This window comes from Streptomyces sp. NPDC058751, assembly GCF_042746485.1.
In the GTDB taxonomy this organism is placed as follows: domain Bacteria; phylum Actinomycetota; class Actinomycetes; order Streptomycetales; family Streptomycetaceae; genus Streptomyces.
In genome coordinates this window covers 1-55,455 of record NZ_JBHYPZ010000024.1, presented here as the reverse complement: position 1 = coordinate 55,455, position 55,455 = coordinate 1, and the positions used below count along the sequence as shown (strand labels likewise).

Below are 55,455 nucleotides of genomic sequence, written 5' to 3'. Positions count from 1 at the left end.
GCATTGCTGCGGGTGTCGGAGTGGCCCAACGTCTCGATGCGGGTGATTCCGTTCGACGTCGATGGATTCGCCGGAGCCAGTTCGATGATGTTGTACGCGGGCGGCGAGGTGCCGACGTTGGACACCGCGCAACGGGACGCACCGTACGGATCGGTCTTCCTGGATGCGCCCGCTCAGCTCCTGGCCATGCGAACGCTCTTCCGTAAGGTGGAGGCGGCATCTCTTGAGCCCGCCAAGTCGCGGGACTTCATGCATCGACTGGCGAAGGAGATCTGAGTCGTGACTCAGTGGCAGAAGTCCTCGTTCTCCGGACCCGGTGATGGCAATGAGTGCGTGGAACTCGCCCAGGTCGAGGACACCTTGCTGCTCCGCGAGAGCGATGATCCGGAGCGAATACTTTCCGTCACCCCGCAGGGGCTGGCCGCGCTTCTGCGTCGGCTCGGGGCGGCCCGTACCGGGTGATCTCCGTCGGGGCCGCGCCGGGAAGGCAGGCCGGCTCAGGTGTCGTACGTGCCGTCCCACGGCTCGGAGAAGCCGAGGCGGTCCGGGTACAGCTCGGCCCAGGCCTCGCCCTCGTCCTCGCGGGGCACCAGTCCGAACAGCACACCGTCGACGGTGAGCCGGAACGGTCGGATCGCGATGTCCGTGTACGAGCGCCGGGGCAGGCTGCGGAGCAGCTTCGCCAGGTGGATGCGGGCGCGGGAGAGCACCGAGAACTCGCCGTGCGGCGCCCCCTGCTGTTCGGCCCAGGTGCCGGCGCACCAGATCTCCGAGTCGTTGTAGTGGCCCTCGGCGTCGAAGGTGTGGAGAACCACGTACAGACGTTTGTGCTCTTCCCAGCCGTCGTCGGGACGGAACCCTTCGGGGAAGGCGTACGTGATCGACGCCAGGAACTGACCGTCCGCGTACCGGCCTATGGTCTCGGTGCGGTGCTTCGGTTCGTAGGCGATCGGAATGACCTCGGGGACTGCCACCATGGCGGAAACCATACGGGTGACCGGGGGGTTAGTGGAGCCGGGGTCGATTACGGATCGGCGGCATTGGGTAAAGGCTTCCCTTCCCGGTTCTCCGCCGGGCCCTCACCGGGCTCTCGCCTGGTCTTCGGCAACGGGAAAGGGGGCACAGGACGGGTCGTCCGTGCCCCCTTTCCCCGTGGCGGGCGGCGTCCGGCGGTGCTGCGGCGGGCGGCGTTACTTGGCCACGTACTGGGTGAGGATCGCCTGGACCTCGTAGATGTCGACGCCCTTGGTGAAGGTCTTCTGGATGGGGAGGGAGGCGCCGGAGATCCAGATCTTGAGCTCGGCGTCGAGGTCGAAGGTGCCGGCCGTCTCCACCGCGAAGTGGGTGATGCTGCGGTAGGGGACCGAGTGGTACTCCACCTTCTTGCCGGTGATGCCCTGCTTGTCGACCAGGATCAGACGTCGGTCGGTGAACAGGATGGTGTCACGTATCAGCTGGTACGCGGCGTGGACCTGCTCGTTCTGGCCCAGCAGGCGGGCGAAGTCCTGCTGTGCCGAGGCCGGGTCGACGGTGTGCGCGTTTCCGAAGAGCGCCATGGACGAATCCCCCCACTCGGTGGACGTGTCCGTCCACTCGTGTCCCAGGAAGCCAGTGGCTTCACATGATCTTCGCAATGTATACCGCTCGAAAGCGGGCGCCCAGAGGATGGCGGAGTTCCGCATGGGACCGCTCCGGAGGCCGTTCATGGCATGGCTCCAGGCACGCGAAGAGCCCGGGAACCGCTGGTTCCCGGGCTCCTGTCGAGCGGTCGTCGTTACTCCGGCGCGCCGCCGAAGCGCTCCTTGTACGACTCCAGGTCCTCGTCCGTGATCTTGGCGAAGAGGACCGGGGGAACGGTGAAGGGGGTTCCGACGGGGAGGAAGGACAGGGCGCGGGCCTCGTCGGCGCTCACCCAGACCGCCGTGTCGTCCGCGAGGGCGAAGGCCGAGCGCATGGCGCGGGCGGACGCCGGGATGAAGGGTTCCGAGACCACCGAGTAGAGGTGGATCAGGTTCATCGCCGTACGGAGCGTCAGCGCGGCGCCCTCCGGGTCGGTCTTGATCTCCAGCCAGGGGGCCTTCTCCTCCAGGTAGGAGTTGCCCGCGGACCACAGGGCGCGCAGCGCGGCGGCCGCCTTGCGGAACTGGAGGGCCTCCATCTGGGACTCGTACTCGGCGAGCAGGCCCGCGATCTCGGTGCCCAGCTTCGCCTCGGCCTCGCCGGCCTCGGAGCCCGCCGGGACCTCCTCGCCGAAGCGCTTCTTGGAGAAGGACAGGACGCGGTTGACGAAGTTGCCGAGGGTGTCGGCCAGGTCCTTGTTGACCGTGGTGGTGAAGTGCTCCCAGGTGAACGACGAGTCGTCGGACTCGGGGGCGTTGGCGATGAGGAAGTAGCGCCAGTAGTCGGCGGGCAGGATCTCCAGGGCGTGGTCCGTGAAGACACCGCGCTTCTGGGACGTGGAGAACTTGCCGCCGTAGTACGTCAGCCAGTTGAAGGCCTTGACGTAGTCGACCTTCTTCCACGGCTCGCGCACGCCCAGCTCGGTGGCCGGGAACATGACGGTGTGGAAGGGGACGTTGTCCTTCGCCATGAACTGCGTGTAGCGGACCGGGTTCTCGCCGGAGTCCGCGTCGTACCACCAGGACTTCCAGTCGCGGTTGTCCGTGTCCTGGTCGGACCACTCCTTCGTCGCGCCGATGTACTCGATCGGGGCGTCGAACCAGACGTAGAAGACCTTGCCCTCGGCGGCCAGATCCGGCCAGGTGTCGGCCGGGACGGGGACGCCCCAGTCCAGGTCACGGGTGATCGCGCGGTCGTGCAGGCCCTCGGTCAGCCACTTGCGGGCGATGGAGGAGGCGAGCTGCGGCCACTCGGACTCGTGCCGGGCCACCCACTCCTCGACCTCGTGCTGGAGCCTCGACTGGAGGAGGAACAGGTGCTTCGTCTCACGGACCTCCAGGTCCGTCGAGCCGGAGATCGCCGAACGCGGGTCGATCAGGTCCGTGGGGTCGAGGACGCGCGTGCAGTTCTCGCACTGGTCGCCGCGGGCCTTGTCGTAACCGCAGTGCGGGCAGGTGCCCTCCACGTAGCGGTCCGGGAGGAAGCGGCCGTCGGCGGGCGAGTACACCTGCCGGATCGCGCGCTCCTCGATGAAGCCGTTCTCGTTCAGGCGGCGCGCGAAGTGCTGGGTGATCTCGCGGTTCTCCGGGCTGGAGCTGCGGCCGAAGTAGTCGAAGGCCAGCTCGAAGCCGTCGTACACGGCCTTCTGGGCGTCGTGCGCCTGCGCGCAGAACTCGTCGACCGGCAGGCCGCGCTCCTTGGCCGCGAGCTCGGCGGGGGTGCCGTGCTCGTCCGTCGCGCAGATGTACAGGACGTCGTGGCCGCGCTGGCGGAGGTACCGGGAGTACACGTCCGCCGGGAGCATGGACCCCACCATGTTGCCCAGGTGCTTGATCCCGTTGATGTACGGAAGGGCGCTGGTGATGAGGTGTCGAGCCATCGCGGGCTGCTCCCAGGTCGCTGCGTGGGGCGACGATCGCGTCGGATTTCCGGTGGGCGTCTCGTCGCCGGTGAACCTTGAAATCGTAGCCGACACGGGTGGGCCGCCCGCTTCCCGTTTTAAGGCGTGGGAAGGGGGCGGCCGGGGTGTCCGCGCGGACGGGTGCCGCTCGGGCGGGTGGTTACGGGCGCCAGTTCTCCAGCACGCCGTCGTAGACCTCGACGTCCGTCAGCTCGCGCGGGGCGGGGCCCGCGTGGAAGAAGGCCGTGTTGCCGGTCTTCAGCTTGCGCAGGTAGTCGAAGGCCTTGTTGTCGTGCTCGCCGAAGGCGACGAACGAGAAGAAGACGTTCGGGTGGTTCTTCGCCGCGTCCGTGAGGGACTGGGTGGCGGGGGTCTTGGCGTCCGGGGCGCCGTCCGTCTGGAAGATCACCAGGGCGGGGTCGGCGGAGCCGGAGCGCTGGTGGTGGGTGACGACTTCCTCGACGGCCACGTGGTAGCTCGTACGGCCCATGCGGCCGAGGCCGGCGTGCAGGTCGTCGACCTTGTTCTCGTGCTCGGCGAGGGTGAGGGTGCCGGTGCCGTCCAGCTCGGTGGAGAAGAAGACGACGTGGACGGTCGCCTCCGGGTCCAGGTGGGCGGCGAGGGCGAGGGCCTGCTCGCCCAGGGCCTGGGCGGAGCCGTCCTTGTAGTAGGCGCGCATGGACGAGGAGCGGTCGAGAACGAGGTAGACGTCGGCGCGCTTGCCGGTGAGGTTCCGCTTCCGGAGCGCGGTGCCCGCTTCCTGGTACGCCGTGACCAGGGCCGGGGCCTCGTCCTTGACGCGGTCCGACGACACGGCGGAGTCGCCCTGCGAGGTCACGGAGGTGACCTCCTCGACGACGACCGGCTCCGCCTCGGGTTCGGCGACGGGCTCGGCCTCGGCAGCCTCAGCGGCAGCAGCGGCCTCGGCCTGGGCGGCGGCCTCAGCCTCGGCCTGGGCGGCGGCAGCGGCAGCGGCTTCAGCTTCGGCCTCGGCCTTGGCGGCGGCCTCAGCTTCGGCGGCAGCCTCGGCCTCGGCGGCGGCTTCAGCTTCGGCCTCGGCCTTGGCGGCAGCCTCGGCCTCGGCGGCGGCTTCAGCTTCGGCCTTGGCCTTGGCGGCAGCCTCGGCCTGGGCCTTGGCGGCGGCCTCGGCTTCGGCGGCGGCAGCGGCTTCAGCTTCGGCCTCGGCCTGGGCGGCGGCAGCGGCTTCGGCCTCGGCCTGGGCGGCGGCAGCGGCTTCGGCCTCGGCCTGGGCGGCGGCCTCGGCTTCGGCGGTGGCAGCGGCAGCGGCTTCGGCCTCAGCCTTGGCGGCGGCCTCAGCCTGGGCAGCAGCCTCAGCTTCGGCGGCGGCAGCGGCTTCAGCTTCGGCCTCGGCCTGGGCGGCGGCAGCGGCTTCGGCCTCGGCCTGGGCGGCGGCCTCGGCTTCGGCGGTGGCAGCGGCAGCGGCTTCGGCCTCAGCCTTGGCGGCGGCCTCAGCCTGGGCAGCAGCCTCAGCTTCGGCGGCGGCAGCGGCTTCAGCTTCGGCCTCGGCCTGGGCGGCGGCAGCGGCTTCGGCCTCGGCCTGGGCGGCAGCCTCGGCCTCGGCCTGGGCGGCAGCCTCGGCCTCGGCCTGGGCGGCGGCTTCGGCGGCGGCCTTGGCCTCGGCCTCAGCGGCGGCCTCAGCTTCGGCCTTGGCGGCGGCTTCGGCGGCGGCAGCGGCTTCAGCTTCGGCAGCGGCTTCAGCCTTGGCCTGGGCGGCGGCCTCGGCCTCCGCTTCCGCCTGGGCCGCAGCCTCGGCCTCCGCCTGGGCAGCGGCGGCGGGCTCGGTCTCCCCCTCGGGGGAGGGCGTGGCCTCCGGGGTCGTTTCCGGGGTTTCTTCGGCCGGGTGTTCTGCCGCAGGCGTCTCTTCCGCGGAAGGAGACGGCGTCTGCTTCGGGACCGTCACGTTGTCGAAGGCGGCCGACACCAGCTCGTCGACCACGGAGGGCTCGGGCTCGGACGCGGGAGCCGGCTTCGTCGGCTCGGCCTCCGGAGCGGAGGTGGAGGCCGGTCCGGCCTCGGGGGAGGGCGTCGGTTCCCCGGCGGGAGCCGGGACCGTCGCGGTCGACGTGGCCTCTCGCGAGGTCTCCGCGTCAGCGTCACGACCCTTGCGTGAGCGGCCGAACGCATTCCGCAGGAGAGTGAGAATGCCCATGTGCGCAACCCTTCGCGTGAGTTGATCCCGTCAATCCCTGGCCAGGACGGACACGTAAGGTTAGCGGCCATAGATGGTGATCTTCGGCAGGGGCGGCGCACCGGACAACGGTCGCGTCAACCCCCTTACGGCGCCCACGGGTTCACTTGTCTACCATGGTGATTTGTCGGAATTGGGAGTTCCGTCACGCACCTTCCCCTGGCATCACACGTGTGTCAAGAGATCGCAAGGGGAGCGCGGAGCGCGTCGTTCTCGCTCACGGGTTCGGGACGATGGCCGAATAGTCGGTGTCCGCGCCGCCCGTGTCAATGCGGTGAGGTGATCGCCCTGGCCGCCGCGACCTCCTGGCGCACCGGTTCGAGGACGCTGTCCGCGGGCCCGGTGAGATCGGCGCGGACGGCGAAGAGCACGTCCGTCTCGCGCAGCCCCTCGGACAGCTCCCGGAGCTGGTGCGCGACGGCGGAGACCTCGGCGGCCGACGGCTCGGCCGCGCCCTGCCGGACCCGGACCCGGGCGGCGGTCGTCGTGTCCACGATCCGCTCGACGGCGACGACGAGCGGCATCCAGGCCGCGGCGCGGCGCCCGTTCGGCGGGGGTTCGGTCAGCGCGCGCTGGAATTCCGTACGGATGGAGGACAGGTCCCGGTACAGGCGGCGCCTGCTGCGGGCGCGGGCAGCCGGCTCGGCGGTGTCCCCGAAGGCCAGCTCGACGTAGTCGGCGGTGTCGGCGACCGCGTCCGCGAGCCGGTCGCCGACCCGGGCGTGCCAGCTCTCCGGCCAGAGCAGGTATCCGGCCACCAGGGCGATGGCGCAGCCGATCAGGGAGTCGACCAGGCGGGGGACGACGAGCCCGGTGCCCTGGTGGTTCAGGACGTCGGACAGCAGCAGGATCACTGGGGTGATGGCGGCGGTCTGGTAGCCGTAGCCGCGCGGGGTCAGGGCCGGGATGAGCGCGCCGAGCACCATCAGCACCGGCACGTCCCACCAGCCGCGCGGCACGAGGGCCAGCACGGCCGCCGCGACCACGAGACCCGCGACCGTGCCGAGGGCGCGCAGCAGGGCCCGGGAGAAGACGGAGCCGTAGTCGGGCTTCATGACGAAGGTGATGGTGAGCGCGACCCAGTAGGAGCGCGGCACCTCGACGGTCGAGACGAGCACCTGGCCGAGGCCGATGCACAGGGCGAGACGGGTGCCGTAGCGCCAGGAGGCGGCCGACAGCAGGGCGCCGCGGGTGGCGCGGGCGGCACGGACGCGCAGCGCGGCGGGCCGGCCGAGGCGGTCGTCCAGGGCGCCCGGGTCCGGGGACCGGTCGGTCACGACACGGGCGGCGTGCCGCAGGGCGTGGTCGACGGCGCGCCCGGTCTCGTCGGCCGGGGCGGGCAGCCGCAGTTCGACCGGGCCGGTGCCGCCGGTCTCGACGGCGTCGGCGAGCAGGCTCACGGCGGCGGGGATCGCGGCGGGCAGCGGCTCGCCCCGCTGGTGGGCGGCGGGAGCGGCCTCGACGACGGGGGTGACGGCGTTGAGCTGGGCGAGCAGCCGGACGAGGTCGGGGCTGCGGCCGTGGTGGAACGCGCGCCGGGCGAGGACGAGGTCGTACGACTCGTTCAGGGACCGGGTGACGGCGAGGCGCAGACGGCCGTAGTCGTCGGTGCCGCTCGCGGCGAGCAGGTCCGCGATCGTGCGGTAGGTGCCCGCGACGGCGGACCGCTCCGGCACTTTCGAGCGCAGTGGCCAGGCGAGCAGGGTCAGCGCGAGGACGAGGAGCCCGCCGCCGGCCATCAGCAGCGGGGCGAGCCACCAGGCGCCGGGCAGCGGAAGTCCGGCGCCGATCACGCAGTTGAGGAGCAGCAGCAGTCCGGCGACGGAGGCGACGGCGCCGATCGAGGAGATCATCCCGGAGACCAGGGCGACCAGGGTCACCGTCACGACGGCGGTCCAGCCGTGCCCGAAGACCGCGGCGCCGATCGTGACGCCGATCGCGCCGAAGAACTGCGGGACGGCGATGTTGAGGATCCGCATGCGGTACGCGTCGGCGGTGTCGCCGATGACTCCGGACAGCGCGCCCATGGAGGCCAGGGCGCCGTACGCGGTCTGTCCGCAGGCGAGGCCGACGGCGAGCGGGAGCGCCAGGGCGACGGCGGCGCGGACGGCGGCGGGCCGGTTGACGGGTGCCTGCTGCGGCCGGAGGTTCCTGACCAGCCAGTCGGGAGGGGTGAGGCCGATGGGGAACTCACGGGACATGTCCTGAGTATGACGGTACGTCCGTGGGGTCCGCCCCGTACGCCGACGGTGCTTCCCGCGTGCCCGGAGCGCGTTCCGTACGTGCCCGGAACGCGCTCCGTACGGCCGCGGTGCCGGTCCCGTGCGTTCGCCGCGGTGGTCTTCGGGCGTGGGGCGCGGTCAGGCGCCCACGTGGGTCGAGTGCTCCGCGGGAGTCTGCCGGGGTGCGTCGGCCGTCCGTCGGCGGCGGGTGTACGCGGCGGTGAGCGCGGCGGCCAGAGCCACCGTCAGACCCGTGGCCAGCAGCAGCCAGCTCACGAACCTGAGGGTCTCGGTGAGGGCGTCGTACACCGCGCCCGCGGCCGTGCGGGACACGTCGGGCGGCAGGTCGGCGAGGGTGAGCCTGCGGCCGACGGTGACCGCGGCACCGAGCAGGGCCGCGCCCAGAGCGGTGCCGAGGCCCGTCGCGAGGACCGCCCGGCGGCGGCGCACGGCGATGACGATGCCGGTCGCCGCGAAGACGACCGACGCCGACGGGAGCCAGAACGCGGCGACTTCGAGCACGTGGAACCCCTTCCGGAGTCGCGCCAGGTCCTCGGCCGCGAGCACGGTGATCTCGGTGTGCTCGACCGGGATCCGGGCGGCCAGCGGCATGTTGTCGTCGGCGAGCCTGCGTTTGACCCGCTCGGTGACGAGTGCCAGGTCGACGGTCACCGCGCCCTCGCGGTCCTCGCGCAGCGCCCGCATCACGGCGTCGTGCGCGGCCAGGTTGGCGGCCGTCCACGCCGTGCGGTAGGCCTCGGTCTCGGTGAACGAGCGCACGGCGTCCCGCACGAAGTGGTCGACCGGCCCCTGGAGCCTCGGCCGCACGTGGACCTCGCGCAGGATGCCGTCGGTGACGCCGGCCGCGATGGCGTCCCGGACGTCGTCGTCGGCGGCGAGCGGCGCCATGGTGGCCTCGTACCGCCCGGAGTCGCCGAGCCCGTACGTCGCCCACGCCGACAGCGCGCCGAGCGGCGCGAGGAGGCAGGCGAGCGCGATCAGCACGGCCGACAGGGCGCTGCGGACACGAGGGGACACGTCTTCAGGCAAGGTCCCCCGGGCCCCGCACGCGACCGGGCCGACTGCAAATGGGCGCACGCGGCAAGCCGTACGGGGAGCCGCCGCCCGTCCCGCGAGGTCGGCCCGGGCGCGTCCGGGCCGGTGAGCACCCGTCGGTTTCCCGTACAGGGCCCGCCGACGGTCCCCCGCGCCGCCGCCCGCCCCCGCACGTCCCTTGTGCCACAAGGGCTTTGACCGCTCGGGTGGAGCGCTCACCCGAACGGGTGTTTCCTGGATCTGGGGAAAAGGAGGTCGATATGCGCACCACCCCAGCCCCGCGGATCATTGCCGCGGCCCTGCTCAGCGGCGGTGTACTGACCGCCCTGGCCGCCGGTCCCGCCACGGCGGCCACCGAGTCGGCGCACACCGGCGACGGCTCCGGCGGCTCCGTCTGGGGCACCGTCACCTCCCGCGGTGAGATGAACCTGCGGCTCCAGCCCAGCACCGCCTCGCCCGTCGTCGGCTCGCTCCCGTCGGGCAGCCAGGTCCGCGTCCAGTGCGCGGTCGACGGGCAGAGCGTTTCCGGCACCACCGTCTGGTACTGGCTCGCCGGCGCCCATGCCTGGGCCAGCTCCGCCTTCGTCTCCACCGACGGCCAGTGGGTGCCGAGTTGCTCGGACCCGTGTCCCGACCAGAAGGACGGCACCTGGCACAACGCGCACTGGGACCACAGCCGCGATCCGGCCAACGACCCCGGCTGGAGCGTGACCGCCTCCGGCTCCTGGACCTTCACCGTCTCCAGCGCGTGGAGCTGGACCGTGTCCGGCTCCTCCCCCGACTCCTGGGACTGGGTCCCAGGTGGCAGGTGAGTAGGTGAGTGAGGGAGACACACGAGGCCCCGGCACCGCGCCGGGGCCTCGTGTGCCGTGCGCGCCGTTCCGGTGTCCGGTGCCGGTACGCCGGAACGGCGCGCCACGGGGTCAGGCCGCCTTTCCGGCCGCGTCCTCGTGCGTGTAGTAGCGGTAGAAGGCCACCGCGTACACGCCCGCCGCCACCGGCAGTGACATGAACACGGACCGCAGAACGGTCGCGTCGGTCTGGCTGTACAGGAAACCGAACGCGCAGCCCGCGAAGACGGCCCACACCAGCGCGTGCGTCTCGCGCCGCATCAGCGGCGCCACCGTCCGGGCGCCCACGTAGGCCGCCGCGAACGCGATGGCGCACACGAAGCCGAACAGCACGTTCCAGCCCGTGATGGCGCCCGCGTCCCGGTTGATGGCGGCTGCCCAGTAGCCGTAGACGAGTCCGCCGGCGACGGGTACGGCCCACTTCGCGATCGTGTGGGTCCGTTCCCCGAAGACGTCGGTCGATCCGGATGTACCTGGTGTCCCTGACACGGGTACGGCTTGAGCCATGGAAGGACTCCTCTCTGCTGGCCCCCGCCTTCCAGGGCACACCTGGCCGCAGCCACCGGCAAGTCGGGACCGCGGACCGACCGCGGCACCCTCCCCGTCGCCCCGCGGCACCCTCCTCGTCGCCCTTTCCCGACGTCCTCCCCGTGCCCCCGTGGCACCCTCCCCGGCGTCCTCCCTGCCGTCCTCCCGGCGTCCCCGAGGCACCTTTCCCCGGCACCCTCCCCCGCGTCCCCGCGGCACCCGCCCCGACGTCCTTCGCGGCGGCCCTCCCGGTGTCCTCCCCGCGCTCTTCACAGGGCCCTTCGCGGCGCCCTCCACGAGGTCCTTCGCGGCATCCCCGCGGACCCCTTTCCCCCGCCCCGCCGGGATGCGGTGATCATGGTCGCGTGCTTCGCTGAGGTGCATGAAGCTCGTACTCTTCGGTGCCACCGGCATGGTCGGCAGCTGCATCGCCACGGAGGCGTCGGCGCGCGGACACCAGGTCGTCGCGGTCAGCCGGTCCGGACAGTCCCCGGTTCCCGGGGTCACCGCGACGGCGGCCGACGCCGCGGACCCGGCGAAGGTCGCCGAGCTGGTGGCCGGCGCGGACGCGGTGGGGTCGGCGTGCGTCCCGCCCCGGGACGCCCCGGATCCCCGCGAACCCTTCCTCGCCCTCAACCACTCCCTGGTGGAGGGCGTCCGCACGGCCGGGGTGCACCGGCTCGTGATCGTCGGCGGGGCGGGCACCCTGGAGGTCGCGCCGGGCGAGGCCGCGTGCGACCAGCCGGACTTCCCCGAAGCCTTCCTCCCGGAGGCGCTCGCCCACCGCGACGCCCTCACCTACCTGCGGACGGACGTCGACGACATCGACTGGACGTACATCTCGCCCGCCGTCGAGATCGCCCCCGGCGAACGCACGGGCGAGTTCAGGATCGGCGGCGACCGCATGCTCACCGACGCGGGCGGTCACAGCCGGATCAGCGCCGAGGACTACGCGATGGCCTTCGTCGACCAGCTGGAGATGCCCGTCCACCCGCACGGCCGCATGTCCGTCGCCTACTGAGAAAACGGAAGGGAGGCGGTACGGGGAGGTGGCCGACCGGAGATCCGTCCTCGACCGGCTCCGGCACGCGCTGCGGCCGCGCGCCGGGCTGCCGGACGCCCTCCGGCGGCCGATGCCGTTGCGGGTGCACGGACGCAGCGTCGCCTGGCTGCCCCCGCTGCTGCTGCTCATCGGCATCGCGCTGTTCGACGCCAACACCTCCGGCCGGTTCCGGATCATCTCCTGGGTCGTGCTCGTACCGGTCATCGCCGCGGCCGTCTGCGGAGTCATCGGCACGGTGGTGTTCGCCGGGCTGTCCATGCTCACCTACGTCGCGGTGGACCTGTCGTGGCCGCACCAGTACCAGAACGGCCTGCCCGACTTCTTCCTCGTCGTGGTCGGCGGGGCCCTCGCGGCCGTCGCCTGTTCGGTGCGGCTGGGCGCCGAGCAGCGCATGCTGCACATGCGGGACATCGCCGAGACGACCCGGCGCACGGTGCTGCGTCCGATGCCCCAGGGCTGGGGCGGCCTCGACCACGCGGCCGTCTACCTCGCCGCCGACAGCGAGGCCCGCGTGGGCGGCGACTTCTACGACATCCAGCCCGGCCGGCACGGCACCCGGCTGCTGCTCGGAGACGTCCAGGGCAAGGGGCTCGCCGCGGTCGAGGCGGCGGCCGCGCTGCTCAGCACGTTCCGCGAGGCCGCGTACCACGAGCGGGTCCTCGCCACGGTCGCCGGCCGGCTGGAGGTCCGCATGCTGCGGCACAACGGCTACCGCGTGGCACTCGGCCGCGCGGACGGCGACCGTTTCGCGACCGGGGTCCTGGTCGCCTTCTCCGAGGACGCCCCGGCCACGGTGGACGTCGTCAACTTCGGCCACGAACCGCCCCTCGTGGTCGCCCCCGACGGAGTGCGGAGCCTGCCTCCCGGGGACGGGATGCCGCTCGGCATGGGCGATCTGGCCTCCGCGCCGCCACCGGTGCTCCGGGTCCCGCTCGCTCCCGGCGAGACGCTGCTCCTGGTCACCGACGGGGTGACCGAGGCCCGCGACGCGGCGGGCGACTTCTTCCCGCTCCGCGACGCCCTCACCAAGGCGCTGGCACGGGATCCGCGCACCGCCGAACCGCACCGGCTCGTCCGGTTCGTGCGCGACCGCACGCTGGACCACTGCGGCGGGCGGCTCGCCGACGACACCACGATCTTCGCCGTGCGACGCCGGCCGGCCGGCGTCCGGCGGACGTGACGGGCCGCGGAGACGGACTCCGCGGGCTGCGGCGACGGCGCCCGGGTCCCTGGGCCGGCCGGGGGTGTTCGCCCCTTCGCGGCCCCTCTTTGCATGCGCAGCGGTTACGGTGCTGAGGTGTCCGATCGATGGGGGAGCGAACCTGTGCCCGGAACCGTGCTGCTTCTCGCCGCCTCGCCGGTGGGCAAGGGGTGCCTGGTGGACGCGGCCTCCGTGCTCCCCGTGCTCGCGGCCGTCGCCCCGCCGGTGCTGTCGGGCACCGACACGGCGAACGTCGTCGAACTGGCCGATCCGCTGGAGCCGCAGGCCGTCCTGACCCGGCTGCGCGCGGCGGCGACGGCGCCGGGACCGCTGACCGTGTTCGTGGCGGGACAGCTCCAACTGGACCGCCGGCAGAGGCTTCCGCACCTCGCGCTGGCCCGCACCACCCCGGCGACGGTCCGCTACACGTCCTTCCCCTGGGGCTGGATCGCCGACGAACTGCGGCTGCGCGCACCGGGTTCGACGACCGTCTTCGCCGACCTGCACGCGGACGGGGACACGTGGGAGTTCCTCGCCGACCGCCCCCTGACGGCGGGCCCACAGGCCGAGCTGTACGGCCGGGTCGCCCCGCCGCCGTCCCGTCGCACGGTGGCACGGCCCACGTACATGAGGGCCGTCGCCACCCTGCTCCGCAGCGGTCACCGGCCCGCCCCCGCCGAGCTCCACCGGCAGGCTCTGGCCAAGGTGTCGGGCGAGGAGAGCGCCCGGCGCGGAGCGGTGGACCTCGTGCTCGCGCCCGGGCGGTCGTGGGCCGGGCAGCCCTGGCCCCCGGCACCGGAGTTCACGACCGTCACGGCTCCGCCGGGCACCCCCGCGCCCCCACCGCACCCACCGGCTGCCCCGTCCGTGCCGTCCGCGCAGGCCGTGACGCCCGCACCACCCGCGCAGGCCGGGTCGTCCGTGCCGCCCGCGCCGTCCGTGACGCTTCCCGGTCAGGCGGAGCGGCGGGGCGGTCAGCCGTCCCCCGACCCCCACGAGGAGATCACCGCGGCGGTCCGCGACGGCCGCCACGACGACGCCCGCGCGCTGGCGGAGCGGTGGGAGCGGGAGGCCCTGCGGACCCACGGGTCCGGGTCCGAGCAGGTGCTGCACTGGATGGAGGTACGAGCCGACCTGGCGATGCTCGCGGGGGACGCGGAGCGGAGCTGCCGTGGCTGGCTGGCCCTCGCGGGGACCCGGCTGGACGCGGGGCAGGCGCCGGGCGCCCCGCAGGTGGAGTCGGCCGTGGACCGCGCGCACCACCAGTGGGGCCGCATCGGCGATCCGGCCCTGGCCCGCGAACTCGGCGCGGAACTGGCCCGGTTGAGGCAGCGCGTGCCCGGACGCCGGGAGGGCGCGCTGGACCATGTCCGGCGGCAGCTGAGCCAGTTGCAGACGCGGGTCTGAGACGGGCGCGGACAGGGCCTAGGCCGACAGCGAGGCGAGCGCCCCCGACACCAGGGTCCGTACGCCCGGCGCGACCGTGGACAGGTCGGGGGCGAAGCGCGGACTGTGGTTGCTGGGCACGGCCTCCATCCTGGTCATGAGGTCGTCGGAGCCAGGGGCCGCGTCCCAGACGTCGGCCGGGGTGCCGGTCACGAACCAGTAGGAGTAGGGGATGCGGCCGGCCGCGAGCCGCGGGAAGTCCTCGCTGCCCATGACCGGACCGGGGTCGAAGACCGCCCCGGCGCCGAAGACCTCGCCGTGCACGGCGGCGATCCGGCGGTCGGTGTCGGCGTCGTTGACGGTCATCGGGAAGTCGTTGCCGACGGTGACCGTGGGCTCGGCCGGGCAGCCGGCCGCCGCGCACTCGCCCGCCGCGACGCGCCGCACGGCGGCGATCATCCGCTCCCGCACGTCCTGCGACTGCGTCCGCAGGCTCAGGGAGATCCGGGCCTCGGAGGGGATGATGTTGTGCCGGGTGCCGGCCTCGATCCTCCCCACCGTCAGCACGGCGGACTCGCGGGCCGCGATCTCCCGGCTGACGACCGTCTGGAGCCGCGTCACGACGTACGCGGCGGTCACCACCGGGTCGACGGTCGCCTCGGGCCGCGAACCGTGGCCGCCCCGCCCGTGCACGACGATGTCGATGTCGGTCGAGGCGGACATGATCAGGCCCGGGGAGTGCGGGTACAGCCCGGCGGGGCCGGGCACCACGTGCTGGGCGAGCAGGACGTCGGCCACCGGGAAGCGCTCGTGGAGACCGTCCGCGACCATGCGGGCCGCGCCCCCGCCGCTCTCCTCGGCGGGCTGCCCGACCAGCACCAGCGTGCCGGACCAGGTGTCCCGTCCGGCGGAGAGCGCCCGGGCCGCGCCGGTGAGCCAGGTGACGTGCAGGTCGTGGCCGCAGGCGTGCATGACCCCGTCGGTCCGAGAGGCGTACGGCAGCCCGGTCTCCTCGGTGACGGGCAGCGCGTCCATGTCGGCGCGCAGCAGGACGGTGGGCCCGTCCCCGTTGCGCAGGACGCCGACGACGCCCGTGCCGCCCACGCCCTCGGTCGTGTCGTACCCGGCCCCGCGCAGCCGCTCCGCGAGGGCGGCGGCCGTACGGTGTTCGCGCAGCGACAGCTCGGGATGCCGGTGCAGATCCCGGTAGAAGTCCTCCAGGTCGTTGACCGGGAGGTCGGCGGTGAGGTCCAGCGCGGTACGAGCGGCGGCAGAGGTCACCGGGCCAGCGTAGGCGCCGTGCCCCGCCCGAACGAGGATTTCCCCCCGCGGGGATTCGTCACCGCCGTACGGCCGTCGGCGGAGGCGTCACCGGACCGGGGGGAGCCCCTGATGGCCGGTCGTGTGGGTGGCGGTGCGGGCCGCGGGGGACAGGGCGGCCGCTCTCGCGGGGCCGACGTTCGCCGCCGTGACCAGCGCGGCGACCGCGATGACGGCGGCGAGGAACCCTCTGGAGTAGCGCGCGGAAATACGTCGGAGCACGGTGACCTCGCAACAACAGCGGCGTATTAAGCAGGCTTAATCCGGCGCTTAACGTAGAGGCTCCCGGGTTCCCGTCGCAAGAGGGTCCGGGACCGGACAGTAGTCAAAAGCCGGACCGAATCGGCTCGGCTTGATGGCATGCTTGACCCATGGCGGAGCGGGACGACCCTGAGATCATCGGGCGCAGGGTGCAACAGCTGCGTACGGAACGTGGATTGACGCAACGTCAGCTCGCGGAGCCGGTGTACACGCCCGCCTACATCTCCACGCTGGAGGCCGGCCGGGTCCGGGCCTCCGAGCCCGCCCTGCGGCACATAGCCGGCCGTCTCGGGGTCGCGTACGAGGAACTGGCGACCGGACGGCCCGCCCACCTCGCCATCGACCTGCGGCTGCGGCTGACGGACGCCCAGCGCACGCTCTCCACCGGGGAGGCCGAACCGGCCGCCGAGGTCTACGCCCTGCTGCTCGTGGAGGCGGAGGCCCACGGGCTGGTCGCCGAGCAGGCGGCGGCGCTTCTCGGACTCGGCGAATGCGCCCTGGACACGGGGGACCTGGAGACGGCGCAGCGGCGCTTCGAGGAGTCGGAGCAGCGGCTGGGGGACGCGCCGCTGCCGCAGCGGGTGCCCGCCGTGCGCGGACGCGCGGTCTCCCACTACCTCGCCGGTGAACTCCGTTACTCCTGCTACCTGTTCGAGTCCACCCTCGACGAGCTCAACCGGACGGGTCTGCACGATCCCGAGGCACTGCTCCTCCTCTACACCGGGGTCATCGCGCCCTACATGGACATGGGCGCGCACGCCCGCGCCGCCCAGGCCGCCGAGTTCGCGCTCGCCCTCGCGCCGCAGGTCCAGGACCCGGCCCTGGTGGCGCGGATGCACCGCTCGGTGGCGCGCACGATGATCGCCGAAGGGCGGATCGCCGAGGCCGACGTCTCCCTCGCCAAGGCCGCCGAGCTCTACCGGCAGCTCCAGATCCGCACCGAACTCGCCAACTGCCACTGGATGCGCGGGTACCTGTACGCCCAGAACGGCGAACTGGAGCGCGCGGAGGGCGAGTTGCGGGAGGCGCAGGCGATGCTCTCCGCGAAGCGGGCCGCGCTCTACACCAGCCAGGTCGCGGTGGAGCTGGCCGACGTGCTGCACCGGCGCGGCAAGTCCGAGGAGGCGGACGAGTTGCTGCGGGGGGTGCTCGGTGACCTGAGTTCCGAGCGGGGCGCCATCCACGCGGCCGCCGCGCACCGCCTGCTCGGGATCATCGCCGAGGACACCCGGGACACCGAGGCGGCGGAGGAGCACTACGTGCGGGCGATGAGCCTGCTGGAGCGGGCGGGCGCCGCGGGCGACCTGGCGGACCTGTGCCGGCTGCTGGGCGACCTGCTGCGGCGCACCGGCCGCGTGGAGGCGGCCCTGGACGCCTACCGCACGGGGCTCGGCCACCGCACCGCCCCGGGCACGACGACCCTCGGACCCGCTCCGGCCCAGCCGCCCCTCTGAGACGCGCGGGTGCCGGTCGTTCCGGGTGCGGGTGCGGGGGCTTCCAGGGGTGCCGGACGCCTGAGCGCGCCCGGCCGTACGGACCGCACGGGCCGCGCTAGCCGCCCGAGGTTCCCGAGCCCGAGGTTCCCGAGCCGGCCGCCGGGCCGGTGGCCGCGTCCGAGCCCGCCGTCGCCGTGCCCCGGGGCGCCGTCGAGGAGGCCGAGGCGCCGGCCGACGGCCTGATCTCGACCACCGCGCCCAGCTCCAGCCGCTCGTACAGCAGCTTGGCATCGGCCACGTCCAGGACGATCCAGCCGTGGCCGGCGTCGGAGACGCGGAGTCCGCGGGACGGCAGGCCGCCGACGTAGTCCGCCCTGCCGTCGGGTCCGGTGAGCTCGACCACCCAGGAGGCGCGGAGGACGTAGCCGCCGCCGAAGCCGACCGTCTTGCTGGAGATCCTCATGTCGGCCGCCTTCGCCGCGACCGTCATCCGGACCGTCGGGGCGTCCCCGGTCAGGGTGTCGCCGTGGAGCGTCAGTTCGTGGCCCGCGACCGAGATCACGCGCCTGCCCAGATCGATCGTCGCGTCCGGCTTCGCCACCGACGGGCTCGGGGCGGCGGTGGAACTCGCGGCCGGAGGAGTCTTCTGCTGCGCCCCGCCGCCCAGGCCCGCCACGACGACCAGGGCGAGCGCGCCCGCTATGGAGACGCCGGCCGCGGCCAGGGCCGTACGGCGGCGGCGCCTGCGGCCGCTCGCCCGGCCGCGGATCTCCGCCCCGCTCAGTACCGGAGGCTTCTCCGCCTCGGTCGCCAACGCGCGCAAGGCGGTGGCGAGTTCATCGGACACGGCCGCCCTCCCTCTGCCCCTTGCCCGGCGCGCCCGCGAGGCCCGACGGCCGCGCGGATCCGGCCAGATCCGCCGATTCCTCCGAGAACACCCGTGCCAGCGCCGCCCGGCCCCGCGAGAGCCGGGCCTTGACCGTGCCGACGGGGGCACCGGTTTCGGAGGCTACCTGCTCGACACTCAAGTCGCACAGATGGTGCAGAACGATCGCCATCCGCTGTGCTTCGGGCAGGGTGCGCAGCGCGGCCACGAGCGCGGTGCGCTCGGGCCCCGGGCCCGGGGCGTGGTCGGTGGGCGGTGTGCGCCGCACCAGTTCCAGCCAACGGCGGGCCCGGCGCCAGCGGCTCACCGCGAGCCGTGTCGCCACGGTCCGTATCCACGCCTCGGGAGCGCCGTCGGCGAGGAACTCGCGCCGCCGGTCCCAGGCGCGGACGAACGCCTCCTGGACCACGTCCTGCGCCTCGCCGTGATCCCCCGTGAACGCGTAGAGCTGGCCGGTCAGCCGGGGGAACGCGGTCGCGTAGAACGCGTCGAACTCGTCCTCGGTCATGCCCTCCGCCCGGATGTCCGCGAATTTTCGGGACGCGTGCAACCAGGCCGTCCCCGTCGCGCGTACAGGTCCCGTACGTCGCACATCGAAGCACACCACAGGGGGATCACCATGACCACGCAACTGCGCGGCCGCAGAGGGCGGTTGGCCCGCGCCCTGAGCGCGGCGGCCGTGTGCGCGCTCGCGCTCGCCGGATGCTCAGCGCGGGCGCTGGCCGACGGCGGGGCCGCCGCGGACGGCCCGTCCGCCTCCACGGCCGCCGACGCGACGGGCAAGGCCCGGCCGAAGCCCTCGGCCACGCCGCCCGAGCCCCTGCCGGGCGCGCACGTCAACATCGCCGACGGGCAGACCGTGGGTGTGGGCATGCCGATCTCGGTGACCTTCGACCGTCCGATACCCGCGGCCGAACGGGCCTCCGTGGAGAAGCAGTTGAAGGTGACCGCCGATGTGGAGGGCTCCTGGGGCTGGGTCAAGGACCGGAACCTCCTCGACGGGCAGCGCGTCGACTTCCGGCCCCGCGAGTACTGGAAGCCCGGAACGGAGGTCACCGTCCGGGCCGGGGCCGGAATCACCAGGCATTTCACGGTGGGCCGCTCCTTCGTCGCCACAGTGGATGTCCGTACACACTTCATGACGCTCGAAACGGCCGGATCGTCGCGCCGCGTACCGATCACGGCGGGAGCGCCGGGCATGGACACCTGGAACGGCACGATGGTCGTCTCCGACAAGGCGTCGAAGGTGTTCATGGACTCCAAGTCGGTCGGCTACGGCGACGCGTACGCGGATTACTACTACTACGCCGTCCACCTCACCACCTCGGGCACCTACCTCCACCAGAACCCGAAGGCGAACGTCTACGGCGGCCGTCAGAACGTCACGCACGGCTGTGTCGGACTCGCCACCGGCGGTCCCGCGAAGCAGTTCTTCGACGAGGTCATCCCCGGCGACGTCGTCAAGGTCGTCAACTCCCGGGACACGGTCGCCGTCGGCAACGGCTACGGCGACTGGAACCTGACCTGGGACCAGTGGCGGGCGACGAGCGCGCTCGCCTGACGCGCGTTCGCGCACAAGATCTCCGACCGGCGTCGTCCGGTCGGCGGGCGCGGGAGTCGGTACGGGGGCCGGCTCCCGCGCGCATCCGAAATATCCGCACCATCACGAGGAGTTGTCCGTATCATGACAAGCATGAAGAGGTGTGTGGCTGTGGCCGCGGTCGCCGTAGCGCTGATCACGGCCCCCACGGCGGCCCACGCCGTCTCGTCCGCGAACGCTGCGCACGTCACCGCCCTCTCGGCGCACGCGCCTGCCCTCTCGGTGCACGCTCCCGCCCCCCGGGCCGCGCAGACCGCCCCCACCGCCCGGATCGTCGCGCCGGGCGAGCACGTCACGGAGCCCGGCGGCGCCGAGTTCTGGCTGACGCCGGAGGGCAAGCACTGGACGACGCCCGACAACCCCGAGCCCCAGTTCAGGAGCGTGGTCGACGGCAACATCGATCTCACCCGGCCCGGCGTCTCCGCGACGGTCGAGGCCACCGCCGAGGGCCACGTCACGCTCTCGGGCGTGTACTACGGCGGCACGGGCACCGCCTCGCGGGTCATCGTGCGCACCACGGCCGGAACGCTGCACGCCAAGCTCCTGGAGCTCCCGGGCAACCCCGGCTGGGGCGTCTGGTACGTCAGCACCGACCTGTCCCCGGCTGAGGACGGCCTCGGCGTCGAGCACGTCGTCGTCCGGAACACCGAGGGCGGGGTCTACTCCCGGCTCGACCTGAAGTGAGTGCGCGGGCGCGGGAGCCGGACCGGCTCCCGCGCCCACGGCGGACGCCGGCCTCCGGCGCGGCCCGCCCGGGACTCGCCGTCGCGGGCCGCCGGGTCCGCGACGGCTCCGTGCCGGACCCGCCCGGCGAACCGCACCGCGCACCGGGAAGATCACGGAGCCGGTGCCCCGACGGCTGACCTCGGGGAACGCCCGGCAGGCCGGGGCCGGGGCCGTGCCAGGAGCGCTCCGGCCGCCGTGTCCCGTAGTCCTGGGGGACACCGAGTCGGAGTGGGATCGAGACCATCAGGCCCTGTCGTCCGCCGGATCAAGGCCCATACTGGATTCACGATGAGTAAATCCTCCGCGCCCCGGCGCCACCTGCCCACCAGCCCCTTCGCTGCACCCGTCGTCCCCGTGGCCAAGGAGTTCGGCCTCGGAGACCGCGTCTCCCACGACCAGTACGGCCTGGGCACGATCGTCGGCGTCGAAGAGGGCATCGCGATGCTCGTCGACTTCGGCGCCCGCCAGGTCCGCGTCCCGAGCCCCTACTCCCGGATGGACCGGCTCTGACCGGCCCCCTCTGACACCTCCGGCCCGCGGCGTCCTCGACAGAGGCCGCCCGGGCCGTGGTGCGTCCGGGCCGCGGTGCGTCCGGGCCGCGGTGCGTCCGGGCCGTGGTCCCGCTAGCCCTGCGTCGGGGCGGGTGACTTCCCCGCCAGGACGTCCTCCAGCCGGTTCGCGCCCGCCTTCACCGCCTGCTCGGTGGACTGGTGCTCGGCGCCGGAGAGGCCCCCGTTGGTGAGGGACAGGGCGCTGTCGCCGACCCGCGCCGCCGCGAAGTCCAGGGTCAGCGTCTCGGGGTCGCCCTCCAGCTCACCGCTCATCGTCACCCGCAGGCCCTGACGGGCGTCCCCCGCGTCGGGAAGGCTCGTCGAGACGACCTGGACGGTCTGCTTGCCGCCCTGGGCGTCGACGGCCGTGAACTCGTCGCAGACGTCCGGCAGCGTCTTCAGCCAGTCGAACCGGTCGTCCAGGGCGCTCTTCCCGTACGAGGCGACCTCGTAGCGCATCTGGGCCTCGTCGTCGCTGTCGTCGAAGCCGGTGACGGCGCCGGCGCCCTGCGGCTTGCCCAGCAGGTCCTCCGAGTACAGGCCGTCCAGCAGCTTCTGGCACTCCTTGGCGTTCTCCTTGTCGGTGACGAAGGCCGCCGTGTCGACCTTGCTCCTGAGCAGGGTGTCGCGCCAGGCCGCCACGCTCTTCGACTCCTCCCACTGCGATCCGAGGTCGGAGTTGGTGATCAGCGCCGACCGCGCCTCGGCCTCGGTGAGCGTCCGCACGGAGGGCGAGGGCGAGGGCGACGCGGCGCCGGGCTCCTCGGCGACGGGAGAGGCCGGGACCGCGGACGTGGCGGCCGGGGACGAGGGGGAGTCCGCACGGCCCGGGCCGCCGCCGTCTCCTCCGCCGTCCGAGCAGGCGGCCGTCGAGAGCAGCATCCCCGCGGTCAGGGCGGACGCGAGGAGACAGGACGGACGGATCATGCGAGGGCCTCCCGAGGACGGTCCCGAGGACGGGCTGTGTCCCTCCACGCCACCACCGGCCGGGGCCTCCCACCAGCGCACCGGTCCGTCCGGGTGAGCGCGGCACGCGGACGTCACCGGACCGGTGCCGGTGCCCGGGGCGGGTACCGGTCCCGATCTGCAAGAGTGGAAGGTGATGCACGCGCCCCAGGGAAGCACCATGAGCACCACCGACCGGTTCGAAGACGACGACTACCCCGCCTACACGATGGGCCGTGCGGCCGAGCTGATCGGCGCCACCCCCGCGTTCCTGCGCGCCGTCGGGGAGGCCGGACTGATCACCCCGTTCCGCTCCGGGGGCGGCCACCGCAGGTACTCCCGCAACCAGCTCAGGACCGCCGCCCGCGCCCGGGACCTCGTCGACCAGGGCACGCCCGTCGAGGCAGCCTGCAGAATCGTCACGCTGGAGGACAGCCTGGACGAGGCCCTGCGTCTCAACGCGGAGCTGCGCCGCTCGACACCGCAGGACGCGTGAACGGCCTCCGGACACCCTCCGCGAGCGGTTGCCGACAGGGTTCGAATATCTGCTCCGGTCGACACAGAATTTGGTGCACGGGCCCGCGAGATTTTGATATTCCCGGTCTCGTGGTGAGATAGTGCGCCCACTTCGAGGCGATCGGCGTGCTACTGTCGATTTCAGTTGCAGTTGTGGTTCCCAAAGTTTTTCCCGGTGTAATCCGGTTGGGGCTCAATGCGGCGATGCGGGTCCGCGCAGTGCGGATCTTCCGAGCTAAGCCCCAAGGAGATTTGGTATGGCTACTGGCACCGTTAAGTGGTTCAACGCGGAAAAGGGCTTCGGCTTCATCGAGCAGGACGGCGGCGGCGCCGACGTCTTCGCCCACTACTCGAACATCGCCACCTCCGGCTTCCGTGAGCTCCAGGAAGGCCAGAAGGTGACCTTCGACGTCACGCAGGGCCAGAAGGGCCCGCAGGCGGAGAACATCGTCCCCGCCTAGTCCGGGACACAGGCCGGCCGTCTGTATTTCCGCGGTCATTGAAATGATGAAGAATTTTTTTGGCGCCCTTTCCCCTTTTCGGTGGCGCCAAACCTGGATCGTGACTTCTTTTCACTGCACCGCCAGGACCGCCCGTACGGTCTTGCCGCCGAAGCCCGTGCTCACGATCTCCAGGCTGTGGGCGAGCTCCTGGACCATGGCCAGGCCCCGGCCGCTTTCCGATTCCGCGTCCAGCGCGCCGATCCGCGGCCGCCCGGGACTGTCGTCGTGGACCTCGACGGTCACCCGCCCGTGCCCGAGCTGCAGTCGCAGCCGGCAACCGCTGCGGCCGTGCCGTACGGCGTTGGCGACGAGCTCGGAGGCGATCAGTGTGGCGTCGTCCACCTGGTCCGCGGTCGGCGGCGCGAGCCGTGGCCGCGGCCGGGTCAGGAACGCCGTGGTCAGCTTGCGGGCCCTGCCCGCCGAGACGGCCGTGCGCGGCAGTGTGTACTCCACGCGGGCGGTCGGCCTGACGGTGCGCCGGTGCGCGCGCATGACTGACACCTCACTTCCCCCTCCCAGGACGACCGGTACCCGTCCGACGGCTCCGTCCCCGTCGGCCGGGACCCCGCGCGAGTCGGTGCGCGGCCGGTCCTGCCCTCGGGTGATGCCCCACCCGGGCGGCCCGCAACCAACGAGCCGCGTCACAAAGCCGCCACGGGATCCTCCAGGGCCGCCGCGGTGCCGCGGCCGGGGCCCGTCCGGGCGGACGGCCGCCTCCGTCACATGGCCGGAAAAGGGGGATCGGCCAACTCCCGGTGAACCGGCGGGGATGTCTGACAGGGTGGCCTCATGGCGACCTTCCACAGAAAGCTGCTGGGTCTGCTGCCCCGTCTGGGGGTGCAGGTGCTGGACCTCGGATCGGGAGCCGCGGTGGTCTACCGGCGCGGGGTGCGCAGACGCGTCGCCCTGGGCAAGGGCGCCGATCTGGTCCTGCGGGGACGGACGGCGGGCTGGAAGCAGGTGCCGCTCGGGGGCACCGGCGCCCGTCTCCTGCTCGACGAGAGGGAGACGGCGGCCGACGAGCGCAAGTTCCAGCTCTCGGCCGCGTCCTACCTCTGCGGGCAGCACGTCACGGCCCTGCTGGAGAGGTACGAGGTGAACTGCGTCTTCGACGTGGGCGCCAACTCCGGCCAGTACGGGCGCCAGTTGCGCCGTCTCGGCTACACCGGCCGGATCGTCTCCTTCGAGCCGACCGCGGAGGCGTTCGAGAAGCTCCGGCAGGCGGCCGAGGGGGACCCCGACTGGTGGGTGCACCGGATCGGCCTCGGCCGCGAGGACACCACCCAGTCCATCCATGTGGGCTGGAACACCATGAACTCCCTTCTCCCGCCCAGCGATTACGGCAAGGACCGCTACAAGCGCTTCGCCAAGACGCGTACCGAGGAGATCGAGGTCCGCCGACTCGACGGGATGATGGACACGGCCCTCGCCGGGATCGACGCCCCCCGCCCCTATCTGAAGATGGACACCCAGGGCTACGACCTGGAGGTGTTCGCGGGCGCCGGGGAACGCGCGGAGGACTTCGTCGGAATGCAGTCGGAGGTCGCGACGCTGCGGCTGTACGAGGGCAGTCCCCGCATGGGCGAGGCCATCGCCGTGTACGAGGAGCGCGGCTTCGAGATCAGCGGCATGTACCCGGTGTCGCGGGAGGAGGCGACCGGCCGGGTGGTGGAGTTCGACTGCGTGATGGTCCGCGCGACGGCGGCCCCCGCGGCCACGTAGAGGGCCCTGGGACCTGTCCGGTGCCGTACGCCGCCGCACGTGCCCGGGTGTCGGGTCCTAGGTCCTGTCGTCAAATTCCCGCCTGCCTCGCGACGCCTGGCACGCACTCTCGCCGCACCGGGCGAAAGCCCCAGTACGTCCAGTACGAGGACTTCCGCCCGGCACGCCGAGAGCACGCACCAGGCGCCGCGAGGCCGCCCTTCGGGCGACGACGGGAATTTGACGACAGGCCCTAGGCCGGATAGGCGTGCGTCTGGGCCGCCTTCACCGTGGCCCAGACGGACGAGCCCGGATGCAGGCCGAGTTCCGCCGCGGCGACCGTCGTCAGGTCGGCGGCGAGCGGGAGTTCGCCGGTGAGGGCCACCCGGATCTGGTCCCCGTGCGTCTCCAGCCCCGCGACCCGGCACCGCCACAGGTTGCGGGCGCTGGAGCCGGTGGGGCGGTCGCGGTGCAGGGTCACGGCGGACGGCGGGAACGCCACGAAGACGGGCCCGTCGAGCCGCTCGGTCGTGGTGATCGCAGGGCCTGCCTCCAGCCGTACGGTGTGGCCCTCGGCCCGCCCCCGGTAGAGGTTGAGCCCGACCAGCTGGGCGATGTAGTCGGTGCGCGGTCTGCGGGCGATGTCCGACGGGCCGCCCTCCTGGACCACCCGGCCGTCCTCGACGACCACGAGCCGGTCGGCCAGCACCATCGCGTCGAGCGGATCGTGCGTCACGAGGACGGCTACGGCCTCGAAGTCGGCCAGATGGTGCCGGAGCTGGGCCCGCACGTCCAGCCGGGTGCGGGCGTCGAGCGCGGCGAGCGGTTCGTCGAGCAGCAGCAGCCGGGGGCGGATGGCGAGGGCGCGGGCGACGGCGACGCGCTGCGCCTGACCGCCGGAGAGCCGGCGCGGCCTGGTCCCGGCGAACTCGGCCAGGTCCATGCGCTCCAGCCACTCGGCCGCCAGGGCCCGGGCCTCCGCCTTGGACACGCCCCGACAGCGCGGTCCGAAGGCGATGTTGTCGAGCGCGGACAGGTGCGGGAAGAGCAGGTAGTCCTGGAAGACGACCCCGACGGGGCGGGACTCCGGCGGCGTACGGTCCAGCCGGACGCCGTCCAGCAGCAGCCGGCCGCCCTCGGACAGCGGGGTGAGACCGGCCAGCGCGCGCAGCGCGGTCGTCTTGCCCGCGCCGTTCGGGCCGAGCAGCGCGACGACGTCGCCGGGGGCGGCGGACAGTTCGACGTCGAGGCGGAACGAGCCGCGCCGGACGACGAGACGGGCGTCGAGGCCGGTGCCGGTGCCGGTGCCGGTGTTCGTGTCCGTCATGAGGCCGCCGTCATCCAGCGGTCCCGCAGTCCGGCGAGGACCGCGACCGACACCAGGAGCAGGACGAGGCTCAGGGCGATCGCCGCGTCGGGGTCGCTCTGGAGGGCCAGATAGACGGCCAGTGGCATGGTCTGGGTACGGCCGGGGAAGTTGCCCGCGAAGGTGATCGTCGCGCCGAACTCGCCGAGGGCGCGTGCCCAGGCCAGCACGGAGCCGGCGGCGATGCCCGGCGCGACCAGGGGCAGGGTGACCCGGCGGAACGCGGTGAAGCGTGAGGCGCCGAGGGTCATGGCGGCCTCCTCGTACCGCGGGTCGGCCGCCCTCAGGGTGCCCTCCACGCTGATCACCAGGAAGGGCATCGCCACGAAGGCCTCGGCCACGACCACCCCGGCCGTGGTGAAGGGCAGCGTGATCCCGAACCACGAGTCGAGCAGTTTCCCGACGACGCCGTTGCGGCCGAGGGCCAGCAGCAGCGCGACACCGCCGACCACCGGAGGCAGGACGAGGGGCAGTGTGACCAGGGCCCGGACGAGCCCGCGGCCGGGGAACTCCGTGCGCGCCAGCAGCCAGGCGAGCGGCACGCCGAGCACCAGGCTCACCGCCGTGGCCGCCGTGGCCGAGAACAGGGAGAGTCGCAGGGCCTGCCACACCTCGGGCTTGGCCAGTTGTTCCGGCAGGCTGCGCCAGGGCGCCCGTACGAGCAGCGCGACCAGCGGGAGGAGCAGGAACACGAGCCCCGCGAGGGCGGGCAGCAGCAGGGGGAGCGGCGCCCCGCCCCGCATCCTGCCCGGCGTCCGCCCGCGCCGCGGCCCACCGGTGAGGGCGTCGGCCGGGGCGGGCGGGGCTCCTGAGGAGTCGGGCGGGGTCATGGGGTCGATCATGGCTTCAGGAAGCCGGCCCCCGTCAACACCTTCTGGCCCTCGGGGGACCGCACCAGGGCGATGAACGCCTTGGCCACGTCGGTGTTGTGCGCGTCCTTGAGCAGGGCGATCGGGTAGTCGTTGACGGCGTCGGCGGACTCGGGGAACTCCACGCCCTCCACCTTGTCACCCGCGGCCCTCACGTCGGTCTTGTACACGATCGCCGCGTCGGCCTCCTTCAGCTCGACCTTGGTCAGGGCGCTCTTGACGTCCTGCTCGTAGGAGACGGGAGTGAGCTTCAGCCCGCTCGCGTCCAGGGCCTTCTGCGCGGCGGCGCCGCACGGCACGGTCCTGTCGCACAGGACGACCTTGAGACCGGACCTGGTCAGGTCCTTCAGGGAGGAGACCTTGTCCGGGTTGCCGGGCAGGGTGGCGATCTCCAGCTGGTTGCGCACGAAGGTGGCGGGGGCGGTCGCGGTGCCGCCCCCGTCGGTCACGATGGCCATCGTCTTCGGGCTGGCCGCGGCGAAGACGTCGGCCGGGGCGCCGCCCGTGATGCTCGCGGCGAGGCTGTCGCTGCCGCCGAAGCTGAAGGTGACCTCGGTGCCCGGGTGGGCCTTCTCGAACCGCTCGCCGAGGGTCGTGAAGCTCTCCTTCAGGGAGGCCGCGGCGAACACGGTCACCGTGCCGGAGAGCTTCGACGAGGAGGACCCCTTCGTCTTGCCGGACGAGTCGGACGAGTCGGACGAGCCGGTGTCGGAGGAGGAGCAGGCGCTCAGGGCCAGCAGCGCGGCGGCACCGGCGCCGGCCACCCGCAGGGTCCGGGCGGTGCGTCGGGTCCGGCGCGCGGATCGGGTCGTCACGGATCTACTCCCTCGAAGACGTCGGAGGCCCGGAGGCGTGCTGAAGCCCCCGGCGTGATCCCCGGTCCTGGGGCCACGCTCTGCCACAGCCTGATCATAACTTCCGCATATGCGAGCTGTAAGTCGCCTGCCGCATTGCATGAGCTGTGCCCAACGGCACCTGATCCATGCATGTGCGTTTGCCCGGGGTCGGTCGCCGGGTACGGTTCACCGGGAGGTGCTGTCCAGTGAGCCAGTCCCTGACACAGCCGACGCCGCCGACGCCGCCGGCTCCCCCGCTCGCGGAGCTCGCGCTGACCGGTGACCTCGCGCGGCCCGCCCTGCTGACCGTGCCCGACCTGTTCGCCTGGCCCCGGCACCGGGCGCGGACGGCCACCACGCGCTGCTCACCTGGGTCGAGATCGACCCCGACTTCGCGGACGCCCCGGTGCTGCTCGCGGTCGGCATCGACGGCACCCCGTTGGACCGGGCCGGGCCGCAGCTCGTCCTGCCGCAGGACCGGTGCGGGGCCCGGCACGTCAGCGGTGTCGACAGCATCCGGGTGGATGGCCGTCGTCCGTCCCGGCCGGCCGGGGGCCCCGGCTGACCGTCCGCGCCCGGTGGTCGGTGCCTGGTGGTCGGCGCCCGGTGTCCGGCGGTCGGTCAGGTGCGGTCGATGTGCACGTTGGTCGACTTGACCCTGGCCGTGGCCTCCACGCCGACCTCCAGGCCCAGTTCCTCGACGGCCTCCCGGGTCAGCAGGGAGACCAGCCGGTGGGGTCCCGCCTGGATCTCCACCTGGGCCGCAACGTCGCCGAGCTTGACGGCGGTGACGATGCCGGGGAAGGCGTTGCGGACGGACGTGGAGGACGTGACGCCCTCCTCACCACCGGTCCTGGCCAGCTCCACCGAGAACGCGGCGAGGTCGCGGCCCTCGATGAGGCGCCGGCCGCTCTCGTCCCGGTGGGTGGCCACCCGCCCGGCGTCCGCCCAGCGGCGGGCGGTGTCGGGGCTCACGCCGAGGAGCCGGGCGGCCTGGCCGATGGTGTAGGACTGCATGGCCGCGACGATAGGCAGGTGCTTCTCGCCCCTGCAAGCCGAACCCCGGGCGCGGCGCGAGCGGTTGAGGGCAGGTCGGAGGGTCCCTGCCCCTGGACCGTTGTCACTGTCAGAGGGCCGACGCCGATTCCACGTGCTCCACCCTGATGCGTTTCGCCCAGAACGGGCCGAGGTCCTTCTTGAGGACGCGGTAGGCCTTGGCCGGGTCGTCGACGCCGAAGTACACGAAACCCCTGGGGTCCGGGGCCACCTCCCGCAGGTCGAACTCGCCGTCCCAGCGGTCCATGCGGTCGCCGGTCTGATCGATCACGGCTTCGAGCCGGCGCGCGGTGACGTCGGTGTCGTGCAGCCGCACCCGTATTCCTTTCTCCGCACGGGCGCAGATGTCCGCGTCGAACGCCTTGGAGGGGATGCGGTACACGTGAGCCGTTCGCGGGTCGTCGTCGGCGGTCAGACCGGTGAAGACATGTGCGTAGCGTGTCTCGCCCCTCTTCCCGGCGTACTCCAGCAGTCGGTACAGCGAGAGTTCCGGGTCGGGCGGGCCGCTCGTCGGCCGGGTGCCGGTGCACACGGTCACGCGCTCCGCGGCCCGGCTCTCGTCCCCCACCGCACCGGCGCTCGACCCCTGAACCGCGGCGAGTGCCGCGAGACTCGCCGTCACGACGCCGGCCGTGTTCCTGATCCTGCTCCGCCTGTTCATCGAGCCCTCCCCGTTCTCCGTACCGCACTGTCGGTACGGGGACGCGCGAGCGGGCGGATATGTTCAGCGGCCGCGGCTCCCCGAGGCCGCGTAGGCGCGGAGGAAGAGCGCCTCGACGTGGGCCATGTGCTCGATCTCGGAGGGGTCGACGCTCTCGTTCGGCGCGTGGATGAGGCACTTGGGCTCCTCCACGCCCATGAGGACGATCTCGGCGCGGGGGTAGGTCTCGGCGAGGACGTTGCACAGCGGGATGGAGCCGCCCTGGCCGAGGAAGGCCATGGGCCTGCCGTAGACCTCGTCCATGGCCCGGCCGAGCGCCGCGTACGCGGGGCCGTCGGTGGCCGCCCGGAAGGGGGCGCCCGCGCTCTCGTCCTCGACCTCGACCCGGGCTCCCCAGGGCGCGGCCCCGGTGAGGTGCCGGGTGAGGGCCGCGCGGGCCGTCGCCGGATCCGTGCCGGGCGGGATCCGCAGGCTCACCCGGGCCCGCGCGGTGGGCGGCACGGCGGCGGCGGAGCCGACGACCGGGGGGCAGTCGATGCCGAGGACGGTGACGGCGGGGCGGGCCCACAGCCGGTCGGCGACCGTTCCGGTCCCGGTGAGACGGACGCCGTCCAGGACACCGGCGTCGGCGCGGAACCGCTCCTCGTCGTAACCGGCCCCCTCCCAGACGCCCTCGCAGTCGAGGCCCTCGACACGGGTGGCGCCGGTGGCCGGGTCGCGCAGGGTGGAGAGCATCTGGACCAGCGCGGCGAGCGCGTCCGGGGCGGGGCCGCCGAACATGCCCGAGTGGACCTCCCCGGCCAGGGTGTCGACGGTGACGACGACGTTGGCGAGGCCGCGCAGGGTGACGGTGGCGGTGCCCGTGCCGACCTCCGCGTTGCCGGTGTCGCACACCAGCAGGGCGTCGGCGAGGAACTGCTCGGGGTGCTGGGCGACGTAACTCTCCAGGCCGCCCGTGCCCTGTTCCTCCGACCCCTCGGCGACGAACTTCAGGCCGACCGGGATGTCGTCGCCGAGCGCGCGCAGGGCGGTCAGGTGCATCACGATGTTGCCCTTGCAGTCCGCGGTGCCCCGGCCGTACCAGCGGCCGTCGCGTTCGGTGAGGGCGAAGGGCGGTGTGGTCCAGGCGTCGTCGTCCAGCGGCGGCTGCACGTCGTAGTGGCAGTACAGCAGGACGGTGGGGGCGCCGGGCGGTGGCGGCCGGTGCCCGATGACCGCGTGGCTCCCGTCGGGCGTCTCGGCGAGGTGGACGTCGTGGAGCCCCGCCTCGGTGAAGGCCTCGGCCACCCACAGCGCGGCCCGCCGGCATTCCTCGGGCGGGTACTGGCGCGGGTCGGCGACGGAGGGGATGGACACCAGCTCGGCCAGGTCGGTCCTGGCCCGGCCCATCAACCCCGAGATCTTCTCGGCGAGTTCGGACACGGTCACCGCCTCACCGTGTCGTCGGTCTTCAGGTCGTCGAGCTTGTCATTGATCCTGTCCAGCTTCTCCGGGCAGTAGATCTCGATGATCGTGGCCTCGGCCCGAAGGGCCCTGCCGTCACCGATGACGGGCCGCTGACCGACGAACGCGGCGCCGTTGGACACGTTGATCTTCCACAGCGCCGACTTGAGGGCGCTGGCCGGATCGTCGCAGACCAGGCCGCCGTCGTCGCCCAGGACGCTCGCGATCAACTCGGTGTCGGGGCGCGGCAGACCGGCCTCCTCGGCGGCGTCGGCGAGCTGGTTGGCCTTGCTCGTGGCCTGGTTGTTCGTCGTGATGGCCGCGTAGCGCACGAGTCCGGCCACGACGAGACCGAGCAGCACCACGATCGCGCCCCAGTAGATCCACTTGTGCTCCGATGCGAACCGGGTGGGACTCATGCCCCCGCCTCCTCCTCGCGAGCGGTTTCCGTCTGCCAGCTCGGCTTGCGGAACTTCAGGAACGCCCAGGGGATCAGCAGGCCGAGGAGGCCCAGGCCGCTGCCGATGATGACGACGTACAGCAGGACGCTGTTGCTGCCGAACTGCGAGGGCGGCACGAAACCGATGATCATGGCCGCGGCCGAGGCCAGGAAGCCGACGACGCACACCACGTTCAGGGCGGGCACGCGGTAGCCGCGCGGGTGGTCGGCCTGGTTCTTCCGCAGCCGCATCGCGGCGACGAACATCAGCAGGTAGACGATGAGGTACACCTGCGTGGTGATCGTCGAGAAGATCCAGTACACGTTGGAGACGTTCGGGATGAAGGCGTAGCCCAGCGCGATCACCGTGGTCACGACGCCCTGGGTCACCAGGATGTTCTGCTGGATGCCGAAGCGGTTCAGCCGCTGGAGGTACGGCGGCAGGTAGCCCTCGCTGCGGGAGATCTCCAGCAGGCCCTTGGAGGGCCCGGCGAGCCAGGTCAGCATGCCGGCCAGCGACGCGGAGATCAGCATCACGGCCGCGATCGGTGTCATCCAGCCGATGTCGAAGTACGCGAAGAACGCGTCGAACGCCTGCATGACACCGGCGGTGAGGCTGGTCTGGTTCGCGGGCACCACCCAGCTGATGGCCAGCGCGGGCAGGATGAAGATCAGCAGCACCAGGCCCATCGCCAGGAACATCGACTTCGGGTATTCCTTCGCCGGGTCCTTCAGCGACGACACGTGGACGGCGTTCATCTCCATGCCGGAGTACGACAGGAAGTTGTTGACGATCAGCACGAGGCTGGCCAGACCCGTCCACTGCGGCAGCAGATGGCTCGCCGTCATGGGCGCCGCCGAGGGGTTGCCCTGGGCCAGGAAGACCATGCCGAGCACGACGAGGATCGTGCCGGGCACCAGGGTGCCGATGACCAGGCCCCAACTGGACAGACCGGCGAGGGCCTTGGTGCCGCGCGAGGAGATCCAGACACCGGTCCAGTACAGGACCACGATGACGATCGCGGTGTAGAGGCCGCTGGAGGCCAGGGCCGGGTCGATGATGTACGCGATGGTGCTCGCCACGAAGGCCAGCAGGCTCGGGTAGTAGAAGATCGTCATCGCGAACTGGCACCACACGGCGAGGAACCCGAGCGGCTTGGACAGTCCCTCGCTCACCCAGCGGTAGACACCGCCGTTCCAGCCCGAGGCCAGTTCCGCCGAGACCAGGGCGGTCGGCAGCAGGAACACGATCGCCGGGACCAGGTAGAGGAACACGCAGGCCAGGCCGTACACCGCCATCGTGGGGGCGGCCCGCAGGCTCGCGACCGAGGCGGTCGTCATGAACGCCAGCGTCAGCCAGGTGAGCCTCGGCGCCGCCGGGACCGCGGCCCTGGCGGTCCGCGCGCTCTCCCGTGGTGCGTCCGCGGGCATGTCCATCGAGCTCATTGGACGCCTCCCTGTTCCCGTGTCGAAAGCGGTGGGACCAGCCTCCGTGCGGGTGACCGGCACCGCGCGCCGGGTGGGCCGTCCGGGTGAGCGGGGTTTCCCGGCGTTCCGGCGCCTCCCGGGGTGAGGCGGTGGTCCGCTCGGGTGCGCGGTCTCACCCGTTCGGACCGCCTCGCTCGCCGGGCGGGCCGGGGCTCCGCACGCTGGTGGCGGGTCCGCGCGCATCCCGGCGGGCGGCGGCCCCCGCGTCGAGGGGAGGCGGCCGATGGGACCGGACACGCGGGCCGCACCGGACGACGTCGCCGCGTTCCTGACCCGTCCTGCAGTCCCTGGTCACCAAGGCGATCGGCGAGACGGGCGGGACGCTCGTCGCGGCCGCGGTCCTGGCCGCTGCCGCGACCCGGCTGAGCCCGCGGCCGCACCGGCTCGGGCTGGTCCTGCCCGGCTTCTTCACCCTCACCGCCGGCTCCCTCGGACAGGAGGGGGCCGACGGCAGTGTCATCGGGGTTTCCGTGACCTGCTGAGACTCGTCACGGTCGTCACCGCCATCGTCGGCGGCCCGGTCCTCGAAGTGGCCCTCGTCCGGCCGGCGGGCGTCGAGCGCTGAAGGGCGGCACCTCTCCGCGCGACCGGGGGAGCCGCACCGTCGACGTGCACCGGGAGCGGCGCCGACTCACATGCGCAGCAGCCGCGAGCACCGGGAGGGGTGCTGACTCACATGCGCAGCAGCCGCTGGGTGATCTCGCTGTACTGCCGCAGAGCGTGGCGGAGTTCCTCGCCCTGGGTCTCGGGGTCCTGGTCGTGCCAGCCGTCGTGCAGGGCGCGTCGGCGTTCCGTGAGGGCGCTCATGAGCCGGGCCGCGGCCTCGTCGAACGCGGTCTCGGCCTCTTCCAGCGCTTCGAGCGGGCTGTGCGCGAACGTGTTGAGGGCGTGGTGGAGCCGCTGGGTGACGTCGGCCCGCTCGGCCGCCGCGAGCAGCGGCTCCGGGCCCGGCGTACGACGTCCGGCGGAGCCGGGCCGCCCGTCCGGCGGCTGTTGGGCGCGTGTCTGGTCGTACATCATCGTGGGCCACTTCCTGTGCGTCGTACCGGCCGGGCGCGCAGGGTGATCCGGTGGCGACGACCGGTGGTGTCGATCGGGCGGGGCGTTTCGGAAGGGCGTCACCGTGGGGATCACGCCGCCACGGTTACCGGAGGAATGGGCTGTACACCGGCTGTCAGTCAACTGCTGGGTGATCCCCTGTGTCAACGTGATCCCCCAACCGGGTCGCGGACGCACGCCGTCCGCGTCTGCCGATCGGGGGTGCCGGCCGGGGCGCGATTCCGTGCGGGCGGGCCGGCCGGTCCGGTCCGGTCCTGGGCGAGGTCAGCCCGCGCCGGCTCGTTCCTGCGCCGTTCGCGCGGCGCGCCGGTACTCGGCGTTGATGCGCTGGGCTTCCTCGAGTTGGTCCTCGAGGATGACGATGCGGCAAGCGGCTTCGATCGGGGTTCCCTTGTCGACGAGTTCCCGCGCGCGGGCGGCGATCCGCAGCTGGTAGCGGGAGTAGCGCCGGTGCCCGCCCTCCGAGCGGAGCGGGGTGATCAGACGGGCCTCACCGATGGCTCGGAGGAAGCCCGGCGTGGTGCCGAGCATCTCGGCTGCCCTGCCCATCGTGTACGCGGGGTAGTCGTCGTCGTCGAGACGACCACTGAGCGGAGTGTCTGCTGTCATTTCACCTCGTTGTGGCACGCGTCGAGGGGCCCTGACGCCGTACGGCACCAGGGCCCCGAGGGAATTGAACACCATCCGTCGGCTCTACTGCGGAGTCGACCTTCTGTTTCCGCTACCGGGCCCGAACGACGGGCGGGCGAGCGGGGATCGCGTATGCGTGACCTGGAACCACCTTCCATTCCGGGCTCTTGCGGCACCCGGACCCGGATACGTCGCGGGCCGGGCGATCCTGATGGCGTCTGCCTCCTCGGTTCTTCCTCTGGACCGAACACTTGCCGAGCCGGTGCCCAAGTGCGCCGGGGCGGCGATGTCTACAGAAGAAACCCTAATCACGTCAGAGGTCGATGTCTACTGTGGCAAAGGTAGATTTCGAGTGGTTCGAGGCGTAGACAATCTGCGGCGCGCAGCGACCGGCGGACCGCTGAACAGAAGGGACTTCCATGTCGAACCCCGACGAGCTGCTCGTTGACATCTCCGCCATGGTGGAGTCCGGGCACAGCACTCAGATGTCGTTGACCGTGATCGTCGGCGGCGCCGTGATCACCGGCCGTCTGGCCCCTGAAGCGGTGTGGCGGGAGCGGGTGTCGGAGGTCCTGAAGGACTCGGACCGTCTCGGGCCGTTCTCCGACGTCTTCGACCCCGGCCGGGTGCCGGACCGAGGTGACAGCGCCGGGGCCCCGGCCTATCTGCACTTCCATCTCGCCCGCATCCTTCAGGGCAATGTCGGAATCCCCGAGACCGGTGGGATGTACCGGGTCGCGATCGAGGACGTCAGTGCATGGACCGTGGGCGACTTCAGGTACTCCGACCAGTGACACGCGATGAGGGCCCCGCCGGTCTGTGCAGGCGGGGCCCTCATGGTGTCCTGGTGCAGGCGGACGTCCTCAGAGTCCGAGCGGGGCGGGGCCGCCGAGCAGGGACGAGGCGTTCTGGAACGGGCTGAGCGCGCGCGGGGGCGCGGCCGCCTCCGGGGTGCGGCAGGTGAAGCCGAGGCGGGCCATGGCCCGGGTCACTTCCCCGCTCGTGAAGTCGCGGCGGTCCTGGCGGGTGATGACCTCGCCGACCTGCTTGACGGGATAGTGGCAGCGGCCGATGATCACCGACTCGCCCGTGATCGGTTCGGGCTTGATCCCCTTCATCGACTCCAGCACTCCACTCTTGGAGAGGTCGAACGGGAAGCGGGCGATGACACAGCGCATGAAGCCTCACAGGTAGCGGGAGAGGGCCGGCGGGGCCGGGGTCGGAACGGCCGGGAACGGCGGGATGCTCAGCTGGAGAGGGCGAGGGTGCCCGGCGTGCGGCGGAGACCGAGGACATCGCGTACGCGGATCCGGTCCGTGTACGCGGAGCAGTCGCGGACGACGGCGAGCTGGGCCTCGGTGACCGAGTCCGTGTGCTGGTCGTCCTCGTCGCACACGAGGAGGCGCCCGACACGGGCGCCCGCCATCACGGCCAGGGCCACCTCGACGGTCATGTCGCCCCGCACCCGCAGCCCGGACGCGTCCTCCGGGTCGACGAGGACGGCCGGGACGGGTCCCACGGAACACGGCTGCATCTGAACGAGCGTCAAGGGTGCCTCCTGCGGGGTGGGTGTGGTGCGGAGTGCGGCGACCGGTCCGCGGTCTCCCTCACCGGTCGCTGGTGAGGGAGACCGCGGACCGGTGTGCCGGGGCCTGAACTGCCGGGCCGCGGCCGGGTCCTCGCTCGGCCCCCGGTCGCTGCGGGGTCCCGGACTACTGCTGGGCGGAGCGGTGCGCGGCGGTACCGCTGGACCGACCCTGGCCGGAGCGGCCGCGCCGGCCCCGGGAGGAGGCGGATGCGCCACGGCGGGGACGCTCCGTCACCGGTGCGCGGATGACGACCGGTATGCCCGAGGGAGCCTGGGCGCCCGTGATGCGGCTCAGCTCTTCCTCGCCCGAACGCACTTGACTGGTCTGCGGGGTGATGCCGGCGGCGGCCATCAGCCGGCTCATGTCGCGGCGCTGGTTGGGCGTCACCAGGGTCACGACGCTGCCGGACTCGCCGGCACGGGCCGTACGGCCACCGCGGTGCAGATAGTCCTTGGGGTCGCTCGGGGGGTCGACGTTGACCACGAGGTCCAGCTGGTCGACATGGATGCCGCGCGCCGCGACGTTGGTCGCCACCAGGACCGTCACATGCCCGGTCTTGAACTGCGCCAGGGTCCGCGTGCGCTGCGGCTGGGACTTGCCGCCGTGCAGGGACGCCGCACGGACTCCGCTGTTCAGCAGGTGCTCGGTCAGCCGGTCCACCGCGTGCTTGGTGTCCAGGAACATGATCACCCGGCCGTCGCGCGCCGCGATCTCGGTGGTCGTCCGGTGCTTGTCCGCGGCGTGCACGTGGAGCACGTGGTGCTCCATCGTCGTGACCGCGCCCGCGGACGGGTCCACGGAGTGGACCACCGGGTCGGTCAGGTAGCGGCGGACCAGCAGATCGACGTTGCGGTCCAGGGTGGCGGAGAAGAGCATCCTCTGTCCCTCGGGACGCACCTGGTCGAGCAGTGCCGTGACCTGTGGCATGAAACCCATGTCGGCCATCTGGTCGGCCTCGTCGAGGACGGTGATGGCGACCTGGTTCAGCCGGCAGTCGCCCCGCTCGATGAGGTCCTTGAGCCTGCCCGGAGTCGCGACGACGACTTCCACCCCGCCGCGCAGGGCACCTGCCTGCCGGCCGATCGACATCCCGCCGACCACGGTGGTCATCCGCAGTCGCAGAGAACGGGCGTAGGGGGCGAGCGCGTCGGTGACCTGCTGGGCCAGTTCTCGGGTCGGTACGAGGACCAGGGCCAGCGGCTGCCGGGGCTCCGCACGCTGCCCGGCGGTACGGGCCAGCAGCGCGAGGCCGAAGGCCAGGGTCTTGCCCGAGCCGGTGCGGCCCCGGCCGAGTACGTCACGGCCCGCCAGGGTGTTCGGCAGGGTCGCCGCCTGGATCGGGAAGGGAACCGACACGCCTTCGTGGCCGAGCGCCGCCAGCAACGGCGCCGGCAGGGCGATGTCGGCGAACGCCTCCACGGCCGGCAGGGCGGGCGTGGTGGTCACCGGTAGTGCGAACTCGCCCTGCAGTGAAGCTTGTTGGCGTCCGTAGCCCTTCGACCGGCCGGGCGCTCCGGACCGGCCGGTCGAAGCGGCCCCGAATCGGCTGCCGCCCCTTCGGGCGCCGGCGCCCTCCGTGCGGGTGCGGGTGAAGCGATTGTTGGTGCGCGTGCGGTTCATGCGGAACCTTCCTTGAACGGGCGCGTATCAAGGAATTCCCGCAGCGAACGAGCGGCGCAGAGAATCGCGAGAACGAGCCGAATGAAATTCAGCACCGAATCGGATCGGTGAAGAATTCTCGCGGGATGTGATGCCCGAAGAGCGGCGATATCCCGGAATCAGGGGAACGGCAGGTGGAGAGGAAGAGGGGTCGTGTGCCGGCTCGGAACGGGCATCGAGCGGGAACGGTCCGGACGTGGAGCAGGAGTGACCAGGGTCGGACCGGCGGGGCTCAGGGGCAGATCAGGTGTGGCCGGGGGGCGGGCCGGGTGTGCATCTGGAGCGGCGGCGTCGGCCGGGAAAGGGGGCGGAAAGATCGTCCGGAACCCGGGACCCGGAAGCGCGGTCGTGGGCCGAACTCGCCGCGGACTGCCGGGACGCCTGCGCCGAAAACGCGGCGAGCTGGGGCCCGCACCCCAAGGTGCGGGCCCCAGCTGTGCCATGCGTGCGATGTCAGGCGGAAACGATGTTCTCCGCCGTCGGGCCCTTCTGGCCCTGCGCGATGTCGAAGGACACCTTCTGGCCTTCCTGGAGCTCACGGAAGCCGGAGGTGGCGATGTTCGAGTAGTGGGCGAAGACGTCGGCGCCGCCGCCGTCCTGCTCGATGAAGCCGAAGCCCTTTTCCGCGTTGAACCACTTCACGGTGCCAGTAGCCATGTCAATTCTCCTTCGGGACGGTGCCCGGGATCCGCGCCGTGCGGATCCCGCGTCGCCGTGATGATTGCCCCGCCGGAAAAAAGACCGGAGATACAAAAGAGCTTCACCCATAAGGGCGGGGTGAATGCTCGCAAGTTTTTGGGAACCACAACTGCAACTGATGTCGACAGTAGCACGGAGCGGTCGATTGTGCGCGGCCGAAAATCTCACTCCGACTGTCGATCAAGAAATCCTCGTGACGTCCGGCATCGATTTCTCACGTCGCTGCTGCAGATATTGGATCGCCCGGGTCGCAGCGTTTCTGCCCAGGAGCCGTGCGGCGGGGTCCGGAATGCGTGAAGAAAATCGAACCCGCATCGGCATCGGTGAGGAGGCCGCCCCCGCCGTTCCCGCCCGGGCCGACGGGCGGGACCTTCGGCGACCGACCCGGATCCCTGCCCGCCCCCTGCCCCGTCCGGCCCGGCACCGTGCGGTGGTCGCGGTGGCCAAGGGCGGGACGACGGCGCTCACGGCGACCGCGCGGTACGTATGCGGAATCGAGACCGTCCCGCGTCCCCCTTCCCGCAACTGCCGGGCGGTTCCGTGCTGTCCTGTGGGGCAGAATCCGCGGCCGCGCGAGCGACGGCCGCACGCCGTGGTCGCGCTGGCCGTGACCATGACTTCGCCGGTCGGAGCGACCGAGAGGGCCGACGGGAGCCGGCCGGGCGGAGTCGTCGAGAACGAGGTGGGGCATGTCCGGTCTCGGACGTACGTCGGTACTGGCGCTGGCGGGCGGGATCCTGCTGCTGACGGGATGCCAGGAGACGGCGGGCACCGGCTCCGCCGCGGGCGCTTCCACGTCCGCGGCGGGCACCCCGGCCTCCTCCGCGGACGCCTCGGCCGGGGCGTCCGCCCGGACGGACGACCCGGACCCGGTCACGTCGCCCTCGTCGAGTCCCGCCCGCACGGCCGCGCCGTCGGACGGTCCGGCCACCGGCTCCCCCGCCCCGGCAGGCTCCTCGCCCGCCGCCCCCGCGGGCTGCCGCAACCTGCCCGCCGACGCCGGGGTGAAGGCCGAGGTCACGCGCATGTACCGGCACGACGTCACCCACTTCGAACACATCGAGTCGGCACCGCACATGTTCTTCTACGGCCGGTGCGGAACCGTCCGCTACGCCGTCACCCGCTTCCGGCCCACCGCGGGCGCCACACAGGCGGAACTCGTGGCCATGCAGGACGAGGGAAGTTCCGCCAAGTACTTCCGCGACTCGGGCGGCGGCTGGGTCTACGTCGCGAGCGACGGTCTTCCCGCGGGCCCGAACGGCTGCGCGGACGTCCCGGCGATACCCGACGCCCTGGCCGCCGCCTGGGGAAACTGCTCGATCGCACCCTGACCCTCACGGCGGGACGACGGTGCTCATGGCGGGACGACGGTGCTCATGGCGGGACGACGGCGCTCACGGTGGGACGACGGTGCTCACGGCGACGACGGCGCTCATGGCGACGACGGTGCCGGGAGCGCGGTCTGCCGCGCGGACGGAGACGCCGTGGCGTTCCGCGATACGGCGTCGAAGTCGACGTATCCGGTCTTCTCCAGCGCGGAGATGTGGCCGAGCTCGGTGCGGTTGATGACCGTGGCCAGTTCCCGCACCAGCGTGTTGCGGGTGCTGCTGCGCACCTGCGCGAGCTGCTGGAAGACCCTGCCGTGCTCTTCGCGCAGCAGGTTCGCGAACAGCCGCGGGTACTCGCCGTCCTGAGCTGCCGTCAGCTGCGCCAGCCAGCCCTGCTGTTCGGCGGTCGGCCGGTCCGGCAGGGGGATGGCGAGGTCGGCCGCCAGCTTGCGGACGCGCCTGTCGAGGTCGGTGTGGCCGGCCACCAGCTGCTCGCCCGCCTCCTCGACCTCCTTCGTCGGCGCCCGGTCGATCGCCTGCCGGCCCGCGGACGTCTCCCACAGCCCGTCCAGCTCCACCTGCACCACGAGGTCGCGGTCGGCGGCGCTCAGCGGCCCCCAGGGCGTGTCCACCAGGGGGCCGGGGTCGGCGATGGCGGCCTTCACCGCGTCGAAACGGTGGGGGTACGAGTAGAACACCGGGTACAGGAGCGAGCCGAGCGTGCCGCCGATCGCCAGCACCAGCACGACCGAGCCCAAGTTGCGCCGCAAGCGAGCCTCCCTGAGGACCGGCTGTTCTTCGGCAGCCTTCACACGGCCGGTGCGGTCCGTACCGGCTGGAGCCGTTCTTGGCGCGTACCGAGTGCTCCGGCCCATCCCCTACGGGGGAGAAGGGAGTTGCGTGGGCTGGGGCACCCGGCCGCCCAGCCAGAAGATCACTCGGCCCCGCGGGGCCGATAGGGCCGAACGGCCCCGGGCGAAGGGCCGTACGGACGCGGGGCGGCACCGTCCGCCCGGGCGCGTCCGTCTCCCGGACGTGCGCCCCTCCTCCGCTGCGCCGCCCGGCAGTTGACGGGTTCGTATGCGGCAAAAGCGGGCATCCGCGCCCGTCGCCGGAGCTCGCGCACGGGGACCGGCACGGTGCGCCGGCCATCGGCCGCGCGATGCGAATGGGGCCGTTGGGCCCCGCCGACAGGGCCCACACGGGGGCTGTTCGGCCCTATCCGGACCCCGTGCCCCGGCATCGATCATGGGGCGGCCGGGAAGCGGCACCGCGTCCACCCCCGTGCGCGGGCACTTGTCCGGCCCGCCGACGCCATGAGCGGACCTCCGCCCATGGGCGGACATGTGGAGAAGGGGAGGGAGTCGTCCGGTGGACGAGGCACAGATACACCCGGTGGAGGCGGTGGGACCGCACGCCGCGGTCTCCGCGGCCGACAAGGCCGAGGTGACGGACGCGGCCGGCACGGCCCGCACGGCCGGTGAGGCGGGCGCGGCCGGCGTGGCCCGCGCGGCCGGCGAGGTGTCCGGGCGGCCCGGCGCGGTGTCCGCCGGGAGTCCCGCCCGCGCGTCGTGGGTGGACTGGCTGACGACCACCGACCACAAGAGGATCGGGACGCTGTACCTGGTCACGGCGTTCGTCTTCTTCGGCGTCGGCGGTGTCATGGCGCTGATGATGCGCGCCGAACTGGCCCGGCCCGGACTGCAGATCCTGTCGAACGAGCAGTTCAACCAGGCGTTCACGATGCACGGTTCGATCATGCTGCTCATGTTCGCGATGCCGCTGTTCACCGGTTTCGCCAACTGGATCATGCCGCTGCAGATCGGCGCGCCCGACGTGGCCTTCCCCCGGCTGAACATGCTGGCCTACTGGCTGTTCCTGTTCGGGTCCTCGATCGCCGCGTTCGGCTTCCTGACCCCGGACGGCGCCGCCGACTTCGGGTGGTTCCTGTACGCGCCGCTGTCCGACGCCGTCCACTCGCCGGGGCTCGGCGCCGACATGTGGATCATGGGTGTCGCGCTGTCGGGCTTCGGCAGCATCCTCGGCGCGGTCAACTTCATCACCACCATCATCTGTATGCGGGCCCCCGGTCTGACCATGTTCCGCATGCCGATCTTCACCTGGAACGTGCTGCTGACCGGCGTCCTGGTCCTGATCATCTTCCCGGTGCTGGCGGCCGCGCTGTTCGCGCTCGAGTGCGACCGGAAGTTCGGCAGCCACGTCTTCGACCCGGCGAACGGCGGCGCGCTGCTGTGGCAGCACCTGTTCTGGTTCTTCGGCCACCCTGAGGTGTACGTCCTCGCCCTGCCGTTCTTCGGCATCGTCTCCGAGGTCATCCCGGTCTTCTCCCGCAAGCCGATGTTCGGCTACATGGGTCTGATCGGCGCCACGATCGCGATCGCGGGCCTGTCGGTGACGGTGTGGGCCCACCACATGTACGTGACCGGCGGTGTGCTGCTGCCCTTCTTCTCCTTCATGACCCTGCTGATCGCGGTGCCGACGGGAGTGAAGTTCTTCAACTGGATCGGCACGATGTGGAAGGGCAGCCTGTCCTTCGAGACGCCGATGCTGTGGACCGTGGGCTTCCTGATCACGTTCACCTTCGGCGGACTGACCGGCGTCATCCTGGCGTCACCGCCGCTGGACTTCCACGTCTCCGACTCGTACTTCGTCGTGGCGCACTTCCACTACACCGTCTTCGGCACGGTCGTGTACGCGATGTTCGCCGGGTTCCACTTCTGGTGGCCGAAGATGACCGGCAAGATGCTCGACGAGCGCCTCGGCAAGATCACCTTCTGGACCCTCACCACCGGCTTCCACCTCACCTTCCTGGTGCAGCACTGGCTGGGCGTCGAGGGCATGCCCCGCCGGTACGCCGACTACCTGGCCACCGACGGCTTCACCGCCCTCAACACCCTTTCCACGATCGGGTCGTTCGTACTGGGCCTGTCGATCCTGCCGTTCCTCTACAACGTGTGGAAGACGGCCAAGTACGGCGAGAAGGTCGAGGTCGACGACCCCTGGGGCTACGGCCGTTCGCTGGAGTGGGCGACCTCCTGCCCGCCGCCGCGGCACAACTTCACCTCGCTGCCGAGGATCCGGTCCGAGTCCCCGGCCTTCGACCTGCACCACCCGGAGATCGTCGCGGCCGAGGCGGTGCACTGAACCGTGGCGCAGCCCGTTCTGGCCCTGGGTGCCGCACTGCTGACGGTGGCCGGCAGCGTCTGGTACCTCCCGGCACTCACCGATCTGCGCGCGGGCGCAGACCGTCCCGACTCCCGGCGTGACGCGGCCGCGGCCTGCGTCAGCGCCTGGGGCACGGCCGGGGTGATCGCCGTCCTGTTCGCGGTGACCGAGGCATGGTGGATCCCTGGCCTCACCACCGCGGCGGGCGCGGCGATCGCCCTGGGCCTGTGGACCCGTGCGGCGGTACGACGCCGGCACGAGGCCGAGGAGACGGCCCGCCACTGGGCCCAGCTCCGGAGCGGGCCCACGGCCGCCGCGGACCGCTCCCGCAACGGCCGTACCGTCTTCGCCGCCCTGGTCGCCATGGGTGTCGCCACCGCCGCGGCCACGTCGGCCCTGCTGCTGACCGCCGTCCCCGGTGGCGGCGGGTACTGGCTGGCGGCGGCCGTCCCCGCGACCCTGGTGGCCCTGTTCCTCCTGATCGCGGCCACGGTGACGCACCCGTTCGGGCACGTGCGCACCGGCCGGCATCCCCGTGACGTCCAGGGCCCTACCGGCTGACTCGCCGGTGGTCCGGGCCGGGGCGCCACGGGACCGTGACGGCGGACGGGCCCGGACGAACCATGTCGTCCGGGCCCGTCGGGCGGTGGTGGGGGGTGCTCAGAACACGCTCTTGTAGCCCTGCCAGCCGGTGGCGAGCTTGGTGCGGCCGCCGAAGGAGCCCTTGCCGTTGCCGTCGTTGCGCCACAGGGTGCCGGAGGTGTCGCGGGAGACGAGGTCGGCCCGGCCGTCGCCGGTGATGTCGCCGGCGCCGACGATCGTGTCGTACGAGGAGCCCCAGTCGGTGAAGACCTTCACGCGTGTCTTGAACGTGCCGGTCGCGGTGCCCGCGTAGCGCCACAGTTCGTTGGACCTGTCCTGGGCCAGCAGGTCGCCGTACCCGTCGCCGTCGAGGTCACCGGCGCCCACGACCTTCTTGTAGCCCGTCCACTTGGAGGCGGTCTTCACCCGGGCGGAGAGGGTGCCCGTGCTCGTCGCCTTGTAGAGGTAGACGTCGCCGGTCGAGGCCTGGCGGGCGATCAGGTCGGCCCGGCCGTCACCGCTGACGTCGCCGGGCGAGGTCAGCACGTCGTACTGGTTCCAGCCCGTGCCCAGCGAGGTGTACGCCGTCGACGGCGTCACCGCAGCCCCGCACGCGGGCCGGTAGGCGCGCAGCGAGCCGCTGCTGTACCGCACGAGCACGTCGTTGCACCGGTCACCGCTCAGGTCGCCGAAGGGCACCGCCTTCACCGTCGTCGGCCACCCCGAACCCGTCACCTTCCCGGTGAACGTGCCCTTCCCCGTCCCGTACTGGTACGTCAGCCCGCCCGAGCCGTTGAGGGTCAGCACCTCCCCGAAGCCGTCCGACCCGACGAAGTCCCGCCGCACCGCGGCCGCACCGGTCACCTTGACCGTGCCCGTCCTGGTCAGCGACCCGCCCTGCCCGTCCGCCGGCGCGACCGTCAGCGTCCAGCTGTAGGAGCCGTTGGGCACCAGCCTGCCGGCGCCGTCCTTGCCGTTCCAGGCCGGGGCCACCACACCGCGCGCCAGGCCCCCGGAGAGCGTGCGCACCGTCGTACCCGTGGCCTTGTTCTTCAGCACGAGCGTCCAGGAGGCCGCGGGCTTGTTCAGCCACCACTTCGGACCCCACTGCGCGGTGCCGCCCTTGACGTCGGCCGAGGCCGCGACGGTGGCGTCACGCTGGACGAGCGCGGAGACGGGGACGTCGCTGGAGGTCAGCCGGACGCTGTTGTCCGAGCGGAGCTGGGCGATCACACCGGTGTACGGGTCGACGTCCCAGGCGTTGCCCTCGAAGGCCCCGGCGGTGTGCGCCACGGGCGTCCCGCCACGCACGTCGATCACCTTGAGCTGCCCGTTCGCGGTCGTCGCGACGAAACCGTCGCCGAGCTGCGCCTGCGCCCAGCCGGAGCCGGAGACGAGCGTCAGGTTCCGCTCGGTGACGGTGTCGTAGACGCCCTGGCCCTCCGAACCCATCACGCAGTTCCACAGCAGCCACCGGCCGACCGCCTGGAAGTCGTTCAGCAGGCAGCCGCGCCCGAACCACACCGGCTCGCCCTGTTCCCCGGTCAGCAGGTCGTAGGGGACCACGGTGTCGTTGCCGGACATCACCCAGGCGGTGGTGCCCCAGATCGCCCGCACGTTGTCCGTCGTGGTGAACACCGTGCGTCCTGAGTCGACGTCGACGATCCGGGTCTCCGACGCGCCGTTGCCGTCCCACGGCCTGGTCAGGGCGGCGAAGCGGCCGTTCGCGGCGGTCGCGGTCCGGTAGCTGCGGGAGCTGTCGATCCGGGTGCCGGGCATCGGCTGACCTGCCCCGAGGAGCCGGGGCTGGTCGGCGGCGGTCGGGTCGGATTCGGGGTCGGCGCCGGAGCCGGAGACGACGGCGCGGCCGTCGCCGGTGTCGAGGAGACGCGGCCGGCCCAGTGAGTAGTCCTCCATCACGACGCGGCCGCGGTCGGTGCGCGCCCCTGCGGCGAGGGAGCCGGACACGCTCGTCTCGCGGGTGTGGAGATACGTCCAGTCACCCACGGGATCCAGTTCCATGGTGGTCAGCAGGCCCTGGGCGAAGGTCAGTTGGGAGACCGTGTGGGCGGCCTTGCGAGGGTACGCGTCCGCGATCCGGCGCACGGCGACCCCGCCGCCCGCGGTGGCCTCGACGAGGGAGACGCCCCAGTGGTCCGTGTCGGTGCCGCCCGCGACCAGGAGTCCGCCGTCCGGAGTCGCCACGGCCTCCCGCGACGTCCGGGCCAGCAGGGTCCGCGGCGCGGAGCCGTCGAGGGGGACGGCTTCGACCCGCGAGACCGCGCGGCCGTTGTCGTAGCGGCCCAGGGAGGAGTCGTACCGGGACACGATCACGTTGTCGCCGACCATGCCCAGCACCTGCGCGATCTCGCCGACCTGAACGGTCCGCACGGCGGCGGACGGGTTCTGGCGGGAGGCGACGCGCAGGGTGCCGTTGTCGAACCACACCAGGTGGGTGGGGTTGAGCGCGACCAGGTAGTACCACGCCTGCATGGTGTACGGCAGGGCGGTGAAGCTCCCCTGCTCGACGTCGAGCCACCCGGTGACCTCGTCGTCGCCCTTGCGGTAGCGCACCACCTGTCCGCGCGCGTCGCCCAGCCCGGCGGCGGACTGCGTGTAGACGCCGGAGGGCACGCCCTCCACCGTGCGGTCGGAGACGGAGCCGTCCTCCTGGACGTCCAGCAGGTGCCACACGGAGTCGCCCGGGGTCCCCTTGGTCGTGACGACCGTCGATCCGAGCGTGCTGAAGTAGAAGTGCCCGTCGGGCAGTGCGACCGTGCTGACATGACCGGACGCCATGTTCCGCAGCGTCACGGTCCTCGCGGAGCTGTCGAAGCGGGCGACGACGTCCGAACCCGCGCCCGCGCTCGTGACGCCGTACGCGTCCGTGCCCGAGGCGTCGACGACCGTGTCGGTGCCGTCGTACGTCGTCCATAGCTGACCGCGGCCCTCCTCGTACCGGAGGAACCCCGAGGGCCCGGCGCTCAGCAGGCCGGTCCGGGGGACCAGGGACGTGGTGGCCGGCACGGTCACCTCTCCGGTGACCGGTCCGGCCTGCGCGCTCCCGGCCGTCAGCGGGCCGATCGCGAGGGCGAGCGTGAAGGAGACAGCGGCGGCGGTGGCGCTTCGTACGAGCGCACGTCTGCCCATGCGGGACCTCTCCGAGGACGTGGACCAAGGCGTGGAGAGACCTGTGCGCGGGCCGTTGAACCGCAGGTCACAGACGTGCGGGCATATGCCGGCCGGGCATCCCCCCAGGCGAGTGGGCGGAGCATAGCATTTTGCCTGCACATGACCATCGCGGCCGGGGGGAGGCGGTGGTGGCCCGTCGTCACCTGCCGTGCCGACGGGGCTTGTTGAGGTGTCCGCGAACGCTTCGGCAGTTCTCCGGACCGGTCGGCGGTTCCGTGAACCGGTCGGAGGGGCTCGTCCGATGAGGGAGTGAGGCCGCTTTCGGTGCGGCAAGCCCGAGTCCGAGCAAGGAGAAGACGGATGCTGCACAGGATGGACCTGCTGTCCCTCGCGCTGATCGCCCTCACGGCCTCCATCTGGCTGTGGGGCCTGATCGACTGCGCCCGCACCCCCGCGGACCGCATCCGCTTCGTGCCGAAGCTGCTGTGGCTGCTCTTCCTGCTCAACGGCTCGGTCCTCGCCACCCTGGCCTGGGTCCATATCGGCAGGAAGCCGATAGCCGACACGGCGAAGACCCTGGCCGGGCGGCCCGGCTCATTCGCCGAGGCGCGTTAGCGGAGGGGCGTCAGTGGAGGGGCGGCGCAGCACCGGAGCCCGGGGCCGGGTCTGCCGGAACGGACGAAGGGATCCATGTGCTGCGGGCGAAGGGACCCGCGCGCTGCGGTCCCCTCGCCATGACCTAGTCTTCGCACACTTGCCACATGTGGCACACGGTTCACACACACCGGACGCATGGGTGGCACCCATCTGCGCTCGCCTTCATTCCAGGGGTTCGACACTGTGCGTCTGCGCACTCTTCCGGCCGCCGCAGCCCTTGCGGCCCTGTTCGGTTCGGTGGTGCTCGCCGTGCCGGCGTCCGCCGACTCCAGCCGGCCCATAGCGCTCTTCGGAGCGAACGACACCGTGGTGGACGGCGTCCACCAGCGGGTCTTCATCAGCGACGACTACAACAACAAGATCGTCGTCACCGACTTCACCGGGCAGGTCGTCCAAACCCTCACGGACCTGCCCCAGGTCCGCGACCTGGAGCTGAGCCCGGACTCCGGCACGCTCTACGCCGCGCTCTACGGCGCCGACAAGATCGTCGCCATCGACACCGGGCAGCTCACGCCGACCGCCGAGTACCCGACGGGCGACGGGACGCTGCCTTCCCGGCTCGCCTACGCCGACGGCAGGCTGTGGTTCGGCTACGGCGACCAGTGGGACTCCGGGCTCGGCAAGGTCGACCTGACCGCCGAGACGCCCACGGTGACGCTCGACCTCGCCGTCGGCCACGACTTCGCGAGCCCGCCGATGGTCTACGCCGACCCTGACAACCCCGGCACGCTGCTCGCCCTCGACGGGAAGATCAGCTCCGGCCCGATCGTCGTCTACGACATCTCCTCGGGCACCCCGGTGCTCAAGGTCTCCGCCAACAAGAACGGCTCCTTCGCGGACGCGGCCCTCACCCCGGACGGCCAGAACGTCGTCGTCGCGGGACCGGGCAGCCAGGCGCTCACCGAGTACCGCCTCTCCGACCTGTCCGAGGTGCGCACCTACCCGGCCACTTTGGGGGTGAGGACGGTCAGTATCGCCCCGGACGGCACGGTCGCGACCACCGTCCTCGACACCGACGACGTGGGCGACACCTTCGTCTTCAGCAACGACCCCGCCCGGCCGACGAGCATCCGCAACCTGACGCACAGCTGGATGCCGGGAGGCGGGCACTCCATCAGCTGGTCGGCCGACGGCTCGAAGCTGTTCGTGCTGACGGGTCACTCCGACTCCATGCAGTTCCAGACCGTCGACACGCCCCGCAAGTACGCCTCCACCCTGACGGTCGACGCCCCGGCGAAGGCGACCCGTGCCGCCTCCCTCACCGTGAAGGGCAAGCTGACCGCGAACCTGGCGCTGCCGGCGGGCACCCCGATCCAGGTCACCCGCACCGACCTCGAGTCGCCGAACGGCAAGTCCCTCGGCACCAAGTCCCTGGGCGCGGGCGGCGCTTACTCCTTCACGGACACCCCGCCGGCCGGCGGCAAGGTGAAGTACACGGTGAGCTACGCCGGTGACAGCACGCACACCGCGGCGACGGCGACGGACACCGTCGACGTCTCGCGCGCGACGCCCACGCTGACGCTGGACAACAACGGCAAGGCGTACGACTACGCGCAGTCCGTCACGTTCACGGCGCACCTCGGCACGACGTACAAGAACCGTGCGGTCGAGATCTGGGCCAACCCGTACGGCGCCGACAAGCCCGACAAGCTCGTGAAGTCCGGCACGGTCAACTCCAGCGGCAACCTGTCCGTCACCCTCAGCCTGACGCGCAAGACCCTGCTCACGGCGAAGTTCGCCGGCGACGGGCGCTACGCGCCGAAGACGACGACCAGTACGGTCGGCGCCAGGGTGAAGACGTCCACGGTGCTCGGCGGCTCCTACAAGACCCGCTACACGTGGAACCACACCTATTACTACTTCCACCAGTCCAAGGACCCGGTCGTCACGACCACGATGACGCCGTACCCGGGCCGCAAGCAGCTCCTGCAGGTCCAGATCTACGCCGACGGCGTCTGGCAGACCACGTCCAAGGAGTACTTCAAGCTCGACTCCGCCGGAAAGTCCGTCGTGACGCTCACGGGCACCCCGCCCACCGGCTGGCGTTTCCGCGTCCGCGACTGCTACATCAGCGGCTCGGGCGACAGCGTGAACACGACGACGTACGGCGCCTGGAAGTACCTCACCTTCACGAGCTGAGGCCGCCACGTCGAAGAACCCCCGGGTCACCGACCCGGGGGTTTCTCATGGAACTGCCGACGAGAGTCGCGTAGTCCGTCCACAGGAGCCGGTCGTCGCCCTCCTGGGCCCAGCGGAAGCCGCCGGTACCGGCGTTACAGCATGCCCATGACTAACCGTCAGGCTTTTCACCTGCGCGTATGTCATTCCTGCGGCGCCTGACGCGCGGGTGACCCGATCCGGGTCCCTAGGGACACGCCCCATCCGCACAACCGTCCGGTGCCATGAGGTGTCTGACGCGGCGTAACTGTTGTTCCAGCGGTGTCGAAAAGCCGGTGGACGTCGTGGCCGTCGCCGTCCGTCGGCGGTGGTTGAGCAGCCTCAGGCATTCACGAACAGAAGATGAATTTTTTCCATAGACCGGGTGTACAACTCTTCACGGGCTTTCCGAGTCGAACTGGCATACAGGTCGCCCATCGGGGCGAACGTCTCGGAAGAGGAAGTCCCGCCCATGGTGATCCGTCGGTTATGTGGAGTCCTGCGCGTGAGGGGGGTGACCGACCTGCTCCTCGTGCTCCTGCTCGGCGCCGGTTTCGTCGCGCTGCCGGTCGTCGCCCTGATGCCGTCCCTGTGGGGCTTCGTGGCGGCGTCGGCCGTGACGTACGCGGTGGACGAGGTACTGCACGCGCGCGCCCCGAGTTTCGTACGCCGACTCGCGGCGCTGCATCTCGATCGCACCATGCGGTTCGCGGTTCGCACGGTGATGCTGCTCGCGCTGGCCAGCCGGATGGGTGCGCCGGGCGTGTGGCTGGTCACCGCCCTCGCGGTCGTCAGCGGTCACTTCGCGATGATGATGCTGTACACGGCGGTACACCACGCCATCCGCCGGCGCCGGGTGCTGCCGCTGATGGTGCGCAACCTCGACCTGAGCGAGCTGCCGATACCCCGGCAGCCCCCCGCCCTCCTGTTCAGACGCCACGTGCGCAAAGTCCTGCACCTGGACCTTCCGGCCCACGTCGGGCTCCTCGCCGCGCTCGCCGCGGGCACCTGGGAGCCGGCCTACGCGGGATTCGCTCTCACCGCCGGTGTGACCGCGGCGGCCGTCCTCGCGCTGCTGGGTCAGTACCGCAGGGCGCGCCGGATGCCCGCACGGGACGAGGTGTTCGCCGAGGTCAACCGCAGGCTGGAGGAGTACCGGCCGGAGGTGGCGCTCTACTTCAGTTTCGCGGCCGTCTCCCGCGACTTCATGTACCAGGTCAACATGTGGATCGAGACCCTGGAACAGCTCGACCTGCGTCCGGTGATCATCCTTCGGGAGAGCGCCTCGTTCCGTCACCTGAGCCGTACCTGGATCCCGGTCGTCTGCGTACCGAAGGCCGACGACCTGGCCGAGCTCGAACTGTCCGGCGTCCGGGTCGTGCTGTATCCCGGCAACGCGGGCAAGAACGTTCACATGCTCCGCGTGGCCGAGGCCAAGCACGTGTTCATCGGGCACGGCGACAGCGACAAGCTCGCCAGCAGCAACCGGGTCAGCAAGGTGTACGACGAGATCTGGGTGGCCGGCCGTGCGGGCCGGGACCGCTACCAGCGGGTGCGGCACGCGATCAGTGACAGCGCGATCGTGGAGGTGGGGCGCCCGCAGCTGTCCCCGATCCGGCTGCACGCCGAGCACGTCCCCGGCCCTCTGCCCGTCGTCCTGTACGCACCCACCTGGGAAGGCTGGAGCGACGACGACTGCCACACCTCGCTGATCCCGATGGGCGTGCCCCTGATCGAAAAACTCCTGACGGAGAACGTACGGATCATCTACAAGCCGCACCCGCTCACCGGAAAGCGCTCGGCCGAGGCGGCGGAGGCCGACAGGACGATCCGCGAGCTGCTGCGCGCCGACAACGAGCGGCGCGACCCCGCGCAAGCCGCGGCCACGGCCCTCGCCGTACGCCCCCGTCTGCGGGAGATCCGGGCCCGCCTCGACGAACTGGCCGGCCGGCTCGGCGGTGACGCTGCCGAACAGATGCGTGAGGCCCGGGTCCCCGACCGCGCCGGAGCGGCCGAATGGCAGGAACTGCGCGCCGAGTGGCACCAGATCTTCTGGGAGAGCCAGGGTGCCCTCCGCCACAACGTGATCCTCGGTCAACTGCCGAACCTCTACGAGTGCTTCAACCAGGCGGACGTCCTCATCAGCGACGTGTCCTCGGTGGTCGCCGACTTCGTGGCCAGCCTCAAGCCGTACGTCCTCACCAATGCGCGCGACCTGCCCGACGACGAGTTCCGGGCCGCGTACACCACCGCGGGCGGTGCCTACCTCCTCGACCGCGACTGCACCCGTCTCCCGGAGATCCTCGATTCGGTGCGCGCTCCGCACACCGACCCGATGGTCCTCGACCGCCGGACCCTGAAGGAGTACGTCCTGGGCGCCGACCGCCCTACCTCCATGGAGCGCTTCAACGCCGCCACCAACGCCCTGGCCGCGAAGGGAGCGGCGGAACAGGCCGAAGCCGCGGGGACGGCGGACCAGGGAGTCTCCGCGGCGGCGCTGTAGCGGGCCGGGCCCGGGCGGGGCGGCCGACGACACGGCTCCGCCCGGGTCCGGGAGGCCGATGGACTCGGGGGTCGGCACCCCCTGCAGAGGGACGCGTCGAGCACCATCGGCACTCCGACGACGATCGGCAGCAGGAAGCTGCCGCCGGACTCGACGCGACCGTCCGCCGGGCACGCCAGGAAGTACAGGAAGCCGCTGCCGCGCCAGGGGAAGACACCGATGATCCAGACGGTCAGCGTTCTGGCACGGATCCGGCACGCGGCGAGTGAGCACGGTGGGTAGCAAAAAGGCCCGGGTCGGTGACCTGGGCCTTGTCCATGGAGCGGGTGACGAGAATCGAACTCGCACTCTCAGCTTGGGAAACTGAGGTGATCTGGGGGTTACTCCGAGGCTGACCTGTTGCTGAGTGCTGTCGGTGTCTGGTGTGAGGCCAGTTGGTTCACCGGTGTTCCCCGTGCGATCTGGCACACGTCTGGCACGGCCTCTTCGTCCCGGGACAAGCGCAGGCGGGCTTGCCGCCTTGGGCTGGATTCAGGTGAGAGGTCCGGGCATCCGCGTCATTGCTCGCGCTGTCCCCACCCGGTAAGGTGCCGATCTTCGGCCGGCGGAAGCCGTACGGAGTTCTCGAAGGCCGGGCACATCATGCATCTCGCCGACCATCCCGCACGCCGCCGCCTCGGTGCCGCGCTGGACAACCTCGCCATCACCTTCCGGGGTATGACCGCGCGTCCGGACGAGCACAACTGCGAATGCCACTGGGGCAGTTCGGAAGAACTCTCCCTGCTGAAGACTCCGGACGTGGAGCTGGAGCCGGACCTCCTGCGCCGGACCTGGCAGTCCTGGTCCTGGACCGATCACGCGGCCGTGCTGCGCCGCATCCTGCCGCAGTTCGCCACAGCACTGGTCGCCGGTTGCGTGGAGCCCCGGTTCGGCCTGGAAGAGGCCGGGTACTGCCTCGCCCGCGGCTGCTGGCAGCAGTGGCCCGACGATCAGGCCGGTCCGGTACGCGAGTTCTTGCACGCCTGGTGGGTGCAGAGCCTCACCGACCCGGATGCGGTCGTCCCGGCGCACCGGGTCTTCGCGATGTGCGCCGAGGCTTCCGGAACGCTCGGGCCCTGGCTCGCCGACTGGGAGGAACAGACCGGTCCCCTCAGCGACCGCCGTCTTGCCGAGGCGGCGGCGGAATGGGAGCGCGACCTCCTGGGCGACAGTCTGCCGTGGAGCTTGAGCTGGTACGAGCACGACGAGGAGGAGATGCGCGCCGAACTGGTCGCGTGGCTCCTCGGACACGCTGCGGCACGGCTCCGCGAGTCGGGCGCTTCGACGGATCTGCAGCACCGGATACGGCTGCTCGGTCTCACCGGGCCGGACCGCTGGACGGATCCGCACTGGCCCGATCACAGCTACTGACAACCAGCCGACGCGACCACTTCGCCGCGAAGCGTCGGTCGCAGTGATCTGATCAGTAGCCGAAGAAGTTCGGGACCGGGTCTCCGACCTGCACCCCTGCAATCGCCCAACGCTGCGACCTGCGACTTGGCCGTCGACGGTTGTCAGCGTTGGTCGTTGTTGAGCACCCTCGGACGGCCCAGGGACGGCCCGGCGGGTGCTCAACACCATGCCGGACGAAGCCCCTCGACGCCAGAGCCCCACTGAGAGAGATACATCGCTCCGGTGCGCTTGCTGCACGCCGAGTCAGGGCTAGCAGAGCCGAGTCAGGGCTAGCAGAACTGCGGCGGACCGATGACGGTCTGGCCCACTTGCTCGGCCAGCCAGGACGCGTGGCGCTCCTCGTATCCGTCTCCGAGCCCGCGGCGGCGGACGTGCACGAGGACAGTGTGCCCGTCGATGCGCTCGTCCAGGTCACGTGTGGCGGCGTTGAACAGCACGGACACCTCGGCGTGCTTGAAGTCCGCGTACAGGCCGGCTTCCGGAACCTCCGGCCATCCGAGAAGGTCCCAGTTGATCTCTGCCATATTCCTGGCTGCGAAAGCTGTGAACCTGTCATCAATGCTTTCCATCGGCAGTTTCCACACCGATGCCCAGAGCGGAAGTTGTGCCGACCAGAAAGCGGGATCGGTGGAGAGCTGGGACGCCTGGATTGTGTGCTGCAGAGTCATCGGGTTGTTCGGATCACGGACCCAGTCCTCAAGGTCCTCCCTCCTGAACCAGGCGTCGGGCAGCACCTTTCTGGCGTGGAGTACGTCCTCGACCGTGCGGAGTTCGACGTCCACGTGTACCTGCGAGTACTGCTGAATACCCACCGCGAGTAGTCGGCGTGCTACTCGGAGCGCTGACGCGGGATCGTCGGTGCGGAAGACGGGATAGGCGACGTCGACGGACATGCGCGCACCCTGCCACACCGATTTCCGATCGCACTCGGAGGCCCCCTCGATGCGAACTATGGGCACGGCGGTCACTGGAGTTTGTCGGACACGTCAGACGGTCACGCAGGACCGATGGTGGTCGGGGCTGGTCACGAAGGTTGCGGTGCTTCGCTGCTGTACAGGCCGATCGCGTGGCCGGTAATTCAAATCGCGTCCCCTACCCTCTACGCCATGAGCGACTCGGAGGCCTTTCGCGCAGCGGTCAGGGCGTGTATCGCAGCCATGCTGGATAGCGATACTTCGCCGTACGAGTCGGCGTTGGAGGCTTTGGGCCTTGCCAGTAGGTTGCCGGTGGACGGTGGGGATGAAGCGCTCTACTGGCTCGCAAACATCTGGGGCGAGCTGACCGATTGGAACGAGCTTCGGCCCGCAGAATCGGATCAGGCCGAGGCGTACATGATCGCTGCCGCCCGCGAGTGGCTGACCGTCGAGGGTGACCGAGAAGCCGAAGCCCAGTATTTCGATCGTTGGCTCAACCTCCTTGGGCGTGAGCGTCCGGCTCCGTCCCAGACCTAGTCCACGGTCTTGAAAACCGTCGTGGCGCGAGTCACCGTGGGTTCAAATCCCACACCCACCGCAGATGAAAGGCCCCCGACCAGGTAACTCGGTCGGGGGTCGTTCACATGTCCACTCCCACGACCGACCGGTGTTCCCCGTGGTTCCCCGCTCGATCGGGCACGCGAGGGACACGGCTACGCTCCCGGCATGACTGACATAACGCCGACCGATCCTGAGAGCGAGCAGGCAGCCGGGCGGGTACCTCTGTGGCTCGACCCCGCTGACATCCGATGGATCTCCCGCCATTGCTGCTGCCCGCCCGATGCTTCGCAGGAAGAGCGGGACCGCTGTGGCCGTATCCGCTTCCGGGCCAGCAATGCGCTCTACAAGCACGGTCACGGACGCTGACAACGTCAGGTCGGTGGAGTCTCAATGACTCAGTAAAGCCAACGGATCACCAATGAGGGACTGACCCTCTCGATGCGAACTACGGGCGGGACGGTCGTTGAGGTCTCCTGGCCTGGCTAAGCGGTTACTTACGGACTCCGCCAGCCGCCAGGAGTTAGGGCGGTTGCTGTACTTCGCTGCTGTACCGCACAGAGCGCTGCAGGGGGCAGACTCCGAGAAGCTTGCCCCCGTTACTCGGTGGCTCCTCCTAGGGCGTGTATCGAAAGTGGATCTTGGGCTGTGAATGATCACGGCTCATGGGTCGGGGAGATCTCACGGACGAGCAGTGGGCGGTGCTGGAGC

At 71.6% G+C, this 55,455-nt stretch carries 53 protein-coding genes and 1 pseudogene (1 of these 54 only partly in view); 24 read left to right on the top strand and 30 right to left on the bottom strand.

What is annotated here, in order from left to right:
• Both ACFW6B_RS22460 and ACFW6B_RS22455 read left to right on the top strand, forming a co-directional pair.
• Positions 1 to 276, top strand: the end of a protein-coding gene (locus ACFW6B_RS22460; RefSeq protein ID WP_386598277.1) for a helix-turn-helix domain-containing protein. It extends 576 nt beyond the left edge of the window; only the last 276 of its 852 coding nucleotides appear in the window; the start codon falls outside the window, past its left edge; its stop codon occupies positions 274 to 276.
• Between the two features lie 3 nt (positions 277 to 279).
• The gene (locus tag ACFW6B_RS22455) at positions 280 to 462 is read left to right on the top strand and encodes a DUF397 domain-containing protein (protein WP_386598276.1); all 183 of its coding nucleotides are present in this window, start codon (positions 280 to 282) and stop codon (positions 460 to 462) included.
• Positions 463 to 497: 35 nt separating this feature from the next.
• On the opposite strand, the gene ACFW6B_RS22450 is transcribed toward ACFW6B_RS22455, so the two are convergent.
• The 6 genes from ACFW6B_RS22450 to ACFW6B_RS22425 all read right to left on the bottom strand — a co-directional run bounded on the left by ACFW6B_RS22450 (position 498) and on the right by ACFW6B_RS22425 (position 8,989).
• Complete coding sequence (locus ACFW6B_RS22450) at positions 498 to 974, bottom strand: hypothetical protein (RefSeq protein WP_386598363.1); 477 nt, start codon at positions 972 to 974, stop codon at positions 498 to 500.
• A gap of 216 nt (positions 975 to 1,190) precedes the next feature.
• Positions 1,191 to 1,556, bottom strand: coding sequence for a PH domain-containing protein (locus ACFW6B_RS22445; protein ID WP_386598274.1), 366 nt, complete (start codon positions 1,554 to 1,556; stop codon positions 1,191 to 1,193).
• 218 nt (positions 1,557 to 1,774) lie between these two features.
• The gene (gene metG / locus ACFW6B_RS22440; protein WP_386598273.1) at positions 1,775 to 3,499 is read right to left on the bottom strand and encodes a methionine--tRNA ligase; all 1,725 of its coding nucleotides are present in this window, start codon (positions 3,497 to 3,499) and stop codon (positions 1,775 to 1,777) included.
• A gap of 181 nt (positions 3,500 to 3,680) precedes the next feature.
• Entirely contained in the window at positions 3,681 to 5,690 is a 2,010-nt protein-coding gene (locus ACFW6B_RS22435) for a VWA domain-containing protein (RefSeq protein ID WP_386598272.1), read from the bottom strand.
• Between the two features lie 305 nt (positions 5,691 to 5,995).
• A complete protein-coding gene (locus ACFW6B_RS22430) occupies positions 5,996 to 7,930 on the bottom strand; it encodes an FUSC family protein (RefSeq protein ID WP_386598271.1) in 1,935 nt (644 codons plus the stop codon).
• A 159-nt stretch (positions 7,931 to 8,089) separates the two neighbouring features.
• Positions 8,090 to 8,989 carry a hypothetical protein gene (locus ACFW6B_RS22425; RefSeq protein ID WP_386598270.1) on the bottom strand — a complete coding sequence of 300 codons (900 nt, stop codon included), beginning with the start codon at positions 8,987 to 8,989 and terminating at the stop codon, positions 8,090 to 8,092.
• A 278-nt stretch (positions 8,990 to 9,267) separates the two neighbouring features.
• Here ACFW6B_RS22425 and ACFW6B_RS22420 point away from each other — a divergent pair, with 278 nt between their 5' ends.
• A complete protein-coding gene (locus ACFW6B_RS22420) occupies positions 9,268 to 9,819 on the top strand; it encodes an SH3 domain-containing protein (RefSeq protein WP_386598269.1) in 552 nt (183 codons plus the stop codon).
• Positions 9,820 to 9,930: 111 nt separating this feature from the next.
• Here ACFW6B_RS22420 and ACFW6B_RS22415 read toward each other — a convergent pair whose 3' ends face one another.
• Positions 9,931 to 10,365: a hypothetical protein gene (locus tag ACFW6B_RS22415; RefSeq protein WP_386598268.1), complete on the bottom strand. Its 435-nt coding sequence runs from the start codon at positions 10,363 to 10,365 to the stop codon at positions 9,931 to 9,933.
• Between the two features lie 403 nt (positions 10,366 to 10,768).
• Here ACFW6B_RS22415 and ACFW6B_RS22410 point away from each other — a divergent pair, with 403 nt between their 5' ends.
• The 3 genes from ACFW6B_RS22410 to ACFW6B_RS22400 all read left to right on the top strand — a co-directional run bounded on the left by ACFW6B_RS22410 (position 10,769) and on the right by ACFW6B_RS22400 (position 14,057).
• The gene (locus tag ACFW6B_RS22410; RefSeq protein WP_386598267.1) at positions 10,769 to 11,407 is read left to right on the top strand and encodes an NAD(P)-dependent oxidoreductase; all 639 of its coding nucleotides are present in this window, start codon (positions 10,769 to 10,771) and stop codon (positions 11,405 to 11,407) included.
• Positions 11,408 to 11,519: 112 nt separating this feature from the next.
• A complete protein-coding gene (locus tag ACFW6B_RS22405; RefSeq protein WP_386598362.1) occupies positions 11,520 to 12,629 on the top strand; it encodes a PP2C family protein-serine/threonine phosphatase in 1,110 nt (369 codons plus the stop codon).
• 144 nt (positions 12,630 to 12,773) lie between these two features.
• Entirely contained in the window at positions 12,774 to 14,057 is a 1,284-nt protein-coding gene (locus ACFW6B_RS22400; RefSeq protein WP_386598266.1) for a hypothetical protein, read from the top strand.
• A gap of 18 nt (positions 14,058 to 14,075) precedes the next feature.
• Here the strand turns inward: ACFW6B_RS22400 and ACFW6B_RS22395 are convergent, their stop codons facing one another.
• Positions 14,076 to 15,317: an amidohydrolase gene (locus tag ACFW6B_RS22395; protein ID WP_386598265.1), complete on the bottom strand. Its 1,242-nt coding sequence runs from the start codon at positions 15,315 to 15,317 to the stop codon at positions 14,076 to 14,078.
• 87 nt (positions 15,318 to 15,404) lie between these two features.
• Positions 15,405 to 15,578 (bottom strand): hypothetical protein, encoded by a 174-nt coding sequence (locus tag ACFW6B_RS22390; RefSeq protein WP_386598264.1) that lies wholly within the window; start codon positions 15,576 to 15,578, stop codon positions 15,405 to 15,407.
• 149 nt (positions 15,579 to 15,727) lie between these two features.
• On the opposite strand from ACFW6B_RS22390, the gene ACFW6B_RS22385 reads away from it, so the two are divergent.
• Positions 15,728 to 17,071 (top strand): helix-turn-helix domain-containing protein, encoded by a 1,344-nt coding sequence (locus tag ACFW6B_RS22385; protein WP_386598263.1) that lies wholly within the window; start codon positions 15,728 to 15,730, stop codon positions 17,069 to 17,071.
• 97 nt (positions 17,072 to 17,168) lie between these two features.
• Here the strand turns inward: ACFW6B_RS22385 and ACFW6B_RS22380 are convergent, their stop codons facing one another.
• Positions 17,169 to 17,900, bottom strand: coding sequence for a L,D-transpeptidase (locus ACFW6B_RS22380; RefSeq protein WP_386598262.1), 732 nt, complete (start codon positions 17,898 to 17,900; stop codon positions 17,169 to 17,171).
• Positions 17,890 to 18,447 carry a SigE family RNA polymerase sigma factor gene (locus ACFW6B_RS22375; protein ID WP_386598261.1) on the bottom strand — a complete coding sequence of 186 codons (558 nt, stop codon included), beginning with the start codon at positions 18,445 to 18,447 and terminating at the stop codon, positions 17,890 to 17,892. The genes ACFW6B_RS22380 and ACFW6B_RS22375 overlap by 11 nt, the downstream gene beginning before the upstream one ends.
• A gap of 111 nt (positions 18,448 to 18,558) precedes the next feature.
• Here ACFW6B_RS22375 and ACFW6B_RS22370 point away from each other — a divergent pair, with 111 nt between their 5' ends.
• From ACFW6B_RS22370 to ACFW6B_RS22360, 3 genes are all read left to right on the top strand, one after another.
• On the top strand, positions 18,559 to 19,500 hold the full coding sequence (locus ACFW6B_RS22370; RefSeq protein ID WP_386598260.1) for a L,D-transpeptidase: 942 nt from the start codon (positions 18,559 to 18,561) through the stop codon (positions 19,498 to 19,500).
• 132 nt (positions 19,501 to 19,632) lie between these two features.
• A complete protein-coding gene (locus ACFW6B_RS22365) occupies positions 19,633 to 20,223 on the top strand; it encodes a hypothetical protein (protein WP_386598259.1) in 591 nt (196 codons plus the stop codon).
• Between the two features lie 330 nt (positions 20,224 to 20,553).
• Positions 20,554 to 20,775: a hypothetical protein gene (locus tag ACFW6B_RS22360; RefSeq protein ID WP_386598257.1), complete on the top strand. Its 222-nt coding sequence runs from the start codon at positions 20,554 to 20,556 to the stop codon at positions 20,773 to 20,775.
• A 113-nt stretch (positions 20,776 to 20,888) separates the two neighbouring features.
• On the opposite strand, the gene ACFW6B_RS22355 is transcribed toward ACFW6B_RS22360, so the two are convergent.
• Entirely contained in the window at positions 20,889 to 21,743 is an 855-nt protein-coding gene (locus ACFW6B_RS22355; protein WP_386598256.1) for a hypothetical protein, read from the bottom strand.
• Between the two features lie 199 nt (positions 21,744 to 21,942).
• On the opposite strand from ACFW6B_RS22355, the gene ACFW6B_RS22350 reads away from it, so the two are divergent.
• Positions 21,943 to 22,257 (top strand): MerR family transcriptional regulator, encoded by a 315-nt coding sequence (locus ACFW6B_RS22350; protein ID WP_386598255.1) that lies wholly within the window; start codon positions 21,943 to 21,945, stop codon positions 22,255 to 22,257.
• A gap of 277 nt (positions 22,258 to 22,534) precedes the next feature.
• Positions 22,535 to 22,738 carry a cold-shock protein gene (locus tag ACFW6B_RS22345; protein WP_020871138.1) on the top strand — a complete coding sequence of 68 codons (204 nt, stop codon included), beginning with the start codon at positions 22,535 to 22,537 and terminating at the stop codon, positions 22,736 to 22,738.
• 111 nt (positions 22,739 to 22,849) lie between these two features.
• On the opposite strand, the gene ACFW6B_RS22340 is transcribed toward ACFW6B_RS22345, so the two are convergent.
• A complete protein-coding gene (locus tag ACFW6B_RS22340; RefSeq protein ID WP_386598254.1) occupies positions 22,850 to 23,272 on the bottom strand; it encodes an ATP-binding protein in 423 nt (140 codons plus the stop codon).
• A 297-nt stretch (positions 23,273 to 23,569) separates the two neighbouring features.
• Here ACFW6B_RS22340 and ACFW6B_RS22335 point away from each other — a divergent pair, with 297 nt between their 5' ends.
• On the top strand, positions 23,570 to 24,502 hold the full coding sequence (locus ACFW6B_RS22335; RefSeq protein WP_386598253.1) for an FkbM family methyltransferase: 933 nt from the start codon (positions 23,570 to 23,572) through the stop codon (positions 24,500 to 24,502).
• A gap of 232 nt (positions 24,503 to 24,734) precedes the next feature.
• Here the strand turns inward: ACFW6B_RS22335 and ACFW6B_RS22330 are convergent, their stop codons facing one another.
• The 3 genes from ACFW6B_RS22330 to modA are packed head-to-tail and all read right to left on the bottom strand — an operon-like array spanning position 24,735 to position 27,531.
• The gene (locus ACFW6B_RS22330; protein WP_386598252.1) at positions 24,735 to 25,808 is read right to left on the bottom strand and encodes an ABC transporter ATP-binding protein; all 1,074 of its coding nucleotides are present in this window, start codon (positions 25,806 to 25,808) and stop codon (positions 24,735 to 24,737) included.
• Complete coding sequence (modB, locus tag ACFW6B_RS22325) at positions 25,805 to 26,677, bottom strand: molybdate ABC transporter permease subunit (RefSeq protein WP_386598250.1); 873 nt, start codon at positions 26,675 to 26,677, stop codon at positions 25,805 to 25,807. Before modB ends, ACFW6B_RS22330 begins: the two co-directional genes overlap by 4 nt.
• Before the next feature lie 8 nt (positions 26,678 to 26,685).
• Positions 26,686 to 27,531, bottom strand: a complete 846-nt coding sequence (gene modA, locus ACFW6B_RS22320) for a molybdate ABC transporter substrate-binding protein (protein ID WP_386598249.1) — start codon at positions 27,529 to 27,531, stop codon at positions 26,686 to 26,688.
• Positions 27,532 to 27,758: 227 nt separating this feature from the next.
• Between modA and ACFW6B_RS22315 the strand changes: the two are divergent.
• Positions 27,759 to 28,117 (top strand): annotated as a pseudogene (locus ACFW6B_RS22315) (hypothetical protein).
• Between the two features lie 56 nt (positions 28,118 to 28,173).
• Here ACFW6B_RS22315 and ACFW6B_RS22310 read toward each other — a convergent pair.
• From ACFW6B_RS22310 to ACFW6B_RS22280, 7 genes are all read right to left on the bottom strand, one after another.
• Positions 28,174 to 28,569, bottom strand: a complete 396-nt coding sequence (locus ACFW6B_RS22310; protein WP_386598248.1) for a molybdopterin-binding protein — start codon at positions 28,567 to 28,569, stop codon at positions 28,174 to 28,176.
• Positions 28,570 to 28,678: 109 nt separating this feature from the next.
• A complete protein-coding gene (locus ACFW6B_RS22305) occupies positions 28,679 to 29,269 on the bottom strand; it encodes a hypothetical protein (protein ID WP_386598247.1) in 591 nt (196 codons plus the stop codon).
• A gap of 63 nt (positions 29,270 to 29,332) precedes the next feature.
• Positions 29,333 to 30,697 (bottom strand): dipeptidase, encoded by a 1,365-nt coding sequence (locus tag ACFW6B_RS22300; protein WP_386598246.1) that lies wholly within the window; start codon positions 30,695 to 30,697, stop codon positions 29,333 to 29,335.
• Complete coding sequence (locus tag ACFW6B_RS22295) at positions 30,694 to 31,131, bottom strand: hypothetical protein (protein ID WP_386598245.1); 438 nt, start codon at positions 31,129 to 31,131, stop codon at positions 30,694 to 30,696. The genes ACFW6B_RS22300 and ACFW6B_RS22295 overlap by 4 nt, the downstream gene beginning before the upstream one ends.
• Positions 31,128 to 32,597, bottom strand: a complete 1,470-nt coding sequence (locus ACFW6B_RS22290) for an APC family permease (protein WP_386598244.1) — start codon at positions 32,595 to 32,597, stop codon at positions 31,128 to 31,130. Before ACFW6B_RS22290 ends, ACFW6B_RS22295 begins: the two co-directional genes overlap by 4 nt.
• Positions 32,598 to 33,311: 714 nt before the next feature.
• Positions 33,312 to 33,656, bottom strand: coding sequence for a hypothetical protein (locus tag ACFW6B_RS22285; RefSeq protein WP_386598361.1), 345 nt, complete (start codon positions 33,654 to 33,656; stop codon positions 33,312 to 33,314).
• A gap of 306 nt (positions 33,657 to 33,962) precedes the next feature.
• Positions 33,963 to 34,307 (bottom strand): MerR family transcriptional regulator, encoded by a 345-nt coding sequence (locus tag ACFW6B_RS22280; RefSeq protein WP_386598242.1) that lies wholly within the window; start codon positions 34,305 to 34,307, stop codon positions 33,963 to 33,965.
• A gap of 440 nt (positions 34,308 to 34,747) precedes the next feature.
• Between ACFW6B_RS22280 and ACFW6B_RS22275 the strand changes: the two genes are divergently transcribed.
• Complete coding sequence (locus tag ACFW6B_RS22275; RefSeq protein ID WP_386598241.1) at positions 34,748 to 35,122, top strand: hypothetical protein; 375 nt, start codon at positions 34,748 to 34,750, stop codon at positions 35,120 to 35,122.
• 69 nt (positions 35,123 to 35,191) lie between these two features.
• Here the strand turns inward: ACFW6B_RS22275 and ACFW6B_RS22270 are convergent, their stop codons facing one another.
• From ACFW6B_RS22270 to ACFW6B_RS22255, 4 genes are all read right to left on the bottom strand, one after another.
• A complete protein-coding gene (locus ACFW6B_RS22270; RefSeq protein WP_386598239.1) occupies positions 35,192 to 35,506 on the bottom strand; it encodes an SCO5918 family protein in 315 nt (104 codons plus the stop codon).
• A 68-nt stretch (positions 35,507 to 35,574) separates the two neighbouring features.
• Positions 35,575 to 35,877: a CBS domain-containing protein gene (locus ACFW6B_RS22265; protein ID WP_386598238.1), complete on the bottom strand. Its 303-nt coding sequence runs from the start codon at positions 35,875 to 35,877 to the stop codon at positions 35,575 to 35,577.
• 163 nt (positions 35,878 to 36,040) lie between these two features.
• Positions 36,041 to 37,537, bottom strand: a complete 1,497-nt coding sequence (locus ACFW6B_RS22260; protein ID WP_386598237.1) for a DEAD/DEAH box helicase — start codon at positions 37,535 to 37,537, stop codon at positions 36,041 to 36,043.
• Between the two features lie 492 nt (positions 37,538 to 38,029).
• Positions 38,030 to 38,233, bottom strand: a complete 204-nt coding sequence (locus ACFW6B_RS22255) for a cold-shock protein (protein ID WP_386598236.1) — start codon at positions 38,231 to 38,233, stop codon at positions 38,030 to 38,032.
• A 731-nt stretch (positions 38,234 to 38,964) separates the two neighbouring features.
• Between ACFW6B_RS22255 and ACFW6B_RS22250 the strand changes: the two genes are divergently transcribed.
• Positions 38,965 to 39,606: a hypothetical protein gene (locus ACFW6B_RS22250; protein ID WP_386598235.1), complete on the top strand. Its 642-nt coding sequence runs from the start codon at positions 38,965 to 38,967 to the stop codon at positions 39,604 to 39,606.
• 101 nt (positions 39,607 to 39,707) lie between these two features.
• Here ACFW6B_RS22250 and ACFW6B_RS22245 read toward each other — a convergent pair whose 3' ends face one another.
• The gene (locus tag ACFW6B_RS22245; RefSeq protein WP_386598234.1) at positions 39,708 to 40,373 is read right to left on the bottom strand and encodes a DUF4142 domain-containing protein; all 666 of its coding nucleotides are present in this window, start codon (positions 40,371 to 40,373) and stop codon (positions 39,708 to 39,710) included.
• Between the two features lie 601 nt (positions 40,374 to 40,974).
• Here ACFW6B_RS22245 and ctaD point away from each other — a divergent pair.
• Together ctaD and ACFW6B_RS22235 are read left to right on the top strand one after the other, a co-directional pair.
• A complete protein-coding gene (gene ctaD, locus ACFW6B_RS22240; protein ID WP_386598232.1) occupies positions 40,975 to 42,768 on the top strand; it encodes a cytochrome c oxidase subunit I in 1,794 nt (597 codons plus the stop codon).
• Between the two features lie 3 nt (positions 42,769 to 42,771).
• Positions 42,772 to 43,350, top strand: a complete 579-nt coding sequence (locus tag ACFW6B_RS22235; protein ID WP_386598231.1) for a hypothetical protein — start codon at positions 42,772 to 42,774, stop codon at positions 43,348 to 43,350.
• Between the two features lie 99 nt (positions 43,351 to 43,449).
• Here ACFW6B_RS22235 and ACFW6B_RS22230 read toward each other — a convergent pair whose 3' ends face one another.
• A complete protein-coding gene (locus ACFW6B_RS22230; RefSeq protein ID WP_386598230.1) occupies positions 43,450 to 46,521 on the bottom strand; it encodes an FG-GAP-like repeat-containing protein in 3,072 nt (1,023 codons plus the stop codon).
• Positions 46,522 to 46,863: 342 nt separating this feature from the next.
• Here ACFW6B_RS22230 and ACFW6B_RS22225 point away from each other — a divergent pair, with 342 nt between their 5' ends.
• The 4 genes from ACFW6B_RS22225 to ACFW6B_RS22210 all read left to right on the top strand — a co-directional run bounded on the left by ACFW6B_RS22225 (position 46,864) and on the right by ACFW6B_RS22210 (position 53,230).
• Positions 46,864 to 47,118, top strand: a complete 255-nt coding sequence (locus ACFW6B_RS22225) for a hypothetical protein (protein WP_386598229.1) — start codon at positions 46,864 to 46,866, stop codon at positions 47,116 to 47,118.
• A gap of 177 nt (positions 47,119 to 47,295) precedes the next feature.
• On the top strand, positions 47,296 to 49,299 hold the full coding sequence (locus tag ACFW6B_RS22220; protein WP_386598228.1) for a YncE family protein: 2,004 nt from the start codon (positions 47,296 to 47,298) through the stop codon (positions 49,297 to 49,299).
• Between the two features lie 523 nt (positions 49,300 to 49,822).
• Entirely contained in the window at positions 49,823 to 51,820 is a 1,998-nt protein-coding gene (locus ACFW6B_RS22215; RefSeq protein WP_386598227.1) for a hypothetical protein, read from the top strand.
• A gap of 642 nt (positions 51,821 to 52,462) precedes the next feature.
• Positions 52,463 to 53,230, top strand: a complete 768-nt coding sequence (locus ACFW6B_RS22210) for a hypothetical protein (protein WP_386598226.1) — start codon at positions 52,463 to 52,465, stop codon at positions 53,228 to 53,230.
• Between the two features lie 311 nt (positions 53,231 to 53,541).
• Here ACFW6B_RS22210 and ACFW6B_RS22205 read toward each other — a convergent pair whose 3' ends face one another.
• Positions 53,542 to 54,165, bottom strand: a complete 624-nt coding sequence (locus ACFW6B_RS22205) for a hypothetical protein (protein ID WP_386598225.1) — start codon at positions 54,163 to 54,165, stop codon at positions 53,542 to 53,544.
• A gap of 213 nt (positions 54,166 to 54,378) precedes the next feature.
• Here ACFW6B_RS22205 and ACFW6B_RS22200 point away from each other — a divergent pair, with 213 nt between their 5' ends.
• Positions 54,379 to 54,723: a hypothetical protein gene (locus ACFW6B_RS22200; protein WP_386598223.1), complete on the top strand. Its 345-nt coding sequence runs from the start codon at positions 54,379 to 54,381 to the stop codon at positions 54,721 to 54,723.
• A gap of 189 nt (positions 54,724 to 54,912) precedes the next feature.
• On the top strand, positions 54,913 to 55,113 hold the full coding sequence (locus ACFW6B_RS22195; RefSeq protein WP_386598222.1) for a hypothetical protein: 201 nt from the start codon (positions 54,913 to 54,915) through the stop codon (positions 55,111 to 55,113).
• Positions 55,114 to 55,455: the final 342 nt, after the last annotated feature.

Bases quoted from the DNA above. Each gene is read 5' to 3' on its own strand.
- ACFW6B_RS22410 (WP_386598267.1), top strand. From the start codon at position 10,769: ATGAAGCTCGTACTCTTCGGTGCCACCGGCATGGTCGGCAGCTGCATC.
- ACFW6B_RS22200 (WP_386598223.1), top strand. From the start codon at position 54,379: ATGAGCGACTCGGAGGCCTTTCGCGCAGCGGTCAGGGCGTGTATCGCA.
- ACFW6B_RS22225 (WP_386598229.1), top strand. From the start codon at position 46,864: ATGCTGCACAGGATGGACCTGCTGTCCCTCGCGCTGATCGCCCTCACG.
- ACFW6B_RS22255 (WP_386598236.1), bottom strand. From the start codon at position 38,233: ATGGCTACTGGCACCGTGAAGTGGTTCAACGCGGAAAAGGGCTTCGGC.
- ACFW6B_RS22385 (WP_386598263.1), top strand. From the start codon at position 15,728: ATGGCGGAGCGGGACGACCCTGAGATCATCGGGCGCAGGGTGCAACAG.
- ACFW6B_RS22205 (WP_386598225.1), bottom strand. From the start codon at position 54,165: ATGTCCGTCGACGTCGCCTATCCCGTCTTCCGCACCGACGATCCCGCG.
- ACFW6B_RS22260 (WP_386598237.1), bottom strand. From the start codon at position 37,537: ATGAACCGCACGCGCACCAACAATCGCTTCACCCGCACCCGCACGGAG.
- ACFW6B_RS22195 (WP_386598222.1), top strand. From the start codon at position 54,913: ATGACTGACATAACGCCGACCGATCCTGAGAGCGAGCAGGCAGCCGGG.
- ACFW6B_RS22415 (WP_386598268.1), bottom strand. From the start codon at position 10,365: ATGGCTCAAGCCGTACCCGTGTCAGGGACACCAGGTACATCCGGATCG.
- ACFW6B_RS22370 (WP_386598260.1), top strand. From the start codon at position 18,559: ATGACCACGCAACTGCGCGGCCGCAGAGGGCGGTTGGCCCGCGCCCTG.
- ACFW6B_RS22275 (WP_386598241.1), top strand. From the start codon at position 34,748: ATGTCGAACCCCGACGAGCTGCTCGTTGACATCTCCGCCATGGTGGAG.
- ACFW6B_RS22435 (WP_386598272.1), bottom strand. From the start codon at position 5,690: ATGGGCATTCTCACTCTCCTGCGGAATGCGTTCGGCCGCTCACGCAAG.
- ACFW6B_RS22360 (WP_386598257.1), top strand. From the start codon at position 20,554: ATGAGTAAATCCTCCGCGCCCCGGCGCCACCTGCCCACCAGCCCCTTC.
- ACFW6B_RS22375 (WP_386598261.1), bottom strand. From the start codon at position 18,447: ATGACCGAGGACGAGTTCGACGCGTTCTACGCGACCGCGTTCCCCCGG.
- ACFW6B_RS22365 (WP_386598259.1), top strand. From the start codon at position 19,633: ATGAAGAGGTGTGTGGCTGTGGCCGCGGTCGCCGTAGCGCTGATCACG.
- ACFW6B_RS22340 (WP_386598254.1), bottom strand. From the start codon at position 23,272: ATGCGCGCGCACCGGCGCACCGTCAGGCCGACCGCCCGCGTGGAGTAC.
- ACFW6B_RS22310 (WP_386598248.1), bottom strand. From the start codon at position 28,569: ATGCAGTCCTACACCATCGGCCAGGCCGCCCGGCTCCTCGGCGTGAGC.
- ACFW6B_RS22220 (WP_386598228.1), top strand. From the start codon at position 47,296: ATGGGTGGCACCCATCTGCGCTCGCCTTCATTCCAGGGGTTCGACACT.
- ACFW6B_RS22420 (WP_386598269.1), top strand. From the start codon at position 9,268: ATGCGCACCACCCCAGCCCCGCGGATCATTGCCGCGGCCCTGCTCAGC.
- ACFW6B_RS22330 (WP_386598252.1), bottom strand. From the start codon at position 25,808: ATGACGGACACGAACACCGGCACCGGCACCGGCACCGGCCTCGACGCC.
- ACFW6B_RS22345 (WP_020871138.1), top strand. From the start codon at position 22,535: ATGGCTACTGGCACCGTTAAGTGGTTCAACGCGGAAAAGGGCTTCGGC.
- ACFW6B_RS22350 (WP_386598255.1), top strand. From the start codon at position 21,943: ATGAGCACCACCGACCGGTTCGAAGACGACGACTACCCCGCCTACACG.
- ACFW6B_RS22405 (WP_386598362.1), top strand. From the start codon at position 11,520: ATGCCGTTGCGGGTGCACGGACGCAGCGTCGCCTGGCTGCCCCCGCTG.
- ACFW6B_RS22335 (WP_386598253.1), top strand. From the start codon at position 23,570: ATGGCGACCTTCCACAGAAAGCTGCTGGGTCTGCTGCCCCGTCTGGGG.
- ACFW6B_RS22210 (WP_386598226.1), top strand. From the start codon at position 52,463: ATGCATCTCGCCGACCATCCCGCACGCCGCCGCCTCGGTGCCGCGCTG.
- ACFW6B_RS22290 (WP_386598244.1), bottom strand. From the start codon at position 32,597: ATGAGCTCGATGGACATGCCCGCGGACGCACCACGGGAGAGCGCGCGG.
- ACFW6B_RS22230 (WP_386598230.1), bottom strand. From the start codon at position 46,521: ATGGGCAGACGTGCGCTCGTACGAAGCGCCACCGCCGCCGCTGTCTCC.
- ACFW6B_RS22250 (WP_386598235.1), top strand. From the start codon at position 38,965: ATGTCCGGTCTCGGACGTACGTCGGTACTGGCGCTGGCGGGCGGGATC.
- ACFW6B_RS22295 (WP_386598245.1), bottom strand. From the start codon at position 31,131: ATGAGTCCCACCCGGTTCGCATCGGAGCACAAGTGGATCTACTGGGGC.
- ACFW6B_RS22285 (WP_386598361.1), bottom strand. From the start codon at position 33,656: ATGTACGACCAGACACGCGCCCAACAGCCGCCGGACGGGCGGCCCGGC.
- ACFW6B_RS22280 (WP_386598242.1), bottom strand. From the start codon at position 34,307: ATGACAGCAGACACTCCGCTCAGTGGTCGTCTCGACGACGACGACTAC.
- ACFW6B_RS22445 (WP_386598274.1), bottom strand. From the start codon at position 1,556: ATGGCGCTCTTCGGAAACGCGCACACCGTCGACCCGGCCTCGGCACAG.
- ACFW6B_RS22305 (WP_386598247.1), bottom strand. From the start codon at position 29,269: ATGAACAGGCGGAGCAGGATCAGGAACACGGCCGGCGTCGTGACGGCG.
- metG (WP_386598273.1), bottom strand. From the start codon at position 3,499: ATGGCTCGACACCTCATCACCAGCGCCCTTCCGTACATCAACGGGATC.
- modB (WP_386598250.1), bottom strand. From the start codon at position 26,677: ATGACCCCGCCCGACTCCTCAGGAGCCCCGCCCGCCCCGGCCGACGCC.
- ACFW6B_RS22355 (WP_386598256.1), bottom strand. From the start codon at position 21,743: ATGATCCGTCCGTCCTGTCTCCTCGCGTCCGCCCTGACCGCGGGGATG.
- ACFW6B_RS22270 (WP_386598239.1), bottom strand. From the start codon at position 35,506: ATGCGCTGTGTCATCGCCCGCTTCCCGTTCGACCTCTCCAAGAGTGGA.
- ACFW6B_RS22430 (WP_386598271.1), bottom strand. From the start codon at position 7,930: ATGTCCCGTGAGTTCCCCATCGGCCTCACCCCTCCCGACTGGCTGGTC.